This is a genomic window from Dehalobacter sp. (assembly GCF_030063005.1).
GTDB lineage: Bacteria > Bacillota > Desulfitobacteriia > Desulfitobacteriales > Syntrophobotulaceae > Dehalobacter > Dehalobacter restrictus.
Genome location: NZ_JAPDHR010000002.1, coordinates 57672 through 115342, shown reverse-complemented (window position 1 = coordinate 115342; position 57671 = coordinate 57672). Strand labels below are relative to the sequence as shown.

Below are 57671 nucleotides of genomic sequence, written 5' to 3'. Positions count from 1 at the left end.
TTCCTATATTAATTTTGTTTTCACTTTGGCACTTAGCTTTGGGTTATTTTTTCAACTGCCCATTGTATTGATATTGTTAATCCGAATAGGCGTCGTATCTCCGCAGGCTCTCGCAAAATATAGGAAATGGGCCTTTTTTGTGATTGTGATATTGGCTGTTGTTCTTTCTCCAACACCCGATCTGATGACCCAGGTTTTGATCATCGGTCCGATGTATCTTCTCTATGAAATCAGTATTTGGGTAGGCTATATTGTAGTAAGAAGAAGAACAAAAATGCTGAAGCGAGAAGAGGAAGAGGTGATTTAAATGGGTTTAACAGAAATTGCATTAATCTTATTTGTCGCCTTGATTCTTTTTGGCCCCGATGATTTGCCCGTAATTGCAAATACAATTGGAAAATTGGTTAGACAAGGTCGCAAGATGATGAACCAATTGACAAGAGAATTTTCAAATACGATTAGTATGCAGAGTGACACGATAATGGACAGCTTAAAGGATACATCTCCCAAAGAAAAGGTTTCCCAAGAAGAGCCTAAACAAAAGGAAGATACGAATGTGTTACAGAGCAATGATGAAGAAGCAGAGAAAAAAGCTGAGGATAATGGGGTCGCTGTAAAACATGATGGAACCAATGAAGTCGACCCTATGTGAAGGATAATTTAAAAGGCATGATGCACTTAGAAGATGATCTCTGTCTTGCGCGGGGGTCATCTTTTTATGATTTAGCTCAATTATGAGCGCATAGTGGTATAATTGATTTATGGAAGAATGGCAAAACCATCGAAAAATACTCCATATCGATATGGATGCTTTCTATGCCGCGGTAGAACAGAGAGATCATCCAGCCTTACTCGGAAAGCCTGTTATCGTGGGCGGCAAGCCAAACAGCCGGGGTGTTGTTTCTGCTGCTTCTTATGAGGCCCGTAAATTTGGCATTCATTCTGCGATGCCCATGACCGAGGCCTTCAGACGCTGTCCGCAGGCCGCATTTCTCCCTGTCAATATGCAAAAATATCAGGAAGCCTCAGACCGGATACACGAAATATTTTTGTCCTACACGCCGCTCGTCGAGCCTTTGTCCCTTGATGAAGCTTTTTTGGACGTTACGCGATCAACGGCTCTTTTTGGATTTGCCCAAGATATTGCCGTGCTGATCAAACAACGTATCCGGCAGGAACTTGGCCTGACGGCTTCAGTGGGTTTGGCCCCCAATAAATTCCTCGCCAAGATTGCTTCCGATCTGCAAAAGCCGGACGGCTTTGTCGTTGTCCCTCCGGATAAAGTACAGGAGTTTCTCGATCCTCTGGCAGTGGAAAGAGTGTGGGGGGTCGGCATCAAAACGGCGGAACAGCTGCATGAGCTTCGGGTCAGAACAGTGAAAGATCTGCGTGCTTTGGATGAAAGTGCTCTCTCGAAACGATTCGGTGTCATGGGCAAACAGCTTTACGAACTCGCCCGAGGTATTGACAACCGCTCCGTAGAAACCGACAGAATGGCGAAATCCGTTGGCAGGGAGACGACATTCCCATCAGATATTGCTGATGTCGACGTACTTGAAAAAGAGCTGCTGAAGCTTGCGGTGGATGTGGGAAGACGCCTGCGCAAACATGCGCTGAGAGCGAAAACAATTACGCTGAAAGCACGTTATCCGGATTTCAGAACCCTGTCGCGTTCCAGCACCCTCCCTCAGGCCACAGATCTGGATGATCTGATCTACCACGAAGCCTGTACGCTCTTACGCGAGCTCTCCATGAATCAGCCGCTTAGGCTAATTGGAATCACCTTGAATAACTTAACGGATCAAACTGAGCAACTGACGTTGTTTGATGAACCTCAAAAAGATATGGGAAACCTGACAAAAGTGATCGATCAAGTCAACGCGAAATATGGAAAGAACAGTATCACAAGGGCACGATTACTATAATGAAGCGTGAGGAGCGAGATTTAACTTTCAATTTATGAATAGGTCCTAATTATGAATAGGTCCTAAGCCAAAAAAGTTAGCAGGAGGTACGCAATGGAAAGGGTCTTGATCAGAACAAATCGTTTAACCAAAAGGTATGGTTCAGTGCCGGTTGTCAACGATCTAAACCTGGAGGTAAGAAGCGGGGAGATTTTCGGTTTCTTGGGACCGAACGGTGCCGGTAAAACAACAACGATTAAAATGCTTACCGGATTGCTGGATCCCAGCGAGGGAGAGATCTCCATCTGTGATTACGATATCCGCAGGCAGCCCACTCAGGCCAAAGCCTTAATGGCTTATGTACCGGACCAGCCAAAATTGTATAACAAACTGTCAGCCCGTGAATTTTTGCACCTTATTTCAGCCCTGTACCGAGTCCCAAAAGGCATTGCCAAAGAGCGGGCTGAGCAGCTCTTAGGAATGTTCGGTCTCATGGAGCGCGCGGATGAGCTGTTAGAGGGCTACTCTCACGGTATGAGACAAAAGGTTGTTCTGGCGGGGGCCTTAATTCATCAGCCCAAGGTGATTCTTTTGGATGAGCCGACTGTGGGTCTTGACCCGGCCAGCGCACGCCTCCTCAAAGATATTCTTCAGGAAATGGCCCGGCAGGGTGCCGCGGTATTTGTTTCGACCCATATTCTTGAGATTGCCGAAAGAATGTGCCACCGGGTCGGTATTCTGAAAGATGGCATGCTGATCGCGCAGGGCAGCCCTGAAGAACTCCGGCAAAAAGTTGGGCACGGTGGGGAAAGCCTGGAAGATATTTTCCTGGAACTTACCGGAGTCCGTGAGAATGCTGAATTAATCAAAAGCCTGGAGGAGGAATAAACGGTGAAAATGATCATACCGCCGCCTCTGGATACCCCGCCTGCGGAAAAGTCGTTTGTTCAGGATTTTGTCCTGCTGCTAACAAATCAGCTGCGGGTGACACTTAACACGCTGAAACATCAACGGAAGAGAACTTTCATCGGAATGGGTATCCTGATGATTGTGTTTTTGAGTTTTCTGATTTCCATGGGGGCCATATCCTATGGGATGTTGAAATCGATGCAGCCTGAGACCGTCCAGGGTTTTCTCTCCCTGTTCTTTCTGGTGGGACTGGCCAGCCAGATCTTCTTTGGTCTTACGGCAGCTTTTGCAGCGCTGTATATGTCTGAAGATTTGGAACTTCTTTTCATGGCACCGGTTCCTCTGCGGGTCGTTTTTGCCGTGAAAACTGTCTCTGTACTTGTGAGCAATCTTTTAGTTGCTTTCTTGTTTGTTTTTTTGCCGGGGGTGTTCTGCGGTCTGCTTTTTGAGGCTAAAGTATCCTATTATCTTCTTGTTTTTCTGTCAGGCTGCGGTTTATGGCTTAGCGGGACAGCACTGGCCGAACTGCTGAACCTTTTGGTTATGCGTATTGTTCCGCCTCACAGGAGCAAAGAAGCCGTCGGACTGATGGGAGGGCTGGCAGGTGTCTTGATCGCGTTAGTATTTCAGATTCCGGGAATGATGCTGGGAAGCCAAGGTAACCTGGATATTGGGGCCATGCTGGCAGGCAAAGAGCAGCTGATCCACGTCATGAATTTTTTCCCGTGGGGATGGGTTTCACTTGCTTTAACCAGCGGAATAACCGATAGCTTTGCCGCTGGGCTGGGATGGAGCCTTCTGGTCCTTATTTTCAGTGCGTTTCTTTTTTTGATTGCCTTGATTCTTTTGGAACGGGGATTCCGGCAGGGCTTCATTTCCATCAGCCAGGGAGATGGCGGAAGACGGCGCAAAAGACGTTCAGTTTCCAGCGTTGATACGACGAACCGCCCACAGGAAAAGATTTTCTTCGGGACTGTTGGCCAGGAGCAGGAAACAGTAGTCTTGCCGGCCTCGACGTGGGCAGGCATGTGGGCCGTGGCCAAAAAAGATCTGCTGACCTTGAAAAGGGATACCAGAGAATGGTTTAGCTATTTGATCCCTCTGATCATTATGGCCTTCTTTGTGGTTCAGTTTCTGTTCAATGCTTCGGCATCGAGTGTATCCAGCTTGGTAATGGTTCTTATCATGTACACGATTATGTTCAGCGGCAATTTGGCCTTGCAGGCGTTTGGCAGGGAAGGGGAGTCTGACTGGCTGCTAAATAGTGTGCCCTTGGCAGGGTGGCCTGTCGTCTGGGGGAAATTAACTGCAGCTGTGCTTCCCACGTTACTATTGATGGAGGCTCTTCTGGTTGGCACTTCATTGGCAGTCGGAGTTTCAACGAGCTTAACGCTTATCCTGGCGCTGGCGGCGATTTTCTTAAGCCTGGGTTCCAGTGCCATCGGGCTGTATTATTCCATCAAGAACTGCCGCTATAATCCGGACAAGCCACAAATGCGGATATCGCCAAGTGCTTCGCTAATGATGTATCTGATCAATTTTTGTTTCATCCTTATTTTGGGTTTAAGTCTATGCTATTTATTCCCTCCTGCTGAGTTGGTCTCAGCGCTTCAAATGCTTCCGCCGGTCACCTTCGAATGGAATGTACAGTCAGGACTGCTCAGTGGGTTGTATTTTCTCAGCCGTCCGTTATTTTGGCCCGTCCTGTTCAGGACTTTACTCGGAATTCTGTTGACCGGCGGGCTGTGGCTACTTATTTTCTTCGGATTTATGACTGCGACAGTCCGGCAAAGCCGCAAAGGTTTCCGGGTGGAGCTCGTGACGACCAGCAGCAAGAACCGGCTCAGGTAATCAACGAGCATGAAAAGTAAATGGCCCTAATACCCAGGGCTTAAAGTCAGAAACCTGTGCGACAACCTGACAATATTGTTCCATTAATTGCTGATTATCTAATTTGTAGGTATGCAGGCTGAGATCATTTCGGCGAATATAAGCAAAATTGTATTTATCAATCGCATAAATTTTGATGCCGTTTTTGGTGCAGTCCGCACCAAATTGTTCGTCCGCAATATTGGCATCAATAAACTGTACTTTTTCAAAAATATTTTTTTTCATAAAAAGGGTACAGCCGATAAGATAGTCAACATAGCTGTTTTCTCTGCCAGGATGCAAAAGCGCCAGGATTCTTTGCTCTTCAAAAAAGACGAAGTGCGTTTTCTTTCCGAAAACACCCGCCTCGCTGGAAGGCGCTATTTTCATAAAATCATTCAAGTATTCTGGAGCATAATAATCGTCATGATCAAAATTAGCGATGTAAGGATAATGGGTCTGCCTGACAGCATAATTTAAACACGTTCCTGCCGAGCAGCTTTCAGGCAGCTGAATGATCCTTACATGAGGATGCAATTCCGCCCTCTTGTAAAAATCGGAAAGATTAATACCGGGGCCATTCAGGATGATAATAAGTTCCTTGACAGGGTAGGTTTGTCTGGCATAATTCGCGAAGATATTGTCCAGGTAAAAAGGGAAGTGCGTACAGGTAATAATGGATATGCCATCCGGCTTTGTCATTGGTGGCTCCCAAATTGAATGATTCTATTTGATATTTGTTCGATTATTTGATTACACATATTGTTCAATGACTGATACTCTGTCTCTCATTTGTTTTTCAAAGTCAAAGATCTCTCTGAATTTTGCCTGTCCGCACGCCGACATACTGTATAACTTTTCGGGGCTTTGGTAATATTCCATGATACTTTCAGCAATCTTGCCGGCATCGGTGGGGATAATAAAAAGGTCCTTTTTGTGTTCAAAATGGTCGTTCATATTCAGTTCGTCGGTACAGAAAACAGCAACGTTGTGCAGGGCAGCATCGATGCAGCAGCCTGTAGGGAAGCCGTCAAAGTTCTTACCCGGTATCAGGACAAAAGGAAGATTCGGTGAAACGATCATGTCCATTCCGGAAAAGAATTGTGGGAAAAAGCTTTTATCTCTAAGACCATAAAATACGATCCGACTGCCCAACTCACTGACATCAATTTCATCCCGGTCAAAATTGCCGACGACATGGAACCGGATATCCTCTATTACTGAAGCGAGCTTTTTGCACATCTCGATAAAAATGGGATAACCCTTATCCATTCCCGTTGGCATATATTTGTGAGCCACAAAGCAGATGTCGAGCGTATTTTTATCTTTTCCGTAGAATCGCTTGGGTACGGTCGTGTGGAAATACTCCGGATATGTCACCATCCCATAAATATAGGCAATCTTGTCCGGCGTAACAAAACCGCGGCTGGTAATATAGTCGTACGTCCTCTTCTGCGTAACAATGACTTTTCTCAAAAGAGGGGATTGCAGGATTTTGATCAGCCTGGCATCAATTTCGTCATCATTGATCCAAAATCCCCCTCCGGGATAGAGTTCAAATATAAACGGCGTGTTAAACATTTCATAGACAAAATGAAAAGCAGCGGCGTTACTTAAAAATACCATATAATACAGCGCGTAAGACTGGCCGGTCCAGTCAAACTGGGTAAACGGCTTTACTTTATCCTTATACTGCGGATATACGGCAGCATATTCATGATGATGCATGTCATATCTGGTCGCGTACACTTCACAGTTCGGATACTTCTCCAAATAGTAATTAAATTCAGATATCCTAAAACCCGTCGTCAGATTAGGAAAATAGTCATCGAGAATTGCTATTTTTTTTTGATTGATTGTATTCATTAATTTTTGTCCTTTCATTCTTCTTAACATTATTCTTAGCAATGCTTTTTTAATTTCTATCTCTCTAGAGTAACGTTGATTTCATTAGCTCCAGACCAAGTCTCTGTAATGGATAGCCAGCATTGAGCGGAGCATGGAGTGTGAAGCGCCGGATTTACGAATCAATCTACTAGTTGGCATTACTTACATAGAAGTTGAAATTCTCCAGGGCCCAATCCATATGGTAAAGGTGATTCTTGTAGGATTTCGGATCATGAATTGATGCGCAGTATACTGTTCGCTTACCTTCACGAATTTCCTTGAAGCATTCAAGGTATTTCCATCCGTGGGTCAAGACAAAAGATTCATTCTTATGCTTGGCTTTTCTAAGGTCAAAGCAGGTAAGATTTATTCTGTTGCAGATGCACCATCGGCTGCCCTCACAGGTCGCACAAGGTACAGTCTGGAGCATATCAATCGGGATGTCGATTGCATATCCTGCTTTAAACGGCGTATATTTATTAATTCTGAGCGACAGTTCGGCATCCCCGTAGCCGTTTTCCTCGGACCAATAGCCGATAAGGTTAATAAGCTCCGGTTTTAGGATCTGGCATTGCCCGGGTACAAAATCAAGGACATTACCGACCTCAGTATGCATTAACTGCAGGTAGCTTACACCGCTTCTCTCTTGAAGGGAAACCTCCGGATAATAGGCCGGATACGGGTGGGCCTTGGACAACCCCAGCAGCCCTACCTCCGGGAAAGTTTTAAATATTTTCATAAACCGGCTTATCCAATCCGGGACATAAAAATACACATCACTTTCGAGGACAATAAAATACTGGTCTGGTTTTCTGCGGGCCAGATTGTAATTAAGCGCGTAAATGGGACCATAATTTGCGGGCAGCCTTGTTTTAGATTTGATGCGGTTGTCGTTAAGACTTTGAATATAATCCCATGTTCCGTCCTGCGAATTGCTGTCAATGATATGGAGTTCAAAATCATCTGTGGTATTGAATAGGGAGTTTAAATTTCTAGCATTTAACCCCAGCCTGTGAAATGTCGAATAGGTGATAAAAGGTGGTGTCATAAATTTATTCTACCTCCAATTTTTTTCAATAACATCATATGTCGTTCTGTGGACAAGAGGTTACAAAAATGTCCTCAATTTTATGTTGCTATAAAAAGCTTGGTATTCGATTTCGGCACCAAGAGAATACAGTATTCATGAAAGGGCGTCGTTTTATCTTCAGCGATTCCCGTGATATAATGCTATTTGGAGAACTCTATTCCATTGATTTTACTCATCAGATCATTTTACTTAGCGACGGCAAACAGGCTGATGATCAGCCGATCGAAATAAGAACAACGGAGGGATCCGCGTGCAGCAGAATGTGTATATTATCCTGGCCAATGGCCAGGTTTTTAAAGGGAAGCCTTTCGGGGCAGCAGGAGAGGCAGTCGGTGAGATTGTCTTTACTACTGCAATGACCGGATATCTAGAAACCCTGACTGACCCGAGCTATTACGGGCAGATTGTGGTTCAGACGTTCCCTTTGATCGGAAATTATGGGATTATTCCGGGCGATTTTGAAAGTGATTCCCCGAAATTGAAAGCCTATGTTGTCCGGGAGTGGTGTCAAGTTCCTTCCAACTTTCGCTGTGAGGGTGAGCTTGACACTTTTTTAAGAGCACAGAATATTGTCGGGGTTTATGGGGTTGACACCCGGGAACTCACCAAGATCATCCGCGAGGTCGGCGTAATGAACGCCAAAATCACAGCAACCCTGGACAATCTTGAAAAAGATCTGGCTGAAATCAATGCCTATAAAATTACGGACGCGGTCCAGACAGTTTCCTGCAGGGAAACAATACCGACCGAGAACACCGATGTAACCCGGAAGAGCATCTCATCCATTGAAATAGTCCCAACCAGAGACATAGGTAAGCCCGTTGACGTTGCCACATCTAGAGATGTAGCGACAGTGGTCGCCAAAGAAGTAACCGGCAAATACCGGGTGGTCCTGTGGGATTTCGGAGCGAAGGAAAATATCCGACGTGAGCTCATCAAACGCGGCTGTGAGGTTATCACGGTGCCTGCTGAGACATCTACCGAAAGTATCCTGGCTTTGCACCCGGACGGGATCATGCTTTCCAACGGACCGGGAGATCCGGTCGACAATAAGGGAATTATCGCAGAACTGAAGAAGCTTTCTGTCTCCAGTCTGCCAATTTTCGGGATTTGTCTCGGACATCAGCTGCTGGCGCTGGCGCAGGGTGCCGAAACGTCCAAGCTGAAATACGGGCACCGGGGCGCCAACCAGCCGGTGAAGGATTTGAAAACCGGCAGGGTCTACATTACAAGCCAGAACCATGGTTATGCAGTTGTCGCCAACAGCCTCCCTGCCCATGCCCGCATGCGTTTCCAGAATGCCAATGACGGGACTTGCGAAGGAATTGAATATCTGAATATGCCAGCTTTTTCGGCGCAGTTTCATCCGGAAGCTTCGGCAGGGCCCTTGGATACCAGCTATTTATTTGATCAATTTATTGATTTGATGAGGAAGGACTGCTCAACATGCCGTTAAATAAAACAATAAAAAAAGTACTGGTCATTGGCTCAGGTCCGATCGTCATCGGGCAGGCTGCTGAATTTGATTACGCGGGGACCCAAGCGTGCAGGGCCTTGAAAGAAGAGGGGCTGGAAGTCGTTCTGATCAACTCCAATCCAGCTACGATCATGACGGATAACGCAATGGCCGATCAAATTTACATCGAGCCGTTAACGCTGGAGACCATCAAAAGAATCATCATCAAGGAAAGACCGGACAGCATTTTATCTACGTTAGGAGGTCAGACCGGCCTGACACTTTCCATGCAGCTTGCCAAAGAAGGATTTCTAGAAAAGCAAGGTGTCAAGCTGTTGGGCGCAAATCCGGTAACTATCGATAAAGCTGAAGACCGGCAGATGTTTAAGGATACCATGGCAGCGATCAGCGAGCCTGTCATCCCTTCTCTGGTCGTGACGGATGTCCCTGCTGCCCTCGCCTTTGCGGAAGAGATATCCTATCCGGTCATTGTTCGGCCAGCCTTTACACTGGGAGGAACAGGCGGGGGGATTGCCTATAATGAAACCGAGCTGCAGGAAATTGCGGCCAACGGTCTGAGGCTTTCACCCATTACCCAGGTCCTAATTGAAAAATGTATTTCCGGGTGGAAAGAGATTGAGTTTGAAGTGATGCGGGACCGGGTGGGGAATGTTATTACCGTCTGCAGTATGGAGAATTTCGATCCGGTCGGGGTTCATACCGGGGATAGCATCGTTATCGCGCCGGCCGTTACGCTTTCGGACAAAGAATATCAAATGCTGCGCTCGGCTGCCTTGAATATCATTACGGCCCTGGAAGTGGAAGGCGGCTGCAACTGCCAGTTCGCGCTGCATCCGGATAGCTTTGACTATGCCGTCATTGAGGTGAACCCGAGGGTATCCCGTTCCTCGGCTCTGGCCTCCAAGGCGACCGGATATCCGATTGCTAAAGTCGCCGCGAAAATTGCGGTCGGCTATACGCTCGATGAGATTAAAAACGCCGTCACCGGGAAGACCTATGCCTGTTTTGAACCGGCGCTGGATTATGTCGTGGTGAAACTGCCCAAGTGGCCGTTTGATAAATTTGTTTACGCGAAACGCACACTGGGCACGCAGATGAAAGCAACCGGCGAAGTGATGGCCATCGGCGTGAGCTTTGAGCAGGCCATTATGAAAGCGGTCAGGGGAGCGGAGATTTCCCTGGACAGCTTAAACCTGCCCAAACTCAAGAAACTGACGGATGCCGAGATTGAACAGCTGATTGCGGTGTGCAACGATGAACGGCTTTTTGTGATATTTGAAGCGCTGCAAAGGGACATTTCTTGCGAATTGATTCATGAGATCACCAAGATTGACCTCTGGTTCTTATACAAACTGGCTCACCTTAAAGCTTTGGAGAAAGAGCTGGCCGTCGGACCTCTAACGCAGGAGCTGTACGAAGAGGCCAAGAAACTTGGGTATCCTGATAAAGTGATTGAACGGCTTTCAGGCTGCAGGATTGAACAGGGGATCGCGCAGGGGATCTATCAGAAACGCTGGGCTTCTTACAAAATGGTCGATACCTGCGCAGCTGAATTTGAGGCGGAGACCCCGTATTTTTACTCGACGTACGATGAAGCCAATGAGGCTGAGCAGTTTATCCAAGCCCGGAATAGCGGCAGGAAAACAATTATTGTCTTTGGATCAGGACCAATCCGAATCGGCCAGGGGATCGAGTTTGACTATGCTTCCGTACATTGTGTGTGGGCGCTGAAAAAAGCAGGCTATGAGGTCGTGATCGTCAACAATAACCCGGAGACCGTATCGACCGATTTTGACACGGCCGACCGCTTGTATTTTGAACCGCTGACCAATGAGGACGTTCTGAATGTGATTCATACGGAGCAGCCCTATGGCGTCGTCGTGGCTTTTGGCGGACAGACGGCCATTAAGCTGACGAAGTTCTTGGAAGCCCAGGGGGTACGGATTCTGGGCACACCGGCCGACAGCATTGATGCGGCCGAAGACAGGGAACGGTTTGACGCTTTGTTGGAACGACTCTCCATTAAACGGCCTCAGGGACATACCGTGATGAACACCGATGAAGCGTTGCAGGCGGCGAATAAGCTCGGCTATCCGGTCCTGATGCGCCCTTCCTATGTGCTTGGCGGACAAAATATGATTATTGCGTTTAGTGATCAGGATATCTGTGAATACATGGACATTATCCTGACTTACAACATCGAAAATCCCGTACTGATCGATAAGTACCTGTCAGGTATTGAAATCGAAGTCGATGCGATCTGTGACGGTGAAGAGATTCTGATCCCCGGGATCATGGAGCATATTGAGCGGGCCGGTATCCATTCCGGTGATTCGATTGCAGCCTATCCCGCCTGGAACTTAAGCGGAGAGCTGACGGAACGGGTCATTGACTATTCCAGAAAACTGGCCCTGGCCTTAAACACCCAGGGGCTGGTCAATATTCAGTATGTCGTTCATGCCGGAGAGATTTACGTGATTGAAGTCAACCCGCGTTCCTCAAGGACGATCCCGTATATCAGCAAAGTGACCGGCGTGCCGATGGTTGACCTCGCGACCCGGGCCATGCTTGGCGAAAAACTGACCGATATGGGCCTTGGTACAGGGCTGTATAAAACCCCGCCTTATGTCGCGGTCAAGGTTCCGGTATTTTCGTTTGAAAAACTGATCGACGTCGATGTGCAGCTGGGCCCGGAGATGAAGTCGACGGGCGAGGTGCTGGGTATCGGCAAATCGCTGGCCGAGGCGCTTTATAAGGGACTGGTTGCCGCCGGGTACAAGATGGTGAAGCAGGGTGGCGTTTTAATTACGGTTCGCAACGGCGATAAGCCGGAGATGGTTGATATCGCCAGGAAATACAGCGAGCTGGGCTTTAAACTCTATGCGACCGGCGGAACGGCCAAAGTGCTGGAGCAAGCGGGTCTGCAGGTAACTTCGGTCAAGAAGATTCATGAATCAGAGCATGACAATATCCAAACGCTGCTGGAAAGCGGCAAGATCCATTATATTATTTCGACTTCCGCCAAAGGCAGGCTGCCAGGCCTGGACAGTGTCAAAATCCGCCGCAAGGCAGTCGAGACAGCAATTCCGTGCCTGACCTCGCTGGATACCGCCAATGCGTTAGCCAACAGTCTGAAGAGCCGGTATTCCCAGAACAACACGGAGCTTGTGGACATCAACCATATGCGCAGCGAACGGCGGCAGCTTACCTTTACAAAAATGCAGTCCTGCGGCAACGATTATATCTATTTCAACTGCTTCGATCAACAAATCGTCAGCCCGGAATCCCTGAGTGTTTATTTATCCGATAGGCACTATGGTATCGGCGGGGACGGGATCGTGCTGATCTGCCCGTCCGACAAAGCGGATGCTAAGATGCAGATGTTCAATCTGGATGGCAGCGAAGGTAAAATGAGCGGCAATGCGCTTACATGCATCGGGAAATATCTGTACGACAACCGGATTGTGGAAAAGGATCAGATTTCCATTGAAACTCTGAGCGGGGTTAAGAGGCTGAAACTCTATATCCAAAACGGGAAAGTGGATTCAGTCTGCGTGGATATGGGCCCGGCGGAGCTGGCGCCTCAGAAGATTCCGGTCAGACTGCCCGGAGAAGTCATTGTGAACCAGCCGGTAACGATCGCTGGCCGTGATTACAACATCACCTGTGTCTCTATGGGAAATCCGCATTGTGCGATTTTTGTTGCGAACCAGGAAAGCATCGATATGGAGACAGAAGGACCGGCCTTCGAATATTCTCCGTTATTCCAGGAAAGGGTCAATGTGGAATTCGTCACGATGATTGACCGAAATACCCTCAAAATGAGGGTCTGGGAACGCGGCAACGGCGAAACGCTTGCGGCCGGTACCAGCGCCTGCGCGGCTGTCGTTGCTGCAGTTCTGAACGGTTTCTGCCAAAAAGGAGAACATATTCTGGTGAAGCTAAAAGGCGGCGACCTGGTTGTTAAATATACGGATGAGACAGTCTATATGACAGGAAAACCGGAAAAGGTATTCGAAGGAAGCGTAGAGATTTAATTAACGATACAATATCAATTGTAATTGATATTGCAATATAGTTTATTCCCCCATCATCCCGGTTTGGACGACCTTAGCATCGACCACGATCTCTACTTCCACTGTGCTAAAAGATTTCCGCCAGTCCGGTCCTAGCGTCTGCCATGCTGAGAGGTTAGTACGATGGAGTTTTTCTGTAAAACCAAGAAAATCTGAATTGTATTCTTTGGCCTTATCAACTGCCTGCATGGACAGATCCCGCAGCCTGTCTTCGATAATATTATGGGCTGAGCAATTCAAAGCAGATCCTGAACATTTACGCTGCTGCCACTAACGTCCGCTTGTGGATCTGTACAAGTCTGGTTTTCCCTGAGGGTCAGCTCAGCCTCTGTTTAAAAATTCGGTTGTTTTAAGATTAATTACACTAGTACTCTGTAACAGCTAAAAGTTAACAATCGGATAAAGGCGCTTGAGCTTAATCCTGGCGTCATCTGTAGTAAAGTGCCAATCAATTCCTCGCTGTTTCTTGTTGCGGTCTACAAACCAGAACTTAAGTTCTTTCCGTAATAATTCAAGCGAGGCGATACGTCTACTTTCCAAGCACTGCCGCCCAAGAGCGGATAATTCAATCTCAGCAATGTTCAGCCAGCTTCCGTGTTTTGGTGTGTAATGTATTTCCAGGCGATTTGCAATCTCAAAAGCGCGTTTTGGCTCAAAAGCATCATATAATGATGCAACGGAATGGATATTTAGGTTATCCATGACAAGCACAATCTTTTTAGCCCTTGGATATTGATCTTCAACCAGCCACGCTATTTGCTTCGCCCAGTCGATTTTTGTTCGGTGCTCTTGGGCGTCTGCATATCGCCAGCCTTGCAGTGGCTCTGTAAACATAAAGATACAACCGTTTCCGTTTTTGATGTATTCATGATCATAATACCCCGCAGCATTTCTTCTAGACCTAAAGCCCTTGCGCGTGTCAGCAAAGAACTGAACAGGTTTTTCATCCATGCAGATCACAGGATAATCCTCATTATAAGGCCAGCTATATACCTCCAACACATTTTCCATTGCGGCAACAAAAGCTGAACTTTGCTCTGGTGGTATCATCCAACATTTTTTCAGGTGAGGCTTAAGTTCGTTTTTTTAAGTGTACGGCTTATTGTCATAGGAGAGATAGACTTCACATATCCAAGTTCTATACACTTCTCTGATAAGAGTCGGACTGTCCAACGTGAATATCCCTTTGGGGGATCGCTGCAACATAATGCGATTATATGCGCTTCAACGTCTCCTGTAACCTTTGCCGGAACTGGCGGCGTCTTCCGTTTTCTTCTTACGAGTGTTTGCTCTAATCCCTTTTCTGCGTATGTTGTTTTCACTTTCTGTACAGTGGTGGGTGTTGTATGAAAAGTTTCTGCTATTTCAGCTACTGTCATATGTTTGGCACTGTTTCTATCAGACGCCAAAAGTATATTTGCTCGTAGTATTAATTTTGCTGGTGCTATTCCTTTTGTTACGAGGTCAGTCAATGCTTTTCTATCACTTTCGGTCAGTTCTATTATGTATTTGACTGAAGGCATATAATATTCCCCCTCTTTCTATTAAGAATATTATACGCCAGCTAAATAACTTTATACAACTTTTAGATGTTGCAAAATACTAGTATTCTCAATTTAAAAAACGGCAATTTTTAATCATATCCTCAGACACGGCCTTAATGACATCCTTCCATAGATTGACCGGTTCCTTCTTAAGCTCCGCCTGCACTGTCTCAGCTAACCGGGTTTGGCTGTCGCCGCAGCGCTCTTTAACTTGCCGGACCGCTTGCGTAACCTGATCAGCATAGTGGTTTTGTTCCAATATTTCCGCTGCAAGCTTTTGGCCGAGTTTATCCTGAAGGCTGTGATCCAGGCTCTCCAGCATGGTACTTTCGGGCGGTATCACTTTGCCTTTATCGTAAAGCCTGATTTTTCCCTCCAGCCAGGCAAGAAACTGCGGCGTACTCATGGCGTTCAGTTCCACTCTGTAGTCCTGCAGCCAGCTCTCCCACTCGGGATCAATATAGCTGGCCACGCCCTTCTTGCGGCCTGTTTTTCCTGCCTTTTCGATTTCCAGCCCCATGCTGACGGCTTCTTCCGGGTCCAGCCCCAGATTGATGATCTTCACTTTTCTGCCGGGCCTGGCTTTGGTTTCATTTTGCAGGGTATCATAGATCGTCGTGCCATATGCGTCCGCGTCATGAATGCAGAAAAAAGTAATCTCTTCCTCCGAATTCTCTCCGAGCGTATCCAACAAATCCTTGACCGCTCGACTGGCATAACCTTTGCTGGTGAGTAAAGCCATATCATATTTCTCCGGGATTTTCTTTTCCTTGAGCACATTGAAGAAGCCTTTTTTTTCAATATACAGGATTTTATTGAACGTCCAAACGGGCTTCTGATAGTTTTCCACCGCGATCGTGCCGATGGGAATATCCTGGCCTGAGTGGGGATGGTACAGCGTCCCCCGCTCATCCCGATACATCAGCGGAATGTCACCGTGCTGTGCTTCATAACTGCTGATCAATTCCGTGCAGAAATAGGCGTAATCCGGTTCTTTGCCACTTTCCTTGATCACATACGGCCGGACGGCATAATAAAGCTGACGCAGACTGAAACGGTATTCGCCGTTGCCGCTGGCTTTAGCAATGGCTTGTTCCAGGCATGCCGCCACGACTTCTTTCTGGGATTTCTTTCGTTCCACCACATCGCCCGGCAGGGATTTTTGGGCTCGGCTGACCGCCTTTTGAATGCTTTCTGCGATGGTGTCGCTGATGATCGAGAGATCCGGTTCTTTCCCATCTGTCACAATCGGGATATAGGGCGTTATGATATTGATCAGAATAACGGCAGGTTTGGCTTTCACACATAGGATTAAACCGCAGCCGAAAATACTCAGCAAATTTTTATTGTGGTAAATATTGACGTCACCGGTCACCGGGGATTTATTGAGCAGTACCGTTATATGGGGCGTATCGGAGGGTGTCGCGTACACTTCAAGGACAAATGCTATTTCCGCGTCGTGTTCCCCTTTGACGGTCCTGGCCTTAAAGGTACCGGCTGATTTACAATAGCCGCTGTACCCATCCAGCTTGCCGATCCGCCCCAGCCTCTCGGGACTCACATTTTTAACCGCTGCTCGGAGCTCAGCCAAAAGCACTTCCGTCTCATCGAACTCCAAGGCAGCGGCAGACGTCTTGGTATATTCTGCGGCTATCTTCCCGGCTTTTCCACCGGCACAACCGTCGAACTGCGTGATTAGTTCCCGGACTGATCCGCTATAGGACTGAAATAATTCAAAAAAGTTTTCACTGGTATACCAATAGGGCGAGGTCTTTCCCCTATAGGTTTCACCTTGGGCATATTCAATTGCCAGGCTTGCCCAGCTTGAATCGATAGGCATTTCGCCCAGAGTAAATCTGATTTTTGTCCCGGCTTCGTGATAATCGCTTAAGCTTTCCGGGAAGGCTGTACCGTCGTTTTGAAAATGGATTTTATAATTTTGGCCTCGGGTTGAAACATAGAGTTCGCCGCCCAGATCCAGCGCATTATCCGTGATTTCCTTGCAAACCAGCATGGACAATTTACTTCTCGGTACCCCCGCTTTTTGGGGCAAGGTTCCCATATTTCTGAATAATTTCCAGTCTTCCCGTTCAAAAAACATGTTCTGCATTCATTCCTCCTGAAACAAAAAATATTCCAAACATTTGCTGGAATATGATATGTTCAGGCTTAGAAAATGGACAAAACGCAACTACCCCTAAAGAAGTATTCTATCGATTTATTTTACTTTTTGCCGCCGGCTCACCTGTAAAAAGGGGCCGTATCGTTACGCCCCATGTTTATTTTCTTGAAGAAATCTTAGGATTTCTTCGCCGGCTTCTTGCATACTGCTGATGTCCGTTTTGATAGTAAACCCTTTCTCAGCCAGCCGATAAACAACTTGCAAGTACTCCGGCAATTCCAGTTGATATCGACCAAGAATTTCAGGTTTCATCAGCAGGTCTTTAACGTCTCCGAAAAAGATTATGGATCCGCTGTCCAAAATAGCAATCTTATCCGTGATGGCCATGATTTCTTTAAGGTTATGAGAGATCATGACCGTCGTTTCTTTTTTTTCGTGACGTTTTTTGAGTATATCCGAAAGTAGCTTCCGGCCGGCAGCGTCCAAACCTGCCATGGGTTCATCAAGGATGAGTATTTCCGGCTGAATGGCCAGCATCCCGGCAATGGCGACCCTTCTTCGCATGCCGCCGCTCAGTGTGACCGGGGACAGTTGGTTGATATTTTCCTGGTTTATACCAACCTGCCGCAGAGCATCATAGACTCTTTCTGCGACTTCTGTTTCAGGCAGGCCTAAGTTCCTCGGGCCATAGGCCACTTCATCAAAGACCGTAACTTGAAAAATCTGCTGTTCGGGATATTGAAAAACCAGCCCTGCTTTTTTCCAAAGATCTTTACTTAATTTGGGGTCCGAAGTTGGAATCCCGCATACAGTCATATGACCGGAGGTAGGCCGGATCAATCCGTTGAAATGCTGGGCGAGTGTCGATTTACCGGAACCGTTAGGTCCGAGTATTCCAAGGAACTCTCCTTTTGGTAGAGAGATATTAATGTCTTTGAGGGCTTGATGTTCGTAAACAGAACCGGGTAAGTACGTATAAGAAAGATGATTCGTTTCTACAACTGCAGGCATAGAAAATCCACCAACTCCCGAACAGATTTGACATTTTCGGGAACAGGATATCCGTTTAATCCCAATTGGTTGATCAATTGGTAAACCGAGGGGGGATCCAGTCCCAGTTCTGCCAACTTGGCGTTAGCATAGACTTCCTTTGGGGTTCCCTGTAAAAAGATTGATCCGTGATCCAGAACAATCAACCTGTCTGCCTGGACCAAATCCTCAGGATTATGGCTGATGATCAGAATGGTCATGTTTTCCTGTTTATTTAAGACCTTCAGCTGTTCGAGCAGTTCCTTCCTTCCTGTCGGATCCAGCATCGAAGTCGGCTCATCAAGAACGAGGTATTCCGGCAGCATCGCCAAGGCCGAAGCTAGAGCCACTTTTTGTTTTTGTCCGCCTGAAAGCAGATGCGGTGCATGATGCCTTTTGTCTTCGAGGCCACACACCTGAAGTGCCCAATTAATCCGGCGATTGATTTCTGAAATTGGTAGCCCTAAATTTTCGGGGCCAAAAGCGATTTCTTCCTCAATGACAGGACTGATTAATTGATTATCTGGGTTTTGGAAAACCATACCGACAAGTCTGCGGATTTCAGGCAGTTGTTCAATGTTTGCCGTATCAAGCCCATTGATAAAGACCTTTCCATCCGTTGGTTTAAGCAGGCCATTTAATAGTTTGGCCAGGGTAGATTTTCCCGAACCATTCATCCCAAGCAAACCGACATATTCGCCCTTCCTGATCGACAAGGAGATATCTTTCAGCGCAGGTGTTTTCCCTTGAGAGTAATCTATATAATGCTTTGTGACATTGACGAATTCGATACCTTGAGCAGTCATACTTTCGGCTCCTGACTTATAGAAGAATGCTAATCGTAATACCTGTACCTAAAACGGCGGTCATTTGGATTAAGAACAGGATATCCCGACGTTTCATTTGCAAACGGTTTAACCTTAACTGATTGGGATGGGAAGTAAAGCACCTGCTGTCCATCGCTTCACCCAAGTCAGCGGCCCGAACCAGGGACGCTTCAAATAAGGGGATGAGAATGGCAGTATAGCTCTTTATCCGGACGGCAATATTTGATGAATTAAATTGGGCTCCCCTTGATTTTTGAGCATTTTTTATGATGGCCGCTTCTTCAAATAAAGTAGGAAGAAAGCGAAAAGAAATGCTGAGGATGGTTGTATAATTATGAATAGGAATATGTAATTTCCTTAATGGTAGCAGCAAGTATTCGATTCCTGCGGACAATTTGAGGGATGATGTTGTCATCAGTAAAATCATAGAGCCTAAAAATAAAATAACCAGCCGCGATATATTGATCAGCCCTAAGATCAGACCTTCTCTGGTCATACTGAGCTTTCCAAGCATCAAAACGGTCTCGCCCGGCGTGAGAAATCCCTGGAAGACCAGCGTAAAAAGAAGCAGATATCTTAATTTCAATAAACTGCTCAGAATTAATTGATAGCTTAATCCGGAAGAAATAATGGCAGCAGCCATTAATAGAATCAAGAAAAGCAGAAAATACAAATTATCGGTAATTATGACGGAAAAAATGACCAATAAGCAGCTCAATATTTTCGTTCGGGGATCCAATAAATGGAGCAGGGAATTCCCATAGACGTATTGGCCTAATTTCATACCGATCATTGAAAAGGCTCCTTTGACAATTTCTGTTTCGTATGAATAATAGTACTTATATGGGTTTAATGCAAATAAAAATTGCATGATCTGAAGGGGATTGCATAATTCGGAGGAAGATCCAGTTATGGAACATGTCAAAAATGTGATATCAACAAAGAAACTGGCTGTTATTGCCATTCTCGTGGCGCAAGCCTCCGTTCTTCATTATCTTGAGAGTATGTTCCCTAGTCCGCTGCCTATACCGGGAGTGAAGCTGGGTTTGGCCAATATTATTACCTTGGTGGCTTTGGTTGTCTTTGACTTTAAGACGGCCCTGCAGATTACCGTACTGCGGACAATTCTCGGCTCTCTGCTCAGTGGGACCTTATTCGGCATGGGTTTTTTTATGAGCTTTTTAGGCGCTGTTGCAGCTGCGATCGTCATGGCAATGCTGTTATATCTATTTACAGGTCTGAGTATGGTTGGTATCAGTGTAGCAGGGGCTGTAGCCCATAATCTCGGGCAATTGGCCATGGCAGCCTTGGTTCTAAGGTTTTCAGGGATCTTTTTTTACTTGCCTGTTATGCTACTTTTTTCAGTGCCTACCGGAATCATAACCGGAATTATTATTAATGAACTGGTGAAATATGTCAAGGCAACAAACCGGTTTAATACGCTGCTTGAGGATACGTAAAAATCTGCTAATTAATTAGACATACTACAACTTTTCAATTTGTTTTTCAATCAGTTTTGACAAGCATTTCTCATTCATGTAATATGAATAATGATTGTCAGACTAAAAAGGAGGTGCGATTATGTTTGAAGTTACTGAAATCGCGGCCAAGAGAATTAAAGACATCATGGTGACTCAGAATATGGATGATTCTTACTTGCGGCTCTATGTAGCCGGCATTGGCTGAAGGGGGCCGAATTACGGCATGACTCTGGATGAGTCAAAGACCCCTGACGATATATTTGATGAACAGCATGGACTAAAAATTGTCGCAGACAAGCAATTTACAGAAGTTCTTGAGGGTGTTGTAATCAATTATATTGACACCCCCGATGGGGACCAATTTGAAATCAAATCACCCTTAAAAGGTGAGTGCGGATCGGACTGCAGTTCAGGAAGCTGCGAATCATAAAGCTCAAAAAAGAGATTGAATCAATCAAATTGCATCAATCTCTTTTTTGATTCCTTTAATCCAAATTCAACGAAAAAATATTAAATAGGGAAACAGGCTTATCTGATTTAACAGGAAGCCTTTTTTTATCCCCTAAAATTGTATGTAAGCCAATCCAAATATATATTTAGCCATACGAAGAATATATCAAAATATTTAAAATATTATGTCAAAAATTGTAGACATTCGACAAATTATGCAGTATATTAGGTGTAAAAGATGGTAAGTAAACACTTACTTTCCAAGATAGGAGTTTATTACCATATGAATTTACTAATACATCGGAAAGAAAGCATCATCTTAACGACAATTGATCTGATCGATAAATACGGAATCCACCAAATTTCAACACGCGAGATTGCCAAAAAGCAGAATATCACCGAGGGAGCCATCTATAAGCATTTTAAAAGCAAAAATGAACTGATGCTCGGCGTCCTGGATTATTTCTCGCAGTATGACAGCGACCTGTTCCTTACGGCCCAGCAGAAAGAAACCACGGAAGAAGCGATTATTTTTCTTGTCGAATCATTTTCTTCGTATTACGAAAATTACCCGTCAATCACCGCAGTACTTCTATCTTTGGAAATTATGCGCTATGACGAAGCGTTAAAATCAAAAGTCGAAGACATTTATTCAACGCGATTTGTTTTTTTAAAGAAAATTATTCAGAAAGGCCAGGAGACAGGGGAAATATCTCCGAAACTATCGAGTGAGATGCTGACTGATATTATTATCGGAACCTGCGTAGCGCTTTGCGCGAGGTGGAGACTACAGCAGTATTCTTTCTCTTTACGGGGAAAATGCCTGGAGGCAGTTAACACGATCCTGGGTTCTTTCATTCAAGACAAGATTAATCCTCAAAGGAGGGAGTCCATTGATTAAAGTACTGATTGTAGATGATGCGGCATTTATGCGGCTGGCGATAAAAAATATGCTTCAGAACAACGGTTTTGAGGTCGTCGGTGAGGCTGCGAACGGGTTGGAAGGCCTGGAAAGCTATAAACAATTGCAACCTGATGTCGTTACCATGGATATTACGATGCCTGAAATGTCCGGTTTGGAAGCATTACCTGAAATCATGAAATTTGATCCGAAAGCCAAGGTCGTGATGGTTTCCGCGATGGGACAGGAAAGTATGGTAAGGCAGGCTGTTGCGCTTGGTGCGAAGTCCTTTATTATCAAACCGTTCAAAGAGGATGTCGTAGTCAAAACCTTAAATCAGGTGAATGCATTAAAATAGTCAGTTGATATGTTTGGGGGGCAGATAAAAATGGCTGGTAATTATTCCAATGAATCCATGTTAGACCTGTATATTTTCGAAACGTCCAATCTGCTTGAACAGCTAGAGCATTCCATTCTGGCCAGTGAAAAATCCAATCATATTTCCAAAGACGATGTCAATGAGATCTTCCGGATCATGCATACCATTAAGGGTTCATCTGCAATGATGCTTTTTGACAACATCGCTTCTCTTGCCCATTCAATCGAGGACTTGTTTTATTTCATCCGCGAAAACGATCCCAGGGAGGTCGACTGCTCCGCGCTTTCGGATATTGTGCTCGAAGGTGTCGATTTTCTCAAAGTCGAACTGGAAAAAGTCAAAGCCAAAGACCCCGTTGACGGAGATGCACAGCGTCTGAAAGAGACGATTGCAGATTTCCTGAACAAACTGAAATTACAAAATTCTTCAGCAGAAAAAGTATTTACATCCAGGAAAGAAACGAAGAAAAATTCAGTAGAAGATCTGAAGGACATGCCGGAAGACATAGAAGAAATAACTGAAAAAATACCTGAAGAAAAACCCAGATATTATATTGCCCCGAACATAACAGAGCCCCCGGCGGCCCTGTCTAAAAAGAACTGGTACAAGGCTGTAATTTTCTATCAGGACGGCTGTGAAATGGAAAATATCAGAGCCTACACCGTCATCCATAATTTGAAAGAAATTGTGGACAAGTACATTTTCACCCCGGAAGATATTATTGAAAATGATCTGAGTGCTCAGGTCATTAAAGAACAGGGCTTTACAGTAGTCTTAAGGACAGATAAAAGCTATGAAGAAATGCATGAATTCTTCATGCAGACGATTTTCCTCAGAGAGCTGAAGTTGGAGCAGATCGAAGATCAGGAAGACGAACCGGTGATGAATCAACATGAGAATGCTTTAACCCCACAGATTCCTGTCCTACAGACAGTTGAAAGGGAGGAAAAGGCCGAGAAGGAAGTCTCTCTTTCTTCTGCCCAGCAGAGCATCATCAGTGTCAATGTCGCCAAGCTGGACAGACTGATGGACCTGGTCGGAGAAATGGTGATTGCCGAGGCCATGGTTACCCAAAACCCTGACCTTAAAGGGCTGCAGCTAGATAATTTCTATAAGGCAGCCCGGCAGTTCGGAAAAATCACCGGGGAATTGCAGGATATGGTCATGGCGATCCGGATGGTTCCGCTGTCGACGACCTTTCACAAAATGCACAGAATCGTACGCGATATGAGTAAGAAGCTGAACAAAGAAGTGCGTTTAGAGATCATCGGTGAGGAAACGGAAGTTGACAAAAATATCATTGAACATATTTCTGATCCGCTGATGCATCTGATCCGCAACGCGATTGATCATGGGATTGAGGCGGCTGGGGAACGGGTTGCGGCAGAGAAGTCCAAAGCTGGGACAATCACCCTGGAAGCAAAAAACGCTGGAAGCGATGTTCTGATCATTGTCAGGGATGATGGTAAAGGACTGAATAAAGAAAAAATCCTGAGCAGAGCCAGACAGAATGGCCTTCTGACCAAATCGGAACAGGAGATAAGCGACCGCGAAATCTTTAATCTGATCTTTTTGCCCGGATTTTCAACCAAAGAGAACATCACGGAATTTTCCGGAAGAGGCGTCGTGGATGTCGTCTCCAAGAATATCCAGACGGTAGGCGGATCCGTTTCGGTAGACAGCACTGAAGGTGCAGGCACTGCCATTACGATGAAGATCCCATTAACATTGGCGATTATCGGCGGAATGAATATTAAAGTCGGAAATTCAAGGTATACCATACCGACAATATCCATCAGAGAATCATTCAGGCCGAAAGAATCCGAGATTATCAGAGACCCTGACGAAAATGAAATGATTATGGTAAGGGGTGAGTGTTATCCGGTTATCAGGCTCCATACGCTGTACAAAGTCAAAACTGAAATTACGGAATTAAGCCAGGGCATATTTATCATGGTTGAAGATGAAGAAACATCTTGTTGTATATTTGCTGATGAACTGCTTGGAGAACAACAGGTCGTTGTTAAAGCACTGCCGTATTACATTCAAAATTTTAAAAAAGATAACGTGTTAGGAGGGTGTACGCTTTTAGGTGACGGAAGCATTAGTTTAATCCTTGACATCCAGAGTATAACCAGACTTGTGAAGAAATAACAAGAAAGGAGTGATTTTAATGGCAGAAATGATTGCAGAAGATTATTTGGAAGAAGATACTCAGAAAAACAAGTTTTTGACCTTTTCTCTAGGCAACGAAATCTACGGGATTGAAATTAAGTACGTGACAGAAATTATCGGTATCCAGCCGGTTACTGAAGTGCCGGAGCTGCCCAATTATGTTCGTGGAATTGTCAATTTGAGAGGGAAGATCATTCCGGTCATCGATGTGCGCCTGCGTTTCAAAAAGCCATTTATGGAATACAGTGACCGGACCTGTATCATCGTGATCGACATTCAGGAAATATCAATTGGTCTGATCGTGGACAGCGTATGCGAGGTGCTTGTCATCCCTGAAGACGAAATAGTGCCTCCTCCCAGTGTTAACGGAGGTGCCAGTAACAAATACATTAAAGGAATCGGCAAGGTCGATAACAGTATCAAGCTCATTCTTGATTGCGACAAATTATTAAAAGAAGAAGAACTGTCTAATCTGACATCTACACTTAGTGAGGGGGTAATATCATGAATTTCAACAAGCTTCAAACCAAGATTTTAGCTGGCTATATTGTCATTGTCGTCATCCTGGCAGTCATTTCTGTAGTCACTTATACCCAGGTTAATTCTATGGTCAAAGATGTTAATCAGATGACCGAAGTCGAATTTGTGAAATTCCAAATTAATGAAGACCTGGCCTTAAGCTTCACCGATGGAGCAAGTCTTGCCAGAGCCTACATGTTGTATGGAAAACAGTCCTATGTTGACGATTTCAATGCGATTTCCCAGAAGTGCACCAAACTGCAAGAGGAATTGTTAGCCATGGAGAATACGCCTGAGAACAAGGCCATGGTAGAGAGAAGCAACGCCTGGACCGCTGCAGTAAGTGGAGAGCTGTTTGCGGCAGTCAAAGGAGGCAATGCTGCACAAATCACGGCAGTTGGAGCAAAAATTGCACCGGAAACAAAAGCCCTAATCGAATTAAATACGCAAATGGCAGAGCAAAGAGCTCAAAACATTGGTGCGGCAAAGGATCGTATTGCATCCAAAGAAACCAGAACTATAATTATACTGGCCGTCTCCACCTTGACCGCAATCGTTCTGTCGATCATCCTCGGATTTTTTATGGCTCGCTCGATCACAAACCCTGTCCGCAAACTGGTAGGAGTTTCCGATAAAATTGCTGACGGCGATTTGAATGTCGATATCGATGTCCACGGCAAAGATGAGATCGGAGCGCTTGCCAAATCGTTCTCGACCATGACGCTGACCCTGAATGAAGTGATCAGTAATATCAACAGTGCTTCCGAGCAGGTCGCTTCAGGCTCGAAGCAACTGTCCGATTCCAGTATGGCCCTTTCCCAGGGCGCAACCGAGCAGGCTAGTTCGATTGAAGAGCTGACGGCCTCTCTGGAAGAAATCAGTTCCCAGACCAAACTCAATGCCCAAAATGCCAATGAAGCAAACCAGCTGGCGGAAGAAGCCAAGAAGAATGCGGCCCAGGGCAACAGCCAGATGAAGGAAATGCTTAGCGCAATGGATGAAATCAATAATTCTTCCAATAATATCTCCAAAATTATCAAAGTCATCGACGATATTGCCTTCCAGACCAATATCTTGGCCCTGAATGCTGCTGTTGAAGCTGCAAGGGCAGGACAGCACGGCAAAGGGTTCGCCGTTGTGGCAGAAGAAGTCAGAAACCTCGCAGCTCGCTCAGCCAACGCTGCTAAGGAAACAACGGATATGATCGAGGGTTCGATCAAGAATGTTGATAACGGTACCCGGATAGCAAGCGACACGGCAAAAGAATTAAACAACATTGTCGAAGGAATTTCGAAGGTAGCCAACCTGGTGAACAACATTGCAGTGGCTTCCAATGAACAGGCCATTGGCATCAACCAAATCAACCAGGGTATTGCTCAGGTCGCGGAAGTCGTTCAGACCAACTCGGCAACTGCTGAAGAGAGTGCCGCTGCAAGTGAGGAACTGGCGAGCCAGTCCGAGCTGCTGAATGTTCAGGTTGCCAAATTCAAACTGCGGAAAAACGGCCAGTACGCTTCCTTAAAAGGAATCGAAAACATGAGCCCGGATATTCTGAAAATGCTCGAGAATATGAACAGTAGTAGTCCGACTCTTGCACCAAAGGAAAAGCCAAAAAAGAAAATTGTCCTGAGTGACGACGAATTCGGCAAGTACTAAGTGAAATGCAAGAGAAGAGAGGGCCTGATTCGAGGCCCTCTCTTCAGAATAACAGAAATTAGAAGTTTCTATAAAAAACGCCTGGAGAAGATGGTGGTCTGTTATGATAACAATAACGGAAAAAGAATTTGTGAAGTTTGCAGCGTATATCGAAGCTAATTATGGGATTCATCTAAAAAAAGAAAAGCAATCGCTGATTAACGGCAGACTGCAGGGTGTCCTTATCGAGAACGGCTTTAAAAGTTTCTCGGAATATTACGATTTCATTACTTCACATAACGGCGGGGAGGCCATGACCACCTTTATTAATAAGATTACCACCAACCATACGTTTTTTATGCGGGAAGCGGAGCATTTTACTTTCTTAAAAGAGAACGTTCTGCCTGTGCTGGCGGCCCATTGCCGGGATAAGGATCTACGGATATGGAGCGCGGCGTGCTCCAGTGGTGAAGAACCGTATACCCTCGCGATGATCATTGATGAGTTTTTTGGCAGAGAAAAAGTCTGGTGGGATACGAAGATTCTTGCAACGGACATTTCCGATAAAGCCTTAACGATTGCCAGAAATGGCGAATACGCCAATGATAAGGTTGCGGCGCTGCCAGCGCTGTGGAGAACAAATTATTTTAAAAAGCTCGACAGGGAAAAATCAATTGTTGTAGAAAAAATTAAGAATGAAGTGATCTTCCGCAACTTTAATCTGATGGAAAAGGTATTTCCTTTTAAAAAGAAGTTCCATGTGATCTTTTGCCGAAATGTGATGATTTACTTTGACGGGCCAACCAAAGAACAGCTTGTTCAGAAATTTTATGACATGACTGAGTATGGCGGCTACCTGTTCATCGGTCATTCGGAATCACTCAACAAAGATACAACCCAATATAAATATGTCATGCCAGCCGTATACAGAAAAGAATAATATTTAGAAGTAGGTTGATATCATGGCCAAAAAAAAGATTAGGGTTTTAATTGTAGATGATTCCATCGTTTTCCGGGAGATTCTGGCCAGAGGAATCGCCAGTGACCCGGAGATCGAAGTTGTGGGTATGGCCGCAGACCCGTTTGAAGCCAGGGATAAAATCCTGGAAGTTGAACCGGACGTCATGACCTGTGATGTCCAGATGCCCAAAATGAACGGGATTGAATTTATCTGCAAGCTGCTGCCGCAATATCCGATTCCGGTGATTGTGATCAGTACGGTGAGCGATGCTGTTTTTGATGCGATGAATGCCGGGGCTGTCGAATTTGTCGGCAAGCCGGATATGAAGGCTGCGCAGAGAGTGGAAACCTTTTTAAATGAGTTGAAGATTAAGATCAAGGTAGCCTCCGTCGCCCGGATTATCCCGTCGATGAAGGATACGACTGAAAAAGTTGAAAGCCAGCATGCCGAGAATTCGGAAAAAATCATCGCGATCGGCGCTTCCACCGGCGGAACGGAAGCCGTCTGCAATATCATGAAGCGACTGCCTGCGAATATGCCCGGGATCGTTATCGTCCAGCATATCCCTCCTGTTTTTTCCCGGATGTTTGCCGAGCGGCTGAATAATCAGACCAAACTGAAGGTCCAGGAAGCTCGGACCGGGGATTACCTGGAACAGGGAATGGCCTTAGTTGCGCCTGGAGACCAGCATGTCAGAATCAAAAAGATAGCCAATCGATACAGGATTGAGTGCTTCGCAGGAGAAAAGGTCAACGGTCATTGTCCTTCCGTTGATGTCTTATTTGAATCCGTGGCCAAGGAAGCAGGCAAAAATGCGCTGGGTGTCATTTTGACCGGTATGGGATATGACGGGGCCAAGGGACTCCTGCAGATGAGAAGAAAAGGGGCCAGAACGATCGGTCAGGATCAGGATTCCTGTGTGGTCTACGGCATGCCGAAAGTTGCTCATGATATCGGGGCCGTTGAAAGACAAACTTCTTTAATGAACATCCCTCAGTTGATTTGTACGATGCTGAAGTAAGGAATGAAGGCCAATGAATAAAAGCAAAAAAAGCTACAATGTCACAACAAATGAAATGGCGTTGGCTTTGGCGTGCATCGGAGATGGTGTCGTGTATACGGATCATCTGGGAACCATTTTATACATCAATGATTCCACTGCCAGGCTTTCGGGCTGGTTGCCGGAAGAGGCTCAGGGTAAAATATTTGAAGAAGTCTTTCCAGTTATCAATAAAGAAACCGAAGAAATAATGGATTCTCCGATAGAGCTGACCATTAAAAAAAAGAAAGCTCTGGGCTTAAAAAACCATTCGGCACTGATCAAAAAAGATGGCCAAATCATCTGCATTTCGGCCAGCAGTTCCCCAGTGATCGAACAAGACGGCCAAGTCAGAGGGGTCATCTTTGTCTTCAGGGACATCACCAGAATCAAAGAAATTGAAAACGACTATAAAAATGAAGCAGAAAATTTTAGGACAATCTTTTATTCGTCTCCAGTTAATATGGTTATTATCGATGAGCTGGCGCACATTAGCTGCGTAAACAACGCAGCACTCGAACTGATGCATGTGGAAAAACAAGATGTGCTTGGTAAAACATTTGGCGAAGCTTTCAAATGTGCAGCCAGCTTTGAACATCCCAGGGGTTGCGGCTACGCAGCGAAATGTAAGCAGTGTGAGATTACACATGCCGGCTTGCGGGCGCTTAAAAACAATGAATCTATCGAGGGGTTGGAGTTCTCCCAATCATTTATCCTTAACGGCAAGACAAAACAATTATGGTTTCATGTCAGCATCTCCCCGCTGATGGTAGACGGCAAAAAAAATATCGTTATTGCGTTAAATGACATCACCGAAGAAAAGATACTTGAAGAGTCACTGATTAAGTCCCGCGATTTCCAGCTGAAGCTGCTGGATTATTTCCCGGTTTCTATCTGGCGTTCCACAGAAAAAGAAATAACTTACCTGAATAAAAATCTGCTGGATTTTTTGGGTATGAACTTTGAAGAGTGCATGAATATTCACTGGTTATCAGTCATACATCCCGAAGACAGAGCCGCTTATAAAGAAATACTAAAAAATGCAGAAGCGAACCATACATCTTTTGAATATGAGCATCGCTTAAGATATCATGACGGGGAGTATCGATGGTGTCTCAGTTCAGGCGGCCCATATTATGATCTTGAAGGAGAGTATGCCGGCCTAATCGGCATTATACTGGATATCACCGACAGAAAGATTGCTGAAGACGCTTTAAAGCGCTATCAACTGTTGTCGGAAAATGCCAGGGATATGATTATGTTCGTCTCACAGGATGGGAAAATTCTCGAAGCCAACAAAGCAGCTTTGAAAGCTTACGGCTATGATCATCTTGAAATTGTGCAAAAAACAGTTTTTGATTTTGCAGAAGATGTGACGTTTGCCGGAGAACAACTGAAGATTGCCGTGGAAAAAGGATTCTTTATTGAAACAAACACGAAACGGAAAGATGAAAGTATAGTTCCTGTTGAAGTGAGTGCACAGACCACGATGATCAATGGCCAACAGGTGTTGTTGTGCGTGCTTAGAGAAATAACCGAACGTAAAAAAATTGAAAAACAGCTGCTGGACAGTGAAACCCGGTATCGAAATTTATATAACAATGTCACGGATGCAATCTACATCGTTGAAATTATCGAGAATGATGACCGGATTGGGAAAATAATTGAAGTCAATGATATTACCTGTCAAAGACTTGGCTATACGAGAGAGGAACTCCTTCAGCTATATCTGCCGGATATCGCTAAATACGATACGAAAGATCAAATTGAACAATTGAAACAGCTGATACAGCAGGGATCCGATACAGCGGAACATGTGCATGTCACTAAAGACGGAAAGGAAATCCCGGTTGAAGTCAGTGTGCATCTGATAAATATTAACGGCAAAACGTGCATATATTCCCTGGCACGAGATATATCCGAGCGGAGAGCTTCGGAGCGGGCATTGATCGAGAGTGAAGAAAAATTCCGAAGCGTCTTTGAAAATGCCAGAGATGCCATTTTCCTGGAGCAGGTCAATGAAAAAGGTGAAATCACGATTGTCGAAGTGAATGAAGTCGCCTGCAAAGGACTCGAATATACGCGGGATGAGCTGATCGGACATTCGCCAAAGATGATTTCCAAAATAGGCAAAGCGGAACTGGATATATTGATGACTCAAGTTCGAAACTATCAAACCTATGTGTTTGAAGATATCCACATTTCCAAAAATGGCAGAGAGATTCCCGTTGAGATCAATATACGGCAATTTAGACTTAATCATATAGACTATCTCATTCTCATTGCACGGGATATTACGGAGAGAAAAAAGAATGAGGAGAGATTCATCAAGGCCAAAGAAGAAGCTGAAGCCGCGAATCGGGCCAAAAGTGAATTCCTCGCCAATATGAGTCATGAGATCCGGACACCGGTGAACGGCATCAACGGTATGATTGATTTAACGCTGGCCACTGACTTGAATCCTGAACAGCGGGATAACCTCGAAACCGCCAAAATCTGTGCCAATTCCCTGCTGGCGTTGATCAGTGATATCCTTGATTTTTCCAAGATTGAGGCCAGGAAACTCGTTGTTGAGAACATCAATTTTGACATGCATGATCTGGTTGAGAAGAATTCGAAGGTGCATACGCTGCGGGCCAGTAAAAAGAGGCTTCAATTAACGTATGATCTCGATCCCAGCATCCCGAAGTATCTGATCGGTGATCCGAACAGACTTAGGCAGGTCCTGAATAACCTGGTTGATAACGCAATAAAATTCACGGACACCGGTAAAATATCTGTCACTTTAAACAACGTTCTGAAGACAGATCAGGACATTGAACTGAAATTTGCTGTCCAGGATACCGGAATTGGTATTTCCGAAGAAGATCAGACCTTCCTGTTCAAAACATTTACCCAAGTCGACAGCTCTATTACCCGAAAATATGGCGGAACAGGCCTGGGGTTGGCAATTTCCAAGCAGCTAGTCGAGCTGATGGGTGGAACCATGGGGGTCAGCAGTCAAAAAGGAAGAGGAAGCACATTCTATTTTCCGATCAAATTTAAAATAGGAAAACTAAGCGAAACAGTGCCGTTCCTTAGACCTGACATCAGCCCAATGATCCGGCCCTTGCATATTCTTCTTGCTGAGGATGATAAGGTAAGTCAAGTCTTTCTTCGCCGCATGCTGAAGGAAAGAGGCCATCAGGTCGATACTGCAGACAATGGTTTGGAGGTCCTGGATCTTTTTAAGAAAAAAAAATATGACTTGATCCTGATGGATATCCAGATGCCCGTGATGGACGGGATAGAAGCAACGAAAAATATCAGGGAATCTGAAGGCGGCCGGACCCATACACCGATCATTGCAGTATCTGCCTATGCGTTGCAGGGTGACGAACAAAGGTTTCTGGCGATGGGAATGGATAGTTATCTGGCAAAACCGATTGACATCAACGATCTAATGAAAAAAATTGGTTCGGTGGGTCAAAACCGGCAAGAATTTCCGGATAAGGTTGAGCTCGGGGATCACGGCGAAATTATTTTTACAAGTAAATCTGAGAATAAAGACACTGAACATTATACTTCCGTAATGCAGGAAATCGAGCATTGCATCAAAGAACTCGACGATCATTTCGAAAGCATGCAATATGAAGCGATAGAATCGATTGCCAACCGGCTGAAAAACCTGTGCAATCAGATTGAAGCAGATGAATTGAAATTCTGTGCTTTTAAAATCGAACTGGCGAGAAGAAAAAATAATATTGGGGATGAGATTGAGTATTTCAGCTTATTTAAAGAAGCGTATTATGTTTTTAAAAAGTCATTTCAAAAAGTCACTTAGCAATGAAGGAAAAGTACGAAGTAACAAAGTAATTAGGAGGGAACGGGATGTTGAAGATACTCATAGCTGAAGACGATTTAGCCAGCAGAAAATATTTGTACAAATTATTATCAGAATATGGTGAGTGCGATCTGGTGGTTGATGGACTGGAAGCGATCGATGCCTATTTGATGTCGCTCAAGGAAGAGAGCCCTTATGAGCTGATCTGTCTCGATGTCATGATGCCGAAGGTCGATGGAGTCAGGGCGTTAAAGGCTATTCGGGATCTGGAAATACAAAAAGGGATTCCGTGTGAAAAACAAGCCAAGATCATTATGACGACCGTTCTGGCTGAATCGGATTATGTGCAAAAGGCCTTTGAATATGGGTGTGACGCGTATGCATCCAAACCCATCGATTCCGTCAAATTTCTGGAGGTCATGGAAAAGCTCGGAGTGGTGAAGAATACGAAATAGGTGCTTGATGAGCTAGTCTTCCTTGGTGATCTTAATCTCAATATCTCTGGGCAAAGCAAGGCCGCAGGCTGCTTCCGCACCTTTGATAATTGCGGTAGGAACTGGGCAGGCGGCATGCTTGCAGTATTGGCGCGCGATTTGAAAGACAGAGGTATCACCGATTTTGCCGAAGCATTCTTCATAACCATTGACTGTTTTCAGTTCTTCGCTTAAAGGTTTCAGGCTGGGGCATTCCGTAATAATCTTGATATTCGCATTCCTGCGCTCAGCGTTGACTTCAATATTGGTCATAAAGCCGCAGGCGCCGCCGTTAACAGATACCTTGATCATGGCTTCACATCCTTATATATTAGAATTATTATTAATGGCACCGCGACAGTAGGACGGTTATGAGCGGAAATCGTTGGCATATCTAACGCTGAGGATTTCTTGTTATACACTTGCTTCACTTCTGAAATTATACGGAGAGTAATTTAATGTTATTGGAACTTCAATATTTGACAGGGAACCTGTATTACCTTTTAATCTCAGCGTGATATTCCTGCAGGGACTTTAAGGTAATTCCAGATGCACCATTCGCGTCATAGGCGGCAATGCCTTTGGCGCTTGCCGCTGCAGCGGTCATCGTGGTGATATACGGGACCTTATACTTGATCGCCGCTTTGCGGATATAGGCATCCTCATGTTTGCTGCGTTTGCCGGACGGCGAATTGATCACCAGATGGATTTCCTTGTTGGTGATGCTATCCACGATGTTCGGACGGCCTTCATACAGCTTCTTGATTTTTTCGGCTTCGATTCCGTTTTCCAGTAGGAATTTGTGGGTCCCTTCCGTAGCCATAATCTTAAAGCCGATCTGGGTAAAATTCCTGGCTATCTCGAGCGCTGCGGGCTTATCGTCGTCATTGACGCTGATCAGCACAGTACCTGATTCCGGCAGTGGGGACTTGGTTGCTTCCTGCGCTTTGTAGTAAGCCAAACCAAACGAATCGGCTAGGCCGAGCACTTCACCGGTCGAACGCATTTCCGGTCCGAGCACAGGGTCAACTTCGGTAAACATATTAAACGGGAAGACTGCTTCCTTGACTCCGTAATAAGGTACTGTTTTGGAAGTCAAGTTTTTAACGGATGTTTCCTTGCCGTCATTGACAGCCATCATAATTTCGGTCGCGATCCGGGCCATGGAAATATTACAGACTTTGGATACGAGCGGTACAGTCCTTGAGGCTCTCGGATTTGCTTCCAGAACATAAACCTTGTCGTCGGCAATCGCATACTGCATGTTCATCAGTCCGATAACGTTCATCTCTTGGGCAATTTTTTTTGTGTATTCCACAATCGTCGCGAGATGTCTTTCAGGGATGCTGATCGGCGGGATGATGCAGGCGGAGTCCCCTGAGTGGATACCGGCAAGCTCGATATGTTCCATGACGGTCGGCACAAAAGCATCCTTGCCGTCCGCGATCGCGTCGGCTTCCGCTTCGATCGCGTTGCTCAGGAAACGGTCGATCAGAATCGGCCGGTCGGGCGTCACGCCTACCGCAGCTGCCATGTAACGGCTTAGCATCTCTGCGTCGTGAACAACTTCCATACCGCGTCCACCCAGAACAAATGAAGGACGGACCATCAAAGGATAACCAATCCGGTCAGCGATAACAAGCGCCTCTTCCAGGTTGACGGCCATTCCGGATTCCGGCATCGGAATATCCAGCTTTTCCATCATCTTACGGAATAAATCACGGTCTTCAGCCAGCGCGATGGTTTCCGGAGTTGTGCCAAGAATTTTGACACCGGCTTTTTTGAGCTCATCTGCAATGTTCAGTGGTGTCTGGCCGCCAAACTGCACGATTACGCCGAGCGGTTTTTCTTTTTCGTAGATGCTCAGGACATCTTCGACGGTAAGCGGTTCAAAATACAGTTTATCGGAGGTATCGTAGTCCGTGGAGACCGTTTCGGGATTGCAGTTTACGATGACGGTCTCGTAGCCAAGATCACGCAGCGCAAAGGCGGTATGCACGCAGCAGTAGTCGAACTCTATGCCCTGACCGATGCGGTTCGGTCCGCCGCCGAGGATCATTACCTTTGGCTGGTTGCTGCTTGTGGTCTTATCTGGGGCATTATAGGTAGAGAAATAATAGTAGGCATCTTCAACGCCGCTTACCGGAACAGCTTCCCAACCTTCCACTACCCCCAGGGCAACTCTCTGTTTGCGAATTTCCGCTTCACTTAAGTTTAAGAGCATTGCAAGGTAGCGGTCTGCAAAGCCGTCCTTTTTGGCCTGGGTCAGTAGTTCATCCGGCAGATTTTGGCCGCTGTATTTTAAGATTTCTTCTTCCAGCAGCACAAGTTCTCTCATTTGCTGCAGGAAGTAAGGCTTGATATAGGTCAAAGCGTATAGATCATGGATATCTGCGCCTTTGCGCAGCGCTTCGTAAAGGATAAACTGACGCTCGCTGGTCGGTTCAGTTAGCATGGCCATCAGTTCTTCCAGAGACCGCTGATGGAAATCTTTCGCAAAGCCCAGGCCGTAACGGTTGATCTCGAGAGAGCGAATAGACTTTTGCAGCGCTTCTTTATAATTTTTTCCGATGCTCATGACTTCGCCGACCGCGCGCATCTGGGTACCAAGCTTGTCCACCGAACCGGGAAATTTTTCGAAGGCCCAGCGTGCAAACTTGATAACGACGTAGTCGCCTGAAGGTGTGTATTTATCCAAAGAGCCGTCTCTCCAGTACGGTATTTCGTCCAGGGTCAACCCTGCCGCCAGCATGGAAGAGATCAGTGCAATCGGCAAACCTGTTGCTTTGGAGGCCAATGCTGAGGATCGGGAAGTACGCGGGTTGATCTCAATGATGACAACCCGACCGGTCTTCGGATCATGCGCAAACTGCACATTGGTGCCGCCAATGACTTCAATGGCTTCGACGACAGAATAAGAATATTTTTGCAGGCGCTCCTGAAGCTCAGGACTGATCGTCAGCATTGGGGCCGAACAAAAAGAATCGCCGGTGTGGACACCGATCGCATCGATATTTTCAATAAAACATACGGTGATCATCTGGTTTTTGGCATCACGGATGACTTCAAGCTCGAGTTCTTCCCAGCCAAGTACGGATTCTTCCACCAGAATCTGACCGACCAGGCTTGTGGCAATACCGCGGCTCGCAATTACGTTTAGTTCTTCAGCATTGTAAACCAGACCGCCGCCGGTTCCGCCCATGGTATAGGCCGGGCGGATAACCACCGGATACCCGAGTTCCTGGGCAATCGCTTCAGCCTCTTCTACGCTGTAGGCCGCTTTGCTGAGGGGCATTTCAATGCCGAGCCTGTTCATGGTTTCTTTGAAAGCAATTCGGTCTTCACCACGTTCAATCGCGTCCAGCTGAACGCCGATGACCTTAACGTTATACTTCGTAAGGACGCCTGCCTGGTGCAGCTCGGAGGAAAGGTTCAAGGCCGACTGACCGCCCAAATTTGGCAGCAGGGCATCGGGACGTTCTTTGGCAATGATTTTCGTCAGACTTTCAAGGTTTAATGGTTCAATATAGGTGACATCAGCAATTCCGGGATCTGTCATGATGGTGGCAGGATTGGAATTGACCAGTACAATCTTGTAGCCCAGTTTGCGAAGCGCTTTACAGGCCTGGGTTCCCGAATAGTCAAATTCGCAGGCTTGTCCAATCACAATGGGACCTGACCCAATAATCAGGATCTTATTAATGTCGGTTCTTTTTGGCATGTTGTATTTCCTTTCTTTATAAAAAATAAAGCTGAAATAGTGTATTTTTATGTAAAAGCCTCACAGCCATTTTATCAGAAAAAACAAGACAAGATGATGCTTTTCATAAAGAATTATGTATTCTATATACATAATAATCAAATGCCGTTAATGTCCAAAAGTATCGCTATAAAAGTATCTGCATAAAAGTATTTGTTATAAGAGTATATGCTTGCAGAAATCATCATTCTGAATTAATATATTACTAGCAGCTGTCCATAATCTGGAAACCAGCTAAACGTTAACGCAGTATGGTTGATGCGGCAATAACGATAAAAAGAATTGATAAGGAGAGAAGTATGAAAATATCTGAATTATTCAAAACCGGCAAGCCAACCTTGTCTTTTGAATATTTTCCCGCACGGACGGAAAAAAATGCAGAAATCCTTGAAAAGACGCTTGGTGTCTTAGCAGGTCTTAATCCGAGTTTTGTTTCGGTCACCTTCGGGGCAGGTGGTTCGACAAGGGAAGGATCTTATGAACTGGTCAAGAAATTGAAGCAGGAGAAAAAGCTCGAAGTTGTTGCATATCTGGCGGCTTATGGTTTAAGGCCGGACGAAGTGGCTGCAGTGCTGGATGCTTACCAGGACCTTGGGATTGAGAACATCCTGGCACTGCGTGGAGACCTGGGAAAAGACGGAGCGAAGGAAATTCCTGCGGATACCATTCACTACGCTTATGAACTCGTAACGTTTGCCAAAAAGAATTATAACTTTTGTATAGGGGTAGCAGGATATCCCGAAGGCCATCTTGAGGCGCCAAGTTTGGAAAAGGATATTGAATATTTAAGGTATAAGGTGGATCAAGGCGCGGATTTTGTCATTGCCAACTTCTTTCATGACAATATTTACTTCTATCATTTGATGGAGCGCTGCCAAAAGAGCGGCATTACTATTCCTGTTATTCCCGGCCTGATGCCTGTCTACAGTGTCAAAATGATGGAAATGCTTGCAGCAAACTGCGGGGCTACTATACCGGAACAATTGAAAAGAGGAATCGCTGCATTGCCGGAAGGTGATGCGGATGCCCTAGTGGAATTTGGTATTCAATACGCTGCGGCACAGTGCGAAGAGCTCCTCCAAGAAGGAGCCTGCGGCTTGCATTTCTACACGATGGACAGAAGCGAATCAACAGCCGGTATTGTTAAAATCCTGCGAGAGAAGGGCTTGCTGTAAGTATTATTTTTGAATAGGTTTATTTATTCTGTTCCGAAGATTGATCTTAGGACGAAAGTACTATCCTAAGGTCATTTTTTTATGATAATCAAGTATTTCTACAATTTTCGCAGGAAGTAAATGGTATAATTACTTTTACTCATTAAGATTTTAAGCCAAATACAAAGGGAGGAGATAACATATAAATTTTTAGTCAATTTCAACATGAAGATCTGTCTTAACAAAATTGACATTAATAAAAAGTTATAGCTTCACGGCAGTAAAACCATTAATATTTCCTTTCGTGATCTTCTTTTACATCAGGAGGAGGAAATCATTATGAAGATAAGAGTTTGGATCATTGACTGCATGGGGGAAAAAGCCAGACTCTGCCTGTCTGAGGACGACAATACGCCGGAAATATTAGCAGGACCAAAAGTCTTTGAAAATAAAAAAATGCTTGTTGAAGCAATTATCTATACAAAAAAGGAAGCAAGAAAATACTTATCTAGAAATAAGCTGATGGATCAATAGTTTACAGCTTATTTCCCAAGCAAAAGACTTCGTTTCAAATTAAATGAAACGAAGTCTTTGCTTTTTTATTCTTCTTTACTTCCTTTTTAGAAGATATCTTTGATGACTTTGAACACAACACCAACAATTTCGACATGATCAGGTTCCAAGGCCCGGTAGGTAGGGTTGGCCGGTTCCAGCGTAATTTTATTATCAACCTTGTAGAACCTTTTGCAGGTCACTTCTTCCCCGTTGATCCTGGCTATTACTGTCTGCCCGTTTTGGGCCGTTTGCTGTTTTCTTACCAGCACAAGGTCGCCGTTATTGATATCTAAATCAATCATCGAATCGCCTTTAATCTTCAAGGCAAAGACCAATTCATCTTCGCGGACAAACGAACGGGGAACCGGCAAATAATCTTCAATATCTTCGAAAGGAATGGCCGGGGTTCCGGCGGGGACTCGGCCGACGATTGGAACCATAGCAAGATCAGGAATGGTATGCCCGTTATTAAAATTCGGCAGTTCGTTCATCGCAGGGTTTTTGCCCAGCAGACTATCCAGAGAGATCCCAAAGAAATCAGAGACTTTCTGCAGAAATCTATAATCCGGTTCTCTTAAACCAAGTTCATATAAAGACAAAGCTGAACGCGATACCTCCAGGTGTAAGGCCAATTGGTTCTGCGTAATTTTCTTCGTCCCACGCAAATATTTTAAAGTTTCACCAAAACTCACATCATCACCTCTAAGAAAATATTCTACTCTACAATGAGTAGCAATTCAATAGGACAAAATATAAATAACAATATAAAATTCCAAAAATAGAAGTTGACTGCTACGCAATGTAGCAATATAATTAATATACGCTTTGAATTAAAGCGTAAGGACATTTGGTTGCGGGCAAAAAAGGGGTGTGAAGTTTTGCAGAAATCACAGATAACAGACACGGAGAACATGCTGAAAAATTACTATCGAAGCTTGAATGAACTGTGGGTAAAAAAGGCGATTATTGAAAACCTTAGAAAAAATGCTAATGAGATCAGAAATATTTTGCTGGATGTCAATGAACTGGTACCTTCCAGAGGGATTGTTACACAATATATGGCTGTTTCAGGCGGTTGTGTGTACGTTTGCGACAGGTCTGCGCAAAACTATTATGAATTTACTTCATCCGTAGAAAAATTTGAGAAGAGATTAGCTGCGTTGCTGCATCGCGGTGTCAAACTGAAGATTCAGATCATCTATCTTGAATCAGCCATTGAAGGGATCACTTATGCCTTAAGTCTACTTGATCCTGTTGACCGAACAATATGTGAGAAGTGTTACGGCCTTAAGGAGCACAGCAATCTTCAAATTGCCAAAGAACTTCGGATGGACGAAAAAACGATTCGGTACAGAAGAAAGAAAATTAATCAGAAACTCAATCTTTACCTGCAGGATTGTTTGTGTGTGAATCAATAACCAGTACCTGTCAGCCCTGAACCTTATATACCCTGGCGGCAGATTTCTCGTAATACCGCGTTGTCGTCATTATATAATCATTTTAGGGTTGACAAGGTGCTAGACATGCATAGAGATTTCCGAATTTTTTCCTGGCTTTTGCCGAATTAATCCTTGAAAATAACGTATGCTTGTTACAGTGTAAGTATTCTCCATAAAGAACATACAGGAACAACCGGAGAGGAGAGTGAACATGAACGACACCGCTATGAAAGGTATGGAAGCCGCCTTGCGAAGCTATTACCGGAAATTAGATGAATTGCAGGTCAAGAAAAGAGCTTTGGAAGCGGTGGAAAAGAATGCCGAAGATATCAGAAGAATATTATTGGATGTAAATCAGCTTATTCCTTCAAAAGGAACAGTTTCGAGTTATCGTCCCGTCACGGGAGGAGGAAGCGGCTTGGTCTGCGATCCAACTGCGCAAGCCTATGCGGAATTTACACGCTCCATGGAAAAATCGCAAAGGGAGCTTGTGATTTTGCTTGAAAAAAAGATTAGGCTAAAAATGGAGATCATGCATCTGGAATCCTCCATTGAGGGAATTGGTTTTGCGCTGAACTTGCTGGATCCTGTGGAACGGATGATTTGTGAACAGTATTATGGTTTAAAAAGAAAAAGTAATTTGCAAATTGGACTGGCGCTGAATATGGATGAAAAGACCATAAGATATCGCCGGAAAAATATTAACCAGAAACTCAGCGATTATTTGAAGGTAAAACACCTCGTTAAATCCGGCTAATCGCACAAAAATGAGACAAGCCACATATTATGCATAAGACCTGAGACTTTATGAATATTTATCTAATAAAGGACAGGTCTTATTTTCTTTGGTCTATCGGAAAGGTGGGAAAGCGGATGATGCCTTTAAAGTCAGCAAGCGTATCTTACCCCTATGGTGTCAGAAACAGTGTATATGGTAAAGGTTATCACCAGGGAATTGATCTGATTTCAGAAGACAGAGCGATATATGCTGCTGTTGCGGGTGCTGTCATTAAGGCAGCCTATGCCGGTGGTCAGGGTGCAGATCCGGCGGGGTGGGGAAATTACGTTATCCTGAGAACCAGGAATGGCAATTACGATCTGATCTATGCCCATCTTGCCTCCGTGAAGGTGACCCGCGGACAGACAGTCAATGAAGGTGCCATTCTCGGTATGATGGGCAGAACAGGGAACACCACCGGCCCTCATCTTCATTTTGAGGTCAGAAGAGCGCCCTGGACAAACAATAATGAAATTAATCCAGCTGTGTTTCTGGGGATAGAAAACAAAGAAGGACCCGTAAAAAATGTTTCTGAGAATTCATGTGAGGAGGGGAAAAAGGTGGTTCAAAACATTATTTTATGCAATCCAGGCCCGGATGAAAGAGCAGCAGCTTATCTGGCAGATCATTTAAAAGCACCGGTATGTTACCTCGCAAATGTGACAAAAGAATTCATTGACTGTGCAGAAAAAGTCTATGTGATCGGCAACAATTATCAGGCAGCAGAAAAATCAATCAATATCATCGGTGCGGACCGTTACGATACCTGTCAAAAAGTGCTTGATCTCTGTAAAGGCAAGTAAGGAGGAAGTTATGGATACTATTACGCTGCCCCAGACTTTTTTTACCCTGCAGGATCTTTCATCGCTCGGTGGTACAGTAATCGCTGTCTACGTCATTGTATCTTTTCTGAAAGATTACCTGAAAATATTGGGAAAGAGGATTTCCAAAGACGGGTCAGGGGACTGGATCGTGCGTCCGTCCTCTGTCCTAATTTCCTTCCTGATTATCATTTGGACACTGGTCATTCGGGAAGAGGTTAGTGCCGAAAACATTGGTCTGGCCGTCATTAATGCTTTTCTTGTCGCGTTGATCGCCGGAGCGGCCCATGACTATATTGTGGCTCCAACGAAGGAGAAAGCTGTTTTGCAGGCCATGGATAAAGAGAATCTGAAAAATAATCTTGAAAATCAAGGATCATCTGAGGCAAAAAACATATCTAATTCAAATAACATATCTGGATAAAAGGTTTCTAACGGATAAAGTTTTCCGAATTTTTTCCGGTTATTTGCCGATTTTGAAGCAAAATTTCGGGTATGCTGAGTACAGTGAGAATCACACCAAACATAGTTTGGCAACTTAATTGGAACGTCCTTGTAAGGGCGTTTTTATTTTAAGTATCTAAAACGGAGTGCCGGAGACGGCGGGTATGATGCAATCCAGAAGGCAGGGAGGGGCCGGGGGAACTCCGCCGTATTATTCCTTGCGGACGGATACTTATTATCACGAAGACGGCGTGACCGCCAAGGCAATCAAGACCTATCTCCTGACTTACGACCAGGATAATGCTTTGGTCAGCGAGGTGTTGCAATAAGAAAACGAAGGGAGGAAAGGACATGACGGTTGAAAATGAAAAGAGTAAGAAAGGACTTGAAGAAAGATTGAAAGAGCATGAAGAGACGCTTAAAAAGCATGATGAACGGCTGACGATCCTGGAATCTTCCTCGGTGCTGGAATCCAAGCGGCTGGATAGTTTGTGCGAGCAGTTGATGGAGTTTAGCTTTGATATCAAAGAGATGCTTAGCAGTCACGACGAAAGGATCAAAGAGCAGGAGATGGAGTGTGTCAAAAAAGAAAAAGATATTGAAAGTCTCGCCGGTTCGGTGAAAGCAGTCCTGTCCATTCTTCGATGGACTGCTACGACAGTATTCCTCCTGCTTGCAGGCTTTTTTATCTGGTACATTCAAATACGGCCCGCTTAGACCAAGAGCCCGCTTAGGCAGAGGAAGTTTAAGCGGGTATTTTTTTATTAAAATTTTGATAAATAAAAGTATATACAAGTTATTTTTTTAACAAAAAGGAATTGCTTTAATTGCGTCGAATATCCAATTAAAGTATAAATAATTGTTTGAATAAGGGGGGGAATAGAATGGTCTTACTTAAGGGACAAGATGCACTTGAGGCACTCTGCGGCATATTGCCTTACGTTGTGAAGGCTCTTCCTCCTGACATGGCCTTATACGTGACGGATGGGAAAAAGTATCTTCAGGTAGCCGAGGGAGAAGAGCTTAATATTGGTATTGAAGTCGGCAGTGAGATTATGGGAACAGCTACCGAAAAATGTATGAAAGAGAACAGGAAGACCGTGTTTAATGTCCGGACCGGGACACTGTTTCGCGGAGTAAATATACCGATACCTGATGAAAACGGAAGTCCTGTCGGGACGGTGGTATGTGCGACCGGAAGGAAGAAACAACAGGATGTTAATGAGGTAGCTGTACAGCTGTCCAATTATCTGGATCAGATTGCCTCAGCGGTTGAGGAGGTCGCCATGGGTGCCGGGAGACTGGCCGAAGTCGGTCAAGCCCTCTCCGTGAAAGCGCAGGAATCTAATCAGAAAATTGATGAAACTGAAGTCATTATCAACACCATTACAAACATCTCGAATCAGACGAATATGCTTGGCTTAAATGCCGCGATTGAATCGGCCCGGGCCGGGGAACACGGCCGCGGGTTCGGCGTAGTTGCCCAGGAAATCAGGAAGTTAGCCGAAAACAGTAAAAAAGCAGCAGAAGAAGTCCGGCAGATTATTGAGTCGATTTCTTCGGCGGTTACCGACATGACCAATGCAGCTGAAGAATCGGGACAGATCGCCCAGCAGCAGGCTGCGGCCACTCAGGAGAATGCAGCCACGATCGATCACCTGCGGAAACTGGCGGAGACGGTTAAAGATACGGCTGCCAAACTGTAAATAATAACCATGATTGAAAAAACACCTGGTATTACAGATGTCGAGGCGGGCACATTGTGTCGCTCTTCGGACTCTGTTATGCCGGGTTTTCTTTTTTGGATGAAGAAAAGGCAGACAAAAATAGGTTTGTCTGCGCAATTCTTACGGAATCTTATTACTTAAGGTTTATTTTATTAATGATGGCTTTTACTTGAGTTTAATAATCAGTTGACCGGATTTAACCTGCTGGCCTTCGCTGATTAGAATGCTTTCGATTTCTCCGTCCGTTGGGGCCATAATATTCGTCTCCATTTTCATGGCCTCAATGATCAGCATGCTTTGTTTATTGATAATTTTTTCGTTTTCTTTGACAAACACTTTGGAGATGATTCCGGTGATCGATGAGGCGATTTCCTTTGGATTATTCGGGTCTGCCATCAGTGTGACGGAGACCTTTTCTTTTTCTTCAAAGTTCCGGTCAAAGATCCGTACTTCTCTTCTATTACCGTTGATCTCGAAAAGCAGCGTCTTATAGCCTTCTTCATCCACATCGCGGACTTCAACCAGCTTCAAGATCATGGTCTTGCCTTCGTCAAGTTCGATTTCGCTGGTCTCGCCTTCTTTCAATCCGTAGAAAAAGACGTGGCTTTCCAGGTTATAGAGATGCCCGAATTCATCCAGGGATTTGAGGTAATCGCTGTATACTTTCGGATAAAGTGCATAGCTCAGGGCGTTCCGGATATTGGGCTCTATATGGTATTCTTCCTGGAGTTTCTTATTAATTTTTTCAAAATCAATCGATTCGAGGATTTCACCGGGCCGGCAGGTAATTGGATCCTGACCTTTCAGAACAATTTTTTGCAGTTCTTCTGGGAAACCACCCTCCGGCTGGCCTATCATCCCTTTGAAATAGTCGACGACCGAATCGGGAAACGCTAGGTTTTTTCCTTTTCCAAGCAGATTTTCTCTGGTCAGTCCGTTCTGGATCATAAAGATGGCCATATCTCCGACCACTTTGGAGGTAGGGGTAACCTTGACGATGTCACCGAGGATCTGATTGACCTCTATATACATCGCTTTGACTTCATCAAATTTGTGGCCAAGACCAAAACTTTCCACCTGCGGCTTCAGATTGGAATACTGGCCTCCAGGAATCTCATATTTGTATATTTCAGCAGTTCCAGATTTCAGTCCGGATTCAAACTGCTCATAGAACGTTCTGGCTTCACTCCAGTAATTACAGAGCTTTTGGATATCGTCGAGGTCCATTCCCGGATCCATCTTGGTATTGCGGAGTGCAGCGATAATTGAATCCATGGAAGGCTGGCTTGTAGTCCCTGCCATCGGACTGAGCGCCGCATCAACGATATCCACCCCTGCTTCAGCCGCCATCAGAATCGTGGCGACAGCGTTTCCGCTGGTATCATGTGTATGCAGGTGGATCGGAATGGATATTTCCTGCTTCAGGGCCTTGATCAGTTTAGTTGCGGCATAGGGTTTCAGCAGGCCGGACATATCTTTGATGCCAAGTATATGGGCACCCATCTTCTCAATTTCCTTCGCCATCTTCAGGTAATAGTTCAGCGAGTATTTTTCTTTGCTTTCATCGAGGATATCCCCGGTATAGCATAAACATACTTCTGCTATTTTTCCGGTCTTCATCACTTCGTCAAAAGCCACTTCCATACCTTTCAGCCAGTTCAGGCTGTCAAAGATCCTGAAGATATCGATACCTTGCGTTGCGGCTTCCTGGATAAAGGCTCGGATCAGGTTGTCGGGATAGTTCGTATATCCTACGGCATTGGCGCCGCGGATCAGCATCTGGAACGGGATATTTGGGATGAGCTGTCTGAGTTTTTGCAGCCTGCGCCAGGGTGATTCCCGTAAAAAGCGGTAGGCAACATCAAACGTGGCTCCGCCCCACATTTCCATGGAAAACAGATCACTGGCCAGGACGGAAGTTGCTTCGGCAATTGACACAAGATCCTTGGTTCGAACCCGGGTTGCCAGCAGGGACTGGTGCGCGTCCCGGAAGGTCGTGTCGGTCAGCAGTAGTTTGTTCTGGTCTTTGACCCAGGATACGAAGCTGTCAGCGCCGCGCTGCTGCAGGATGTCTCTGATTCCTGTACGTTCGGAAGGCAGTTCTATCTTTGGCACTGGGGCGATGTTATAGTCTTTCTTGGTGCTCTTGACTTCGTTGACAATCTTTTCGCCGATATATTTCAGAAGCTTTGTTTCGTAATCCTTTTTGGGTTTGATGTCAAAAAGCTCCGGCGTATCATCGATAAAATGGGTATCACATTCTCCGCTTAAGAATTTCTCGTGGTTCATGACATTAATAAGGAAGGCTTCGTTGGTCTTGACCCCTTTGACATTCATTTCTTTAACAGAACGGATTGCTTTTTGCGTGGTTCCTTCAAACGTTCTGGCCCAGGAGATAATTTTAACGAGCAGGCTGTCATAGTAAGGTGAGATGTTCGCGCCGGTGTAGCCATTCCCGCCGTCGAGCCGGATGCCGAAACCGGAACTCGTCCGGTATACGTCAATTTTCCCTGTATCCGGCATAAAGTTTGAGAGCGGATCTTCCGTGGTAATTCTGCACTGGATCGAGTATCCGCGCGGAACAACCGATTCCTGGGACGAAATTCCGATTTCTTTCGAATTTAGCGGGTAGCCCTGAGCGACCAGAATTTGGCTTTGAACAATATCGATCCCTGTCGTCATCTCAGTGATTGTGTGCTCGACTTGAATCCGGGGATTCATTTCAATAAAATAGTGGTTGCCATGCTTGTCAACCAGAAACTCCGCAGTGCCTGCATTAACATAATTGACAGCTCTGGAAAGTTTAAGCGCATCCTGGTACAGGCGATCTCTGACTTCCTGGGGAATCGAAAAAGCCGGCGTGAATTCGAGAATTTTCTGATGGCGGCGCTGCACGGAGCAGTCCCGCTCATACAGATGAACGATATTGCCGTACTTGTCGGCCAGAATTTGGACTTCAATGTGTTTAGGTCTTTCTAGGTATTTCTCAATGAAAATATCTTCAATACCAAAAGCCTTCTTAGCCTCTGTTCTGGCATTATTAAATTCACGCTCCAGGTCCTTTTCACTGTAGACGACGCGCATTCCTCTTCCGCCGCCGCCTGCTGCCGCTTTCAGAATCACGGGATATCCATATTTCTCGGCAAAGACCACAGCTTCGTCCACGGAAGTCATCGGTTTGTCCACGCCGGGAATGACAGGAACGCCTACGCTTTGAGCCAGCAGTTTGGATTTGATTTTATCCCCGAGATTTTCGAGTGTATGAACAGACGGTCCGATATAAACAATACCGGCTTCCTCACACTTTTCCGCGAATTCCGGGTTTTCTGATAAGAAGCCATAGCCGGGATGAATGGCGTCAACGCCCTTTTTTAAGGCGAGGTTAATAATTTCACCAATGCTTAAATATACTTCGATCGGTTTCTTTTTCTCACCAATCAGGTAGGATTCATCCGCTTTTGCTCTGAACAAGGCATATTTGTCTTCCTCCGAGTAAATAGCAACGGTTCTGATCCCAAGCTCTTTGCAGGCCCGAAAAACCCTGATCGCAATTTCTCCCCTGTTTGCGACCAGCACTTTATTAAAATTCTGTATTTTCATTTGGTATCTCCTTTGGTCTTGAAATCAATCATCTTATTCCTACTATTATAAGGCATTGAGGGTGCGGTAAAAAGTCCTTCAGAAAAAAAATACCGGAATACAGAATTAATTGTACAAATAATCCAAGTTTTCACCAATATGATTTTGTTAAAATAGCAGAAATTCTTTGCAACGCAAACGGATACGCCAATTGTCAGATCTTAAGCATGAGGGTTTTGTTTATTTCTTTTGCTTTTCGCTTTGCTGTGCTTCTTGCAAAGACTTTTGAAGTGCAGCAATATTGGCCAGCGTGATTTTCCCTTTAATTTGCACAAGCTGCGTATTTTGTTCCTGGACCACCTTTTCAAGCTCCAGAATGGACATGTCCAGCTTGCCGGAATCATCCTGCTGTTTTCCTTCCAGCGCGTTATTCAGCATGGCCCAGGATGATTTAAGTTCTTTGATGGCGACTGATGCTTTTCCCCAGTCTTTAGACTCAGCGAATAAAATGGTGCTTCGGCTGAAATAGATGATATTCTTAATTTCGGGAGAAATATTGGTTTTATAAAGCGCGTAAACATTTGGAATCTTTGCGTATAGGGCGTTTAAGGCCAGCATGATTTTCATTTTATCTTTGGTCGTCACGGATTCTGTAAGATTATTCAGGGAATTGCTAAAATCCTCAGTAAGTTTTTTGGGAGCGCCTTTTTTATTAATTTCGGGCATAATCTCATTCCATAGATAATGGAGTTTGTTAATTTCGAGTGCTGCCTGCTGGAACGGATCAGCAACCTGATTCGTATTTGTTTGCCCGGAGGAACTCTTACCCGACTGCTCTTTCTGCTGGCTGCCCCCTTCGGTTTGATTCTGGCCGTTCGTTTGGCTCTGACTGCTGCCTGCTTGATTCTGCTCACCGGTTTGAGTTTGTTCACTCTGACCGTTTGCTTCTCCTGAAACAAGGGACGGCCCTTTTAATACGCCGAAGATCTTTTCGATTGATGCCTCGACGTCTTCAAGCTGTTTAGGAATTGCTTCGGACTTTTCGGATTTTTCGGGCTGCTTGCCTGTAATTTTATTCATCATGCTGCATCCCGGAAAAAACAATAAAGAAATGATAAAAAAGCAGATTAATCTTGTAGACCAATTCCTACTTTTTATTGTAAAATATCCCATATAAATACTTCCTTTGTTACTTTTTTCTGTTATTATTTGCAGTTTCTTGCTTCTTATTCTTAAGAAACTTATTGAATTAATGCCAAAGTTCTGAAATAATGGAAAGGAATATATAAAAACTGTTTACACAAGTGAGCATATTTTTGAACACTATCGGCATTTGTGGAAAGAGGTAGAAAAAATGGGATTCAGTAAGTCAATTATTCAGTCGACGATGATTAAGATAACTCTGCTCATCTTCGGGATCATGGTTATTTTATACTTTTTTATCGCAAATATTTATTGGGATGAAGAAGTATTAAAGAAAGAGTTTGAACTGATGAGTGCAGCGTCAGTTTTAGAAAATAAGATCCAAGCGCACTATACGGACATCAAGCTTTACGAAGATGATCGCAATCTTTCTGACGAAGAAAAGATAACAGAAATGAATGCGTTGCTCGGCCAGGATGTTGCCGATCTTTCCGCGAAGTACTCCAATATTCGCATGGGCTATTTTGACAAGGAAATGGATCAGAATATTATTTTTGCACCTAGTGTGGAATCCGTTGTTAAGGATCAGCTTAATGCCGAGTTCTTCCGGCTTTTTCAATCTGGGAATGCAGAATTTATCAATGAAGCGGGCGTTATTGACTGGAACGGCCAAGGCATTATTGCGGTTGCTGTACCGCTGTATTACCAGAATACAGTGATTGGTTACACCTGGGCCGAAATAGGGACCGATAATATCTTTTATCTGTCATCGTTCAAATATGCTAAAGTGCTGGTCCCAAGCATTATTCTCTGGATCATTGTGCTGGCCATTATTAAAAAGAATATTGTCAGAATCAAGGCTTCATTAGAGTCATTTGCCCATACAATTAAAAGCAACAGTCTGGAAAGCGTGGAGGACCTGGAAAGGCTGCCGGAACTCCAACCGGTATTTGAAGAGATCAGAAATCACCTGGAAAGCTTGTATCAATTGAATGTTGAATTGGAAAGCTCCAATGATAAGCTCCTGACCATCATGGAAGGCATTGGCGATGGATTCTTCGCGTTGGACAAGGAGTGGTGCTTTACCTATGTCAATAAAGAGATGAAGAAAAACATGGGACACGATCGTGAAGACCTGATTGGAAGAAATATTTGGGACGTTTACAGTGTATTAGCTGATTCTGCAACGCGTGTCAACCTGAGACAGGCTTTAGAAGAGAATATATCCCTGCATTGGGAGGAATATATCTCTCCGGAAAATAAATATTTCCAGTATCATGCCTACCCGTTTAAACAAGGCCTCACAGTTTTTGTCAGGAATATCACTGAGCTGAAACAAAGAGACAAGGAAATGCAGCGCCTGGAGCGGCTCAACCTGATCGGACAAATGGCGGCAGGGATCAGCCACGAAGTCAGAAATCCGCTGAGTACGGTCAGGGGCTTTCTGCAACTGCTGGAGGGCCAGTCTGATTCGGAACTTAAGATAGAATACATGGATCTGATGATTACGGAGATTGACAGAGCCAATGAGATTCTTACCGATTTTCTATCTGTGGCCAAAGTTAGTGCTGAAGGAACAAAAGAGGAGAATATCAACAACATTATCAACAGGTTGTATCCGATGCTGCAGGCTGATGCGCATAGTTCAGACAAAGAGCTGCTCTTGGAATTAATGGATATTCCAAGCATTGATCTCAATGAATCAGAGATTAAACAACTTATCCTTAATTTAGTCCGAAATGCTCTGGAAGAGACTGCTACGAAGGGAAAGGTCTACATCAAAACGTACCGGGTTCAGGAAGGGGTCGTTCTGGCAATCCAAGATCATGGCATAGGAATTCCTCAGAGTGTTCAGGATACCTTGGGTACACCGTTCGTTACGACGAAAGAGAATGGGACAGGCTTAGGCCTTGCGATTTCTTTAGGTATTGTACGCAGACACCAAGCCAGGCTTGAATTTCTGACAGGGGAGGAGGGGACTACGTTTTTTATAACTTTCCCGCTTAATAATTATAGCAGTAATGAAAATGAGCAGATCTAATGATTGAACTGCCAGACTAGAAAAAAACTATAGGACTTATGAAATATTTTTAAGATTATTAAAGGAAAAATGCCAAAACTGTAGAAACTAAATACATATAATGCCAAAGGAGGAAATCGATGAAGATTCCAATAATAGCACTCATTTTGCAAGGAATACCGGAACAGATCGCTGTTGTTACTTTAGCCTATGTTATTGCGGGTATGCCTTTTGCATGGAAAAAAATTGTTTCCATGGGGATAATTTTGGCTTTGACCTCTTATTTACTTCGATTTTTTCCAATCCTGTTTGGTTTACACACTGTGATTATGTTGGTCCTTTTATTTATTCTTTTGTTTTTTGGGGGCAAGAGTAATTTTTATGCTGGTTTGGTTGCAAGCCTTCTTGGCTTTTTAGCCTTAATTATTAGTGAGACAGTTTGTTTGTCTTTGTTAATGCCATTATTTCACGTTTCAGCTGAGATGCTAAACACAGATGTTGGATTAAGGATACTGATTACTTTACCTCAAGTATTTGTTTTATTCATAGCGAGTTTAATTATTTTAAAAATAAAAAAAGGTGTTAAAAGATAGGTATACCAGGAGGGAAGAAAATGGATCTCTCTCAAATCAGTGAGCGTATTTCCCGTAATCTGACAGCTGAATTAGATTTTGATGACGATAAAAAAGAGATCATTGCTTATGGTATTGAGTCACTTGTTTTAACAGTGTTGGGTTTTTTGGCAATAATGGGAATGGCCTTTCTTTTTAAAGCCTTGGTACCCACGGTCATCGCTGCTGTTTTCGGGGGATTTCTACGGAGAGTATCCGGTGGGGCTCATTTCGACACGCCGCTAAAGTGCCTGGCTTTTGGGGCGGTAGTTTATTCTATTCTTGGTGTTATTGCCAAGGAAATTGTTAACTACGGTTTCCAGAGCTCCGGTTTTCTCCTGGCCTTTTTACTGTTTTCTTTGGCCCTAGTTGCTATTCTTGCCCCGGTGGACTGTGAGGCCAAACCTATTCACTCTCAAAATTTCAGAAGAAAACTTAAGATTATTTCCATAGGTTTTGTTATCCTGACGATTGGTGTAGTGTTAGTCAGTCATAACTTCCTGGTGAATACCAGTGCAGTATTGGGGATCGTTTTCCAGACGATGACCCTTCTGCCTGTATTTAATAAAAAAAGGGGGATAACAACATGAAAAAAATTCTCTACACACTGATGGCGTCCATGCTTGTACTTCTCGCTACTGCAAGTTCTGTATTTGCCTGTGGTTATTGGGCTTATCAGCCAAAGACACCAAAGTCACTGCAAAAATAAAAAAATGAGGCGGGTTTCCCGCCTCATTTTTTATCCTTACAATTTTTGACGCTTGTAACAGAATAAATCTTCAGTGGGAGTGTAAGAAATGTCTTTAAGAATTCGGGAACCGGTCAATTCAATGTCCCATATGCTCGGAGCTGTACTTTCGCTCTCCGGGCTGGTTCTGCTTCTGCTGCGGTCGCTGGAACACGACAGTATGGCCTATTTAGGTTCTGCCCTAGTCTTTGGGGGGAGTCTTATTCTGCTTTATTCTGCTTCGATGATCTATCACTGGGTAGTCTCCAGCGCACAGGTCATCCGTACGCTGCGGAAAATCGATCATTGTATGATCTATGTTCTGATCGCGGGTACATATACCCCGATTTGTCTGATCACATTGCAGGGTGCGCTGGGAATGGGCTTGCTGATCGGGGTCTGGACGCTGGCCGTTTTAGGGATCGTCCTGAAGCTTGTCTGGTTCAATGCTCCTCGCTGGTTATATACCGCTTTCTATTTGCTTCTGGGCTGGATTGCCATATTTTTTATTTACCCAATTTCTCTGGCTATTCCTGGCCAGGGCTTATTCCTTCTAATCTTAGGAGGACTGTTATATTCTGTAGGATCGGTCTTTTATGCTGTGAAACCTCAGTGGATCAGGTTGGGGAAGTTTGGGTTCCATGAAATATTTCATCTTTTTATCTTAGCAGGGAGTATTGTGCATTATTTTTTTATTTACCGGTATGTTATGGGTTAACACAATCATAGAGGGAGTAAAGACGCATGAGATTTCTTAGATTCAAGGATGCGGAAAACCAGGTCAGGTACGGCGTATTGACAGGTCAGATGATCCGCTATGTCAAAGGGGATATTTTTGGAGTTTATGAGGCAACGGACCAGATATGTTCGCTGGAAGATGTGCAGCTTCTGGCACCTGTTGAACCGTCCAAGGTATTATGTATCGGATTGAATTACCAGGATCATGCGATTGAATTTGGCAAGCCCATTCCTGCGGAACCTTTGCTGTTTCTTAAGCCTTCTACGAGTGTAATCGGGCCTGAAGAGAATATTGTCTATCCGCCTCAAACGCAAAACCTGCATTATGAAGCGGAGCTGGCAATCGTAATTGGCAAAAAAGCAAAAAATGTGGCGCAAAGCAAAGCCGTTGAATATATCTTTGGTTATACGGTCGGGAACGATGTGACTGCCAGGGATATTCAGCATAAAGACGGTCAATGGTCAAGAGCAAAAGGTTTTGATACATTTTGTCCGCTGGGACCGTGGATTGAGACCGATGTTGCCGATCCTGACAACTTGGCCGTCAAGCTTACCCTGAACGGAGAAGTACGCCAGAAATCCAACACAAAGAACCTGGTTTTCAGATGCTTTGAGCTTGTGGAATATCTGTCGGCAATCATGACTTTGCTGCCCGGTGACGTTATTTTGACCGGAACACCTGGCGGAATTGGAGCAATGAATCCTGGAGATAGGGTAGAAGCTGATATTGAGAAGATCGGTGTGTTAAGAAATTATGTAATATAAATAACTATACTAAGTTAATAATTGTAATTATTATAAATAACTGTTGCATAATCATATCGGATCGTTTAAAATCTTTTTAGGTCCTCAAAATATAAGATCAATTCATATGGAATACTTTCTGATGTTTTACATGCATTTTAGAGTTGACTAAGTACAAGGGCCAGTCTAATCAGAGAGGAGTTATGGGATGAAAGATTTAAAAGGTTCAAAGACAGAAAAGAACTTAATGGAGGCTTTTGCCGGAGAATCACAGGCGAGAAACAAATATACCTATTTCGCATCTGCCGCTAAAAAAGAGGGTTACGAGCAGATTGCCGCCATCTTCTTAGAAACAGCAGAAAATGAAAAAGAACATGCGAAGATTTGGTTTAAGAAGCTCCAGGGGATTGGCTGCACGACAGAAAATCTTGTTGCAGCTGCCGCAGGGGAAAGAGAAGAATGGACCAGTATGTACGCCAGAATGGCGCAAGAGGCCAGAGAAGAAGGATTTGGAGACATTGCCGCATTATTCGAAGGCGTTGGGAAAATAGAAAAAGAACATGAGGAAAGGTACAAGCAGCTGCTGTCGAATCTTCAGAACAAGGAGATATTTGCCAAAAAGCAAAATACGACCTGGAAATGCCGTAATTGCGGACATATTCATGTCGGGACTGAAGCACCTGAGACCTGCCCGGTCTGCGATCATCCGCAAGCGTACTTTGAAGTGATTGCACAGAACTATTAATTGTTGTAGCTGTAACTAAATTCAGTATTATGGAAGGCGTCACAATTGTGACGTTTTTCTTATTTCTGGGACAGTGTAGATTTACACGGATACTTCGCGAACACGTTTTCGCAGCATAACAGCCCAGTGAACTGTTATGGAAAAAATCCTCGCTAATATTCCAAGACCTCTGGGCTTTCAGCAAGTTAACCTATGATACCAGTCTGGGGCCACAGTCCCGCTGTGAGCGGAGTACGATACGAAGCGAGGCTTTTTGTATTGTGCCATCCGTGGTACGCGGCTATTGTGGCCCTCAGACTTACCCAAACATAATGGTATTGTAATCACACGGCTTTAAACGCTTCTTCTTTATTTTCCTTTTCCTTGAGTTTATGATAGAGCGCAGGATACAATTCCTCAATGCACTCGGGGCAAATGGTATGGGTGAATTCAGAGCCGGTTTGCTGGAATAGGTATTCCTCAATCGTGATCCAGCTTTCTTCCTCGGTATTAATTTTTTTGCAGCTTGAACACATCGGGATAAGCTGATTCATAGAATCGTAGGCTTCCTTCATACGGGTATAGGTCAAACTGTTGTTGATGGCCATACCGATGTAGGTTCCTACCATTTCGAGGTAAAGAATCATATCAAGATAAAACGGCGCTGACTTGCACAACAACTGAATCAGACCGATACAGTTATCCCTGGCCATGATACGAATCAAAGCCACAGATTTAAAGCCAGCCGCAATACAATGTTTATCCTTGGTTTTAAGGACCGAAGGCAGATCATTGGCCCAGAAGCTTCCCTGAGAAGTGAAAAAAGGAATGTTCCTGTCTGCTTTTCCCTGGATAACATCCATGCAGATACACTTTGTAGACCAGAATTCATCCTGAGAAAGCTTCAGGATTTTGAGTTCAGGGTTTACGGAACACAGGGGTGGTTCTTCAGAAATCTGCATCTCAGGCAGGCCTTCACAGGCATAAAAGGGATAATCTTTGCCATCATATATGCGAATACCGATAGCGTCACAATTAGTGATCTGCTTTAAATGCTTCATAACCGCAATGATTGAGTCTTTCAAATTGATATAATTATTCAGTTCGGAGAGTATTTTTTTTGTCATAATTTCTCTGTCAAGAATCTTTAATAATTCGCTTACCTGGGTTTTCGACATAAATGATACCTCCTTTTCGACTCCATATTGGTATCTTTATCTTATTACAAAAGGTGTAAATAATTTAGTATAATTTGTAAAATTGTAAAAAACAATAAAAGAAAGGAGATAGGCAGTCGAAGCAGTCGAAACTTATATCATACCTGTTCTGACAAAACTTTTGAAATTGATATCTGAAGCCTTTTGCTTAAGTCAAAAGTAGCGTTTCTTACTCGGTGCAGATCTCGATAAATTTGGCGTTGACGCCGGGAATTGAGTTCAAATCACCGGCAAAGGATTCCGACTCTTCGGGAGTGCCGGAAAGCTGAAGAATGATTAGCCCTGAGTCCGAACATACATTACCGGCCTCATGAAGACCCAGTCTCACGGTGATCATACAACCATATTTTGTCAAGACGCCCTGTACTTCGGCAGCATTTTTTGCCCTGTGGTTAACAGCTATAGCCATAAGCTTAAAACAAGACATTTGTTCAGCCTCCTTTGTCATAGAAAAATAGAGTTCTCCATTATATTTGAAGATATATTCTTGGAAGGCGTAATGATTTCCTTCTTTCACATGAACGATTTAACCGAATGACCAAAGTAATTTTGATTTATAATAATTATCAATAAGTATGCTGTTGAAAAAATAATAGAAATATTATAAACTAGGTGTTAAGAGAAAATAACAAATCAATAAAATGTGAATTCTTGGAAGTGGATATCAAGACAAAGATATGAGGTGATTTCTATAAAAGCAATTCAAATTAAGGAAAATGTCTACTGGGTAGGTGGAATTGACTGGAACATCAGAAATTTTCATGGGTATCTGACCCAAAGGGGGAGTACATATAATGCTTATCTGATCATTGATGAGAAGATTACGTTAATTGACACGGTAAAGCATTACCTATTTGACGAAATGCTGGAACGGATTTCGGATGTGATTGATCCGGCAGATATTGATTACGTTATTTCCAATCATGTTGAGCAGGACCATTCAGGAAGCTTGCCGGAAATTATGGAGATTGCCACTAAGGCAACCCTGGTCACATCCCCCAATGGGGAAAAGGGGCTCAAGGCACATTTCCGGGAAGATTGGAACTATCGGATTGTCAAATCAGGAGATGTCCTGAATATCGGCAAGAGGAATCTAACTTTTGTCCAGACCCCAATGGTACACTGGCCGGATAATATGGTGACCTACCTTGAGGAAGATAAAATTCTGTTCTCGAATGATGCTTTCGGCCAGCATATTGCTTCAACCGAGAGATTTGATGATGAGCTCCCGCTCGGGGTTATCCTGGAAGAAGCCAGGAAATATTACGCGAATATTGTCCTGCCGTACGGCGGTCAGGTTCAAAAAGCTTTAGGAACCTTAGGCGGACTGGATGTCGAGGTAATTGCGACCAGCCATGGGCTGATCTGGCGCTCCAACATCCCGGCAATTCTCAACGAATATCAAAAATGGTCCACGAATGCCACGGAAAAAAAGGTTGTGATTGTCTATGACACGATGTGGAACGCAACGGAGATTATTGCGGAGAGCATCAGCGATGCATTTGAGAAAAAGGGCTATAACGTCCGGTTCATGGATCTAAAAAATAACCATATTTCAGATATTATGACTGAAGTGATCACAGCAAAATATATCTGCGTCGGCTCACCGACTCTGAATAATAACCTGATGCCAAGTGTAGCCAGTTTCTTAACCTATCTGAAGGGTCTGGCTCCGAAGGACAGAATTGGACTGGCTTTCGGTTCTTATGGCTGGAGCGGCCAGAGTATCGGACAAGTCGAGCAGTATCTGAAGGACTGCGGTTTTGAAACCCTGGAAAATATCAGGATTCAATACATTCCGGAAGAGGATCAACTGGAAGAAATGAAAGAGAAGTTGGAGGGAAATATCCTATGACGAATTTAAGAGAGATCTACAAGTGCAACGTCTGTGGCAATGTTGTGGAGATTGTTCACACAGGGGCTCCAGCCTTGGTATGCTGTGGCCAGCCCATGGAAAAGCTTGAGGGACGTTCGGAAGATATGGGTTTGGAAAAACACCTTCCGATAGTTCAGCCAACAGAAAAGGGCATCAAAGTAACGGTTGGCAGTATTGAGCACCCCATGGAAGAAAAACATTTTATTCAGTTTATCGAAGTTCTGACCGCAGATAAAGTCTGCCGTGTAGAGCTTAAACCTGGTCAGAAGCCTGAGGCTTCTTTCCCAGTAGATATCGCAGCCGTTCTCGAGGTCAGGGAATACTGCAATCTGCATGGGCTCTGGAAAACAAAATAGACCTACGGTTTATTATTCTTAATAGTTGATGATGTGATCATAGGAGAGGGATGGTATAATAAAGACTGAGATTACCATCTCTTTTTTGTTTCAGTTGATCAAATTGAAAATAAATTGTACACTTATGAATTTTTCGGAATGATATTTTGTTTTTACGAGACTTTAACAATTTGAGAAAAAGCCTGTATTTGGGCCTTTATTTTTATAAGTTGAGTGTCGGATACTTCTGGCACGCATCTTGCAATAATTCTCTGGTGAGAATTTAAATTCATTTTCATTTATATATAGAGGAGGTAGACAATGTTAATTAACTACGCAGGGATCGCAGTAATTTTAGCGTGGGGAATTGTATTCCCAGTAATTCTGCTGGTGGTTCAGAGGCTGCTCTGTCCTAGCAATCCAACCAAGGCAAAATTGTTGACTTACGAGTGTGGCCTTGATACCCAGGGGGATACGTGGATTCGTTTTAAAATTAGTTACTTTATGTATGCTTTAATTTTTGTGGTTTTTGATGTTGAAACAATTTTCCTCTATCCTTGGGCCATGTTGTTCCAAAATTTGGGCTTGTTTGCCATTGTTGAGATGGTGATCTTTATTGCAATTCTCATCCTTGGATTTGCCTATGCCTGGAAGGAAGGTGCTCTGGAATGGATGTAGTCAAGAAAAACTATAAAGTTGAAGTGCCGGA

The 57671-nt window shown here is 44.4% G+C and carries 55 protein-coding genes (2 of these 55 cut by a window edge); 38 read left to right on the top strand and 17 right to left on the bottom strand.

Features of this window, described 5'->3' with window-relative positions:
- The 5 genes from tatC to OKX56_RS01205 form a co-directional block, all read left to right on the top strand.
- Positions 1–307: the end of a twin-arginine translocase subunit TatC gene (gene tatC, locus OKX56_RS01225; RefSeq protein ID WP_021315525.1), read on the top strand. The gene continues 467 nt to the left of window position 1, outside the view; only the last 307 of its 774 coding nucleotides appear in the window; its start codon lies beyond the left edge, outside the window; its stop codon occupies positions 305–307.
- Positions 308–652 carry a Sec-independent protein translocase subunit TatA/TatB gene (locus OKX56_RS01220; RefSeq protein ID WP_287895375.1) on the top strand — a complete coding sequence of 115 codons (345 nt, stop codon included), beginning with the start codon at positions 308–310 and terminating at the stop codon, positions 650–652.
- Positions 653–761: 109 nt separating this feature from the next.
- Entirely contained in the window at positions 762–1925 is a 1164-nt protein-coding gene (dinB, locus tag OKX56_RS01215; RefSeq protein ID WP_287895373.1) for a DNA polymerase IV, read from the top strand.
- Positions 1926–2018: 93 nt separating this feature from the next.
- Complete coding sequence (locus OKX56_RS01210) at positions 2019–2792, top strand: ABC transporter ATP-binding protein (RefSeq protein WP_019225059.1); 774 nt, start codon at positions 2019–2021, stop codon at positions 2790–2792.
- A 3-nt stretch (positions 2793–2795) separates the two neighbouring features.
- Positions 2796–4664, top strand: a complete 1869-nt coding sequence (locus OKX56_RS01205; protein ID WP_287895371.1) for a putative ABC transporter permease subunit — start codon at positions 2796–2798, stop codon at positions 4662–4664.
- Here the strand turns inward: OKX56_RS01205 and OKX56_RS01200 are convergent, their stop codons facing one another.
- The 3 genes from OKX56_RS01200 to OKX56_RS01190 all read right to left on the bottom strand — a co-directional run bounded on the left by OKX56_RS01200 (position 4665) and on the right by OKX56_RS01190 (position 7617).
- Positions 4665–5384, bottom strand: coding sequence for a glycosyltransferase family 2 protein (locus tag OKX56_RS01200; protein WP_287895369.1), 720 nt, complete (start codon positions 5382–5384; stop codon positions 4665–4667). It lies immediately after the preceding gene.
- A gap of 51 nt (positions 5385–5435) precedes the next feature.
- On the bottom strand, positions 5436–6548 hold the full coding sequence (locus tag OKX56_RS01195) for a glycosyltransferase (RefSeq protein WP_287895368.1): 1113 nt from the start codon (positions 6546–6548) through the stop codon (positions 5436–5438).
- Positions 6549–6717: 169 nt separating this feature from the next.
- Complete coding sequence (locus OKX56_RS01190; RefSeq protein ID WP_287895366.1) at positions 6718–7617, bottom strand: glycosyltransferase family A protein; 900 nt, start codon at positions 7615–7617, stop codon at positions 6718–6720.
- Positions 7618–7909: 292 nt separating this feature from the next.
- Between OKX56_RS01190 and OKX56_RS01185 the strand changes: the two genes are divergently transcribed.
- Entirely contained in the window at positions 7910–9115 is a 1206-nt protein-coding gene (locus OKX56_RS01185; RefSeq protein ID WP_287895363.1) for a carbamoyl phosphate synthase small subunit, read from the top strand.
- Positions 9106–13173: a carbamoyl-phosphate synthase large subunit gene (carB, locus tag OKX56_RS01180; protein ID WP_287895360.1), complete on the top strand. Its 4068-nt coding sequence runs from the start codon at positions 9106–9108 to the stop codon at positions 13171–13173. Before OKX56_RS01185 ends, carB (OKX56_RS01180) begins: the two co-directional genes overlap by 10 nt.
- A gap of 42 nt (positions 13174–13215) precedes the next feature.
- Here the strand turns inward: carB (OKX56_RS01180) and OKX56_RS01175 are convergent, their stop codons facing one another.
- From OKX56_RS01175 to OKX56_RS01145, 7 genes are all read right to left on the bottom strand, one after another.
- Complete coding sequence (locus tag OKX56_RS01175; protein ID WP_287895358.1) at positions 13216–13452, bottom strand: Ger(x)C family spore germination C-terminal domain-containing protein; 237 nt, start codon at positions 13450–13452, stop codon at positions 13216–13218.
- A 141-nt stretch (positions 13453–13593) separates the two neighbouring features.
- Positions 13594–14262 carry an IS630 family transposase gene (locus OKX56_RS01170; RefSeq protein WP_287895356.1) on the bottom strand — a complete coding sequence of 223 codons (669 nt, stop codon included), beginning with the start codon at positions 14260–14262 and terminating at the stop codon, positions 13594–13596.
- Between the two features lie 11 nt (positions 14263–14273).
- The gene (locus OKX56_RS01165; RefSeq protein ID WP_287895354.1) at positions 14274–14735 is read right to left on the bottom strand and encodes a helix-turn-helix domain-containing protein; all 462 of its coding nucleotides are present in this window, start codon (positions 14733–14735) and stop codon (positions 14274–14276) included.
- A gap of 88 nt (positions 14736–14823) precedes the next feature.
- On the bottom strand, positions 14824–16866 hold the full coding sequence (locus tag OKX56_RS01160; protein ID WP_287895351.1) for a hypothetical protein: 2043 nt from the start codon (positions 16864–16866) through the stop codon (positions 14824–14826).
- A gap of 156 nt (positions 16867–17022) precedes the next feature.
- A complete protein-coding gene (locus OKX56_RS01155; RefSeq protein ID WP_287895349.1) occupies positions 17023–17889 on the bottom strand; it encodes an energy-coupling factor transporter ATPase in 867 nt (288 codons plus the stop codon).
- The gene (locus tag OKX56_RS01150; RefSeq protein ID WP_287895347.1) at positions 17874–18713 is read right to left on the bottom strand and encodes an energy-coupling factor transporter ATPase; all 840 of its coding nucleotides are present in this window, start codon (positions 18711–18713) and stop codon (positions 17874–17876) included. Before OKX56_RS01150 ends, OKX56_RS01155 begins: the two co-directional genes overlap by 16 nt.
- Before the next feature lie 16 nt (positions 18714–18729).
- Positions 18730–19527, bottom strand: coding sequence for an energy-coupling factor transporter transmembrane component T family protein (locus OKX56_RS01145; protein ID WP_287895344.1), 798 nt, complete (start codon positions 19525–19527; stop codon positions 18730–18732).
- A 118-nt stretch (positions 19528–19645) separates the two neighbouring features.
- Here OKX56_RS01145 and OKX56_RS01140 point away from each other — a divergent pair, with 118 nt between their 5' ends.
- The 11 genes from OKX56_RS01140 (at position 19646) to OKX56_RS01090 (ending at position 32552) form a co-directional block, all read left to right on the top strand.
- On the top strand, positions 19646–20194 hold the full coding sequence (locus OKX56_RS01140; protein WP_287895342.1) for a Gx transporter family protein: 549 nt from the start codon (positions 19646–19648) through the stop codon (positions 20192–20194).
- A gap of 244 nt (positions 20195–20438) precedes the next feature.
- On the top strand, positions 20439–20645 hold the full coding sequence (locus tag OKX56_RS01135) for a hypothetical protein (protein WP_015044371.1): 207 nt from the start codon (positions 20439–20441) through the stop codon (positions 20643–20645).
- A 303-nt stretch (positions 20646–20948) separates the two neighbouring features.
- A complete protein-coding gene (locus OKX56_RS01130; RefSeq protein WP_025205327.1) occupies positions 20949–21566 on the top strand; it encodes a TetR/AcrR family transcriptional regulator in 618 nt (205 codons plus the stop codon).
- The gene (locus OKX56_RS01125; protein WP_025205328.1) at positions 21559–21924 is read left to right on the top strand and encodes a response regulator; all 366 of its coding nucleotides are present in this window, start codon (positions 21559–21561) and stop codon (positions 21922–21924) included. Before OKX56_RS01130 ends, OKX56_RS01125 begins: the two co-directional genes overlap by 8 nt.
- 30 nt (positions 21925–21954) lie before the next feature.
- A complete protein-coding gene (locus OKX56_RS01120) occupies positions 21955–24099 on the top strand; it encodes a chemotaxis protein CheA (RefSeq protein WP_287895338.1) in 2145 nt (714 codons plus the stop codon).
- Between the two features lie 19 nt (positions 24100–24118).
- On the top strand, positions 24119–24628 hold the full coding sequence (locus OKX56_RS01115) for a chemotaxis protein CheW (protein ID WP_015044367.1): 510 nt from the start codon (positions 24119–24121) through the stop codon (positions 24626–24628).
- Entirely contained in the window at positions 24625–26295 is a 1671-nt protein-coding gene (locus OKX56_RS01110) for a methyl-accepting chemotaxis protein (protein WP_025205330.1), read from the top strand. The genes OKX56_RS01115 and OKX56_RS01110 overlap by 4 nt, the downstream gene beginning before the upstream one ends.
- A 103-nt stretch (positions 26296–26398) precedes the next feature.
- Positions 26399–27214 carry a CheR family methyltransferase gene (locus OKX56_RS01105; RefSeq protein ID WP_287895335.1) on the top strand — a complete coding sequence of 272 codons (816 nt, stop codon included), beginning with the start codon at positions 26399–26401 and terminating at the stop codon, positions 27212–27214.
- Positions 27215–27236: 22 nt separating this feature from the next.
- Positions 27237–28256 carry a protein-glutamate methylesterase/protein-glutamine glutaminase gene (locus OKX56_RS01100; protein WP_025205332.1) on the top strand — a complete coding sequence of 340 codons (1020 nt, stop codon included), beginning with the start codon at positions 27237–27239 and terminating at the stop codon, positions 28254–28256.
- 13 nt (positions 28257–28269) lie between these two features.
- On the top strand, positions 28270–32097 hold the full coding sequence (locus OKX56_RS01095; protein ID WP_287895334.1) for a PAS domain-containing hybrid sensor histidine kinase/response regulator: 3828 nt from the start codon (positions 28270–28272) through the stop codon (positions 32095–32097).
- Positions 32098–32144: 47 nt separating this feature from the next.
- Positions 32145–32552, top strand: a complete 408-nt coding sequence (locus OKX56_RS01090) for a response regulator (RefSeq protein WP_038603138.1) — start codon at positions 32145–32147, stop codon at positions 32550–32552.
- A 12-nt stretch (positions 32553–32564) separates the two neighbouring features.
- Here the strand turns inward: OKX56_RS01090 and OKX56_RS01085 are convergent, their stop codons facing one another.
- Both OKX56_RS01085 and carB (OKX56_RS01080) read right to left on the bottom strand, forming a co-directional pair.
- Positions 32565–32882: a DUF6951 family protein gene (locus OKX56_RS01085; RefSeq protein ID WP_025205335.1), complete on the bottom strand. Its 318-nt coding sequence runs from the start codon at positions 32880–32882 to the stop codon at positions 32565–32567.
- Positions 32883–33066: 184 nt separating this feature from the next.
- On the bottom strand, positions 33067–36291 hold the full coding sequence (gene carB, locus OKX56_RS01080; protein ID WP_287895331.1) for a carbamoyl-phosphate synthase large subunit: 3225 nt from the start codon (positions 36289–36291) through the stop codon (positions 33067–33069).
- Positions 36292–36629: 338 nt separating this feature from the next.
- Between carB (OKX56_RS01080) and OKX56_RS01075 the strand changes: the two genes are divergently transcribed.
- Positions 36630–37505 carry a methylenetetrahydrofolate reductase gene (locus OKX56_RS01075; protein WP_068883390.1) on the top strand — a complete coding sequence of 292 codons (876 nt, stop codon included), beginning with the start codon at positions 36630–36632 and terminating at the stop codon, positions 37503–37505.
- A gap of 318 nt (positions 37506–37823) precedes the next feature.
- Entirely contained in the window at positions 37824–38018 is a 195-nt protein-coding gene (locus OKX56_RS01070) for a hypothetical protein (RefSeq protein ID WP_020492187.1), read from the top strand.
- 86 nt (positions 38019–38104) lie between these two features.
- Here the strand turns inward: OKX56_RS01070 and lexA are convergent, their stop codons facing one another.
- On the bottom strand, positions 38105–38731 hold the full coding sequence (lexA, locus tag OKX56_RS01065; protein WP_068883394.1) for a transcriptional repressor LexA: 627 nt from the start codon (positions 38729–38731) through the stop codon (positions 38105–38107).
- Positions 38732–38917: 186 nt separating this feature from the next.
- On the opposite strand from lexA, the gene OKX56_RS01060 reads away from it, so the two are divergent.
- The 7 genes from OKX56_RS01060 (at position 38918) to OKX56_RS01030 (ending at position 43227) form a co-directional block, all read left to right on the top strand.
- Complete coding sequence (locus OKX56_RS01060; RefSeq protein WP_287895327.1) at positions 38918–39457, top strand: hypothetical protein; 540 nt, start codon at positions 38918–38920, stop codon at positions 39455–39457.
- Between the two features lie 232 nt (positions 39458–39689).
- The gene (locus OKX56_RS01055) at positions 39690–40235 is read left to right on the top strand and encodes a hypothetical protein (protein WP_068883396.1); all 546 of its coding nucleotides are present in this window, start codon (positions 39690–39692) and stop codon (positions 40233–40235) included.
- A 116-nt stretch (positions 40236–40351) separates the two neighbouring features.
- On the top strand, positions 40352–41059 hold the full coding sequence (locus tag OKX56_RS01050; RefSeq protein ID WP_287895324.1) for a M23 family metallopeptidase: 708 nt from the start codon (positions 40352–40354) through the stop codon (positions 41057–41059).
- Positions 41060–41069: 10 nt separating this feature from the next.
- Positions 41070–41501 carry a hypothetical protein gene (locus tag OKX56_RS01045; protein WP_287895322.1) on the top strand — a complete coding sequence of 144 codons (432 nt, stop codon included), beginning with the start codon at positions 41070–41072 and terminating at the stop codon, positions 41499–41501.
- Positions 41502–41685: 184 nt separating this feature from the next.
- The gene (locus OKX56_RS01040; protein WP_019225098.1) at positions 41686–41850 is read left to right on the top strand and encodes a hypothetical protein; all 165 of its coding nucleotides are present in this window, start codon (positions 41686–41688) and stop codon (positions 41848–41850) included.
- A 22-nt stretch (positions 41851–41872) separates the two neighbouring features.
- The gene (locus OKX56_RS01035; RefSeq protein ID WP_019225099.1) at positions 41873–42238 is read left to right on the top strand and encodes a hypothetical protein; all 366 of its coding nucleotides are present in this window, start codon (positions 41873–41875) and stop codon (positions 42236–42238) included.
- A gap of 167 nt (positions 42239–42405) precedes the next feature.
- Entirely contained in the window at positions 42406–43227 is an 822-nt protein-coding gene (locus tag OKX56_RS01030) for a methyl-accepting chemotaxis protein (RefSeq protein WP_025205344.1), read from the top strand.
- A 186-nt stretch (positions 43228–43413) separates the two neighbouring features.
- On the opposite strand, the gene OKX56_RS01025 is transcribed toward OKX56_RS01030, so the two are convergent.
- Positions 43414–46848 carry a pyruvate carboxylase gene (locus OKX56_RS01025; RefSeq protein WP_019225102.1) on the bottom strand — a complete coding sequence of 1145 codons (3435 nt, stop codon included), beginning with the start codon at positions 46846–46848 and terminating at the stop codon, positions 43414–43416.
- A gap of 219 nt (positions 46849–47067) precedes the next feature.
- Positions 47068–47910 (bottom strand): hypothetical protein, encoded by an 843-nt coding sequence (locus OKX56_RS01020; protein WP_025205345.1) that lies wholly within the window; start codon positions 47908–47910, stop codon positions 47068–47070.
- 271 nt (positions 47911–48181) lie between these two features.
- Here OKX56_RS01020 and OKX56_RS01015 point away from each other — a divergent pair, with 271 nt between their 5' ends.
- From OKX56_RS01015 to rbr, 7 genes are all read left to right on the top strand, one after another.
- Positions 48182–50011, top strand: coding sequence for a two-component system sensor histidine kinase NtrB (locus tag OKX56_RS01015; RefSeq protein WP_287895318.1), 1830 nt, complete (start codon positions 48182–48184; stop codon positions 50009–50011).
- Between the two features lie 119 nt (positions 50012–50130).
- A complete protein-coding gene (locus tag OKX56_RS01010; RefSeq protein WP_019225105.1) occupies positions 50131–50583 on the top strand; it encodes a hypothetical protein in 453 nt (150 codons plus the stop codon).
- A gap of 20 nt (positions 50584–50603) precedes the next feature.
- Complete coding sequence (locus OKX56_RS01005; RefSeq protein WP_019225106.1) at positions 50604–51191, top strand: accessory gene regulator ArgB-like protein; 588 nt, start codon at positions 50604–50606, stop codon at positions 51189–51191.
- Entirely contained in the window at positions 51188–51310 is a 123-nt protein-coding gene (locus OKX56_RS01000) for a cyclic lactone autoinducer peptide (RefSeq protein WP_019225107.1), read from the top strand. Before OKX56_RS01005 ends, OKX56_RS01000 begins: the two co-directional genes overlap by 4 nt.
- Positions 51311–51398: 88 nt before the next feature.
- A complete protein-coding gene (trhA, locus tag OKX56_RS00995; RefSeq protein WP_019225108.1) occupies positions 51399–52046 on the top strand; it encodes a PAQR family membrane homeostasis protein TrhA in 648 nt (215 codons plus the stop codon).
- 26 nt (positions 52047–52072) lie between these two features.
- Positions 52073–52831 (top strand): fumarylacetoacetate hydrolase family protein, encoded by a 759-nt coding sequence (locus OKX56_RS00990; protein ID WP_019225109.1) that lies wholly within the window; start codon positions 52073–52075, stop codon positions 52829–52831.
- A 187-nt stretch (positions 52832–53018) separates the two neighbouring features.
- Positions 53019–53555, top strand: a complete 537-nt coding sequence (rbr, locus tag OKX56_RS00985; RefSeq protein ID WP_019225110.1) for a rubrerythrin — start codon at positions 53019–53021, stop codon at positions 53553–53555.
- 323 nt (positions 53556–53878) lie between these two features.
- Here the strand turns inward: rbr and OKX56_RS00980 are convergent, their stop codons facing one another.
- Entirely contained in the window at positions 53879–54712 is an 834-nt protein-coding gene (locus OKX56_RS00980) for a GAF domain-containing protein (RefSeq protein ID WP_025205346.1), read from the bottom strand.
- 208 nt (positions 54713–54920) lie between these two features.
- Positions 54921–55178, bottom strand: coding sequence for a CPF_0552 family protein (locus OKX56_RS00975; protein ID WP_019225112.1), 258 nt, complete (start codon positions 55176–55178; stop codon positions 54921–54923).
- 255 nt (positions 55179–55433) lie between these two features.
- On the opposite strand from OKX56_RS00975, the gene OKX56_RS00970 reads away from it, so the two are divergent.
- The 4 genes from OKX56_RS00970 to OKX56_RS00955 form a co-directional block, all read left to right on the top strand.
- Complete coding sequence (locus OKX56_RS00970) at positions 55434–56606, top strand: FprA family A-type flavoprotein (RefSeq protein ID WP_019225113.1); 1173 nt, start codon at positions 55434–55436, stop codon at positions 56604–56606.
- Positions 56603–56983 carry a desulfoferrodoxin gene (locus OKX56_RS00965; protein WP_019225114.1) on the top strand — a complete coding sequence of 127 codons (381 nt, stop codon included), beginning with the start codon at positions 56603–56605 and terminating at the stop codon, positions 56981–56983. The genes OKX56_RS00970 and OKX56_RS00965 overlap by 4 nt, the downstream gene beginning before the upstream one ends.
- Positions 56984–57283: 300 nt before the next feature.
- Positions 57284–57640: an NADH-quinone oxidoreductase subunit A gene (locus OKX56_RS00960; protein ID WP_019225115.1), complete on the top strand. Its 357-nt coding sequence runs from the start codon at positions 57284–57286 to the stop codon at positions 57638–57640.
- On the top strand, positions 57631–57671 hold the 5' portion of the coding sequence (locus OKX56_RS00955; protein WP_019225116.1) for an NADH-quinone oxidoreductase subunit B. It continues 499 nt past the right edge of the window; only the first 41 of its 540 coding nucleotides appear in the window; its start codon is at positions 57631–57633; its stop codon lies beyond the right edge, outside the window. The genes OKX56_RS00960 and OKX56_RS00955 overlap by 10 nt, the downstream gene beginning before the upstream one ends.

Bases quoted from the DNA above. Each gene is read 5' to 3' on its own strand.
- OKX56_RS01220 (WP_287895375.1), top strand. From the start codon at position 308: ATGGGTTTAACAGAAATTGCATTAATCTTATTTGTCGCCTTGATTCTT.
- dinB (WP_287895373.1), top strand. From the start codon at position 762: ATGGAAGAATGGCAAAACCATCGAAAAATACTCCATATCGATATGGAT.
- OKX56_RS01210 (WP_019225059.1), top strand. From the start codon at position 2,019: ATGGAAAGGGTCTTGATCAGAACAAATCGTTTAACCAAAAGGTATGGT.
- OKX56_RS01200 (WP_287895369.1), bottom strand. From the start codon at position 5,384: ATGACAAAGCCGGATGGCATATCCATTATTACCTGTACGCACTTCCCT.
- OKX56_RS01195 (WP_287895368.1), bottom strand. From the start codon at position 6,548: ATGAATACAATCAATCAAAAAAAAATAGCAATTCTCGATGACTATTTT.
- OKX56_RS01190 (WP_287895366.1), bottom strand. From the start codon at position 7,617: ATGACACCACCTTTTATCACCTATTCGACATTTCACAGGCTGGGGTTA.
- carB (WP_287895360.1), top strand. From the start codon at position 9,106: ATGCCGTTAAATAAAACAATAAAAAAAGTACTGGTCATTGGCTCAGGT.
- OKX56_RS01170 (WP_287895356.1), bottom strand. From the start codon at position 14,262: ATGATACCACCAGAGCAAAGTTCAGCTTTTGTTGCCGCAATGGAAAAT.
- OKX56_RS01165 (WP_287895354.1), bottom strand. From the start codon at position 14,735: ATGCCTTCAGTCAAATACATAATAGAACTGACCGAAAGTGATAGAAAA.
- OKX56_RS01160 (WP_287895351.1), bottom strand. From the start codon at position 16,866: ATGCAGAACATGTTTTTTGAACGGGAAGACTGGAAATTATTCAGAAAT.
- OKX56_RS01155 (WP_287895349.1), bottom strand. From the start codon at position 17,889: ATGCCTGCAGTTGTAGAAACGAATCATCTTTCTTATACGTACTTACCC.
- OKX56_RS01150 (WP_287895347.1), bottom strand. From the start codon at position 18,713: ATGACTGCTCAAGGTATCGAATTCGTCAATGTCACAAAGCATTATATA.
- OKX56_RS01145 (WP_287895344.1), bottom strand. From the start codon at position 19,527: ATGATCGGTATGAAATTAGGCCAATACGTCTATGGGAATTCCCTGCTC.
- OKX56_RS01140 (WP_287895342.1), top strand. From the start codon at position 19,646: ATGGAACATGTCAAAAATGTGATATCAACAAAGAAACTGGCTGTTATT.
- OKX56_RS01135 (WP_015044371.1), top strand. From the start codon at position 20,439: ATGACTCTGGATGAGTCAAAGACCCCTGACGATATATTTGATGAACAG.
- OKX56_RS01130 (WP_025205327.1), top strand. From the start codon at position 20,949: ATGAATTTACTAATACATCGGAAAGAAAGCATCATCTTAACGACAATT.
- OKX56_RS01120 (WP_287895338.1), top strand. From the start codon at position 21,955: ATGGCTGGTAATTATTCCAATGAATCCATGTTAGACCTGTATATTTTC.
- OKX56_RS01115 (WP_015044367.1), top strand. From the start codon at position 24,119: ATGGCAGAAATGATTGCAGAAGATTATTTGGAAGAAGATACTCAGAAA.
- OKX56_RS01110 (WP_025205330.1), top strand. From the start codon at position 24,625: ATGAATTTCAACAAGCTTCAAACCAAGATTTTAGCTGGCTATATTGTC.
- OKX56_RS01105 (WP_287895335.1), top strand. From the start codon at position 26,399: ATGATAACAATAACGGAAAAAGAATTTGTGAAGTTTGCAGCGTATATC.
- OKX56_RS01100 (WP_025205332.1), top strand. From the start codon at position 27,237: ATGGCCAAAAAAAAGATTAGGGTTTTAATTGTAGATGATTCCATCGTT.
- OKX56_RS01095 (WP_287895334.1), top strand. From the start codon at position 28,270: ATGAATAAAAGCAAAAAAAGCTACAATGTCACAACAAATGAAATGGCG.
- OKX56_RS01090 (WP_038603138.1), top strand. From the start codon at position 32,145: ATGTTGAAGATACTCATAGCTGAAGACGATTTAGCCAGCAGAAAATAT.
- OKX56_RS01085 (WP_025205335.1), bottom strand. From the start codon at position 32,882: ATGATCAAGGTATCTGTTAACGGCGGCGCCTGCGGCTTTATGACCAAT.
- carB (WP_287895331.1), bottom strand. From the start codon at position 36,291: ATGCCAAAAAGAACCGACATTAATAAGATCCTGATTATTGGGTCAGGT.
- OKX56_RS01075 (WP_068883390.1), top strand. From the start codon at position 36,630: ATGAAAATATCTGAATTATTCAAAACCGGCAAGCCAACCTTGTCTTTT.
- OKX56_RS01070 (WP_020492187.1), top strand. From the start codon at position 37,824: ATGAAGATAAGAGTTTGGATCATTGACTGCATGGGGGAAAAAGCCAGA.
- OKX56_RS01055 (WP_068883396.1), top strand. From the start codon at position 39,690: ATGAACGACACCGCTATGAAAGGTATGGAAGCCGCCTTGCGAAGCTAT.
- OKX56_RS01050 (WP_287895324.1), top strand. From the start codon at position 40,352: ATGATGCCTTTAAAGTCAGCAAGCGTATCTTACCCCTATGGTGTCAGA.
- OKX56_RS01045 (WP_287895322.1), top strand. From the start codon at position 41,070: ATGGATACTATTACGCTGCCCCAGACTTTTTTTACCCTGCAGGATCTT.
- OKX56_RS01040 (WP_019225098.1), top strand. From the start codon at position 41,686: ATGATGCAATCCAGAAGGCAGGGAGGGGCCGGGGGAACTCCGCCGTAT.
- OKX56_RS01035 (WP_019225099.1), top strand. From the start codon at position 41,873: ATGACGGTTGAAAATGAAAAGAGTAAGAAAGGACTTGAAGAAAGATTG.
- OKX56_RS01030 (WP_025205344.1), top strand. From the start codon at position 42,406: ATGGTCTTACTTAAGGGACAAGATGCACTTGAGGCACTCTGCGGCATA.
- OKX56_RS01025 (WP_019225102.1), bottom strand. From the start codon at position 46,848: ATGAAAATACAGAATTTTAATAAAGTGCTGGTCGCAAACAGGGGAGAA.
- OKX56_RS01020 (WP_025205345.1), bottom strand. From the start codon at position 47,910: ATGATGAATAAAATTACAGGCAAGCAGCCCGAAAAATCCGAAAAGTCC.
- OKX56_RS01015 (WP_287895318.1), top strand. From the start codon at position 48,182: ATGGGATTCAGTAAGTCAATTATTCAGTCGACGATGATTAAGATAACT.
- OKX56_RS01010 (WP_019225105.1), top strand. From the start codon at position 50,131: ATGAAGATTCCAATAATAGCACTCATTTTGCAAGGAATACCGGAACAG.
- OKX56_RS01005 (WP_019225106.1), top strand. From the start codon at position 50,604: ATGGATCTCTCTCAAATCAGTGAGCGTATTTCCCGTAATCTGACAGCT.
- OKX56_RS01000 (WP_019225107.1), top strand. From the start codon at position 51,188: ATGAAAAAAATTCTCTACACACTGATGGCGTCCATGCTTGTACTTCTC.
- trhA (WP_019225108.1), top strand. From the start codon at position 51,399: ATGTCTTTAAGAATTCGGGAACCGGTCAATTCAATGTCCCATATGCTC.
- OKX56_RS00990 (WP_019225109.1), top strand. From the start codon at position 52,073: ATGAGATTTCTTAGATTCAAGGATGCGGAAAACCAGGTCAGGTACGGC.
- rbr (WP_019225110.1), top strand. From the start codon at position 53,019: ATGAAAGATTTAAAAGGTTCAAAGACAGAAAAGAACTTAATGGAGGCT.
- OKX56_RS00980 (WP_025205346.1), bottom strand. From the start codon at position 54,712: ATGTCGAAAACCCAGGTAAGCGAATTATTAAAGATTCTTGACAGAGAA.
- OKX56_RS00975 (WP_019225112.1), bottom strand. From the start codon at position 55,178: ATGTCTTGTTTTAAGCTTATGGCTATAGCTGTTAACCACAGGGCAAAA.
- OKX56_RS00965 (WP_019225114.1), top strand. From the start codon at position 56,603: ATGACGAATTTAAGAGAGATCTACAAGTGCAACGTCTGTGGCAATGTT.
- OKX56_RS00960 (WP_019225115.1), top strand. From the start codon at position 57,284: ATGTTAATTAACTACGCAGGGATCGCAGTAATTTTAGCGTGGGGAATT.